General features: G+C 66.6%; 50 protein-coding genes (2 of these 50 running past the window's edge). 22 read left to right on the top strand and 28 right to left on the bottom strand.

The features are described 5' to 3' along the window. On the top strand, positions 1-825 hold the 3' portion of the coding sequence (locus ACKN61_RS12265; RefSeq protein ID WP_031372468.1) for a replicative DNA helicase. 588 nt of this gene lie to the left of the window's left edge; the window shows 825 of its 1,413 coding nt (coding positions 589-1,413); the start codon falls outside the window, past its left edge; the stop codon is at positions 823-825. Between the two features lie 84 nt (positions 826-909). Here the strand turns inward: ACKN61_RS12265 and ACKN61_RS12270 are convergent, their stop codons facing one another. The 3 genes from ACKN61_RS12270 to ACKN61_RS12280 all read right to left on the bottom strand — a co-directional run bounded on the left by ACKN61_RS12270 (position 910) and on the right by ACKN61_RS12280 (position 5,240). After that, positions 910-3,147 carry a TonB-dependent receptor plug domain-containing protein gene (locus ACKN61_RS12270; protein WP_408953670.1) on the bottom strand — a complete coding sequence of 746 codons (2,238 nt, stop codon included), beginning with the start codon at positions 3,145-3,147 and terminating at the stop codon, positions 910-912. Positions 3,148-3,339: 192 nt separating this feature from the next. Continuing rightward, positions 3,340-4,866, bottom strand: coding sequence for a M23/M56 family metallopeptidase (locus tag ACKN61_RS12275; protein ID WP_408953671.1), 1,527 nt, complete (start codon positions 4,864-4,866; stop codon positions 3,340-3,342). Further along, a complete protein-coding gene (locus tag ACKN61_RS12280; RefSeq protein WP_031372465.1) occupies positions 4,863-5,240 on the bottom strand; it encodes a BlaI/MecI/CopY family transcriptional regulator in 378 nt (125 codons plus the stop codon). Before ACKN61_RS12280 ends, ACKN61_RS12275 begins: the two co-directional genes overlap by 4 nt. Positions 5,241-5,722: 482 nt before the next feature. Between ACKN61_RS12280 and ACKN61_RS12285 the strand changes: the two genes are divergently transcribed. The 6 genes from ACKN61_RS12285 (at position 5,723) to ACKN61_RS12310 (ending at position 13,332) form a co-directional block, all read left to right on the top strand. Continuing rightward, a complete protein-coding gene (locus ACKN61_RS12285) occupies positions 5,723-6,064 on the top strand; it encodes a glycine zipper 2TM domain-containing protein (RefSeq protein WP_031372464.1) in 342 nt (113 codons plus the stop codon). 190 nt (positions 6,065-6,254) lie between these two features. Then, positions 6,255-7,331, top strand: coding sequence for an alanine racemase (gene alr / locus ACKN61_RS12290; RefSeq protein WP_408953672.1), 1,077 nt, complete (start codon positions 6,255-6,257; stop codon positions 7,329-7,331). A 370-nt stretch (positions 7,332-7,701) separates the two neighbouring features. After that, positions 7,702-9,336, top strand: coding sequence for a S8 family serine peptidase (locus ACKN61_RS12295; protein WP_408953673.1), 1,635 nt, complete (start codon positions 7,702-7,704; stop codon positions 9,334-9,336). A 99-nt stretch (positions 9,337-9,435) separates the two neighbouring features. After that, positions 9,436-10,866, top strand: a complete 1,431-nt coding sequence (locus ACKN61_RS12300) for a cryptochrome/photolyase family protein (protein WP_408953674.1) — start codon at positions 9,436-9,438, stop codon at positions 10,864-10,866. Between the two features lie 140 nt (positions 10,867-11,006). Beyond that, complete coding sequence (locus ACKN61_RS12305) at positions 11,007-12,473, top strand: wax ester/triacylglycerol synthase family O-acyltransferase (protein WP_223621052.1); 1,467 nt, start codon at positions 11,007-11,009, stop codon at positions 12,471-12,473. A 139-nt stretch (positions 12,474-12,612) separates the two neighbouring features. Next, positions 12,613-13,332: an OmpA family protein gene (locus ACKN61_RS12310; RefSeq protein WP_031372459.1), complete on the top strand. Its 720-nt coding sequence runs from the start codon at positions 12,613-12,615 to the stop codon at positions 13,330-13,332. Positions 13,333-13,464: 132 nt separating this feature from the next. Here ACKN61_RS12310 and ACKN61_RS12315 read toward each other — a convergent pair whose 3' ends face one another. From ACKN61_RS12315 to ACKN61_RS12340, 6 genes are all read right to left on the bottom strand, one after another. Further along, entirely contained in the window at positions 13,465-14,676 is a 1,212-nt protein-coding gene (locus ACKN61_RS12315; RefSeq protein ID WP_408953675.1) for an NAD(P)/FAD-dependent oxidoreductase, read from the bottom strand. Between the two features lie 93 nt (positions 14,677-14,769). Next, positions 14,770-15,198 carry a hypothetical protein gene (locus ACKN61_RS12320; protein ID WP_051885082.1) on the bottom strand — a complete coding sequence of 143 codons (429 nt, stop codon included), beginning with the start codon at positions 15,196-15,198 and terminating at the stop codon, positions 14,770-14,772. Between the two features lie 221 nt (positions 15,199-15,419). After that, positions 15,420-16,517, bottom strand: a complete 1,098-nt coding sequence (locus ACKN61_RS12325) for a copper resistance protein B (RefSeq protein WP_408953676.1) — start codon at positions 16,515-16,517, stop codon at positions 15,420-15,422. Further along, positions 16,514-18,325 (bottom strand): copper resistance system multicopper oxidase, encoded by a 1,812-nt coding sequence (locus ACKN61_RS12330; protein ID WP_408953677.1) that lies wholly within the window; start codon positions 18,323-18,325, stop codon positions 16,514-16,516. Before ACKN61_RS12330 ends, ACKN61_RS12325 begins: the two co-directional genes overlap by 4 nt. 161 nt (positions 18,326-18,486) lie before the next feature. After that, entirely contained in the window at positions 18,487-18,921 is a 435-nt protein-coding gene (locus ACKN61_RS12335; protein WP_408953678.1) for a CopL family metal-binding regulatory protein, read from the bottom strand. Between the two features lie 135 nt (positions 18,922-19,056). Beyond that, the gene (locus ACKN61_RS12340; RefSeq protein WP_408953679.1) at positions 19,057-20,601 is read right to left on the bottom strand and encodes an MBL fold metallo-hydrolase; all 1,545 of its coding nucleotides are present in this window, start codon (positions 20,599-20,601) and stop codon (positions 19,057-19,059) included. Positions 20,602-21,147: 546 nt separating this feature from the next. Here ACKN61_RS12340 and ACKN61_RS12345 point away from each other — a divergent pair. The 7 genes from ACKN61_RS12345 (at position 21,148) to ACKN61_RS12375 (ending at position 29,642) form a co-directional block, all read left to right on the top strand. After that, positions 21,148-22,500, top strand: a complete 1,353-nt coding sequence (locus ACKN61_RS12345) for a family 16 glycosylhydrolase (protein ID WP_408953680.1) — start codon at positions 21,148-21,150, stop codon at positions 22,498-22,500. A gap of 496 nt (positions 22,501-22,996) precedes the next feature. Beyond that, entirely contained in the window at positions 22,997-24,163 is a 1,167-nt protein-coding gene (locus tag ACKN61_RS12350; RefSeq protein ID WP_408953681.1) for an isochorismate synthase, read from the top strand. Continuing rightward, positions 24,160-25,821, top strand: a complete 1,662-nt coding sequence (locus ACKN61_RS12355) for a (2,3-dihydroxybenzoyl)adenylate synthase (protein WP_408953682.1) — start codon at positions 24,160-24,162, stop codon at positions 25,819-25,821. The genes ACKN61_RS12350 and ACKN61_RS12355 overlap by 4 nt, the downstream gene beginning before the upstream one ends. Then, positions 25,818-26,696, top strand: a complete 879-nt coding sequence (locus ACKN61_RS12360; protein ID WP_408953683.1) for an isochorismatase family protein — start codon at positions 25,818-25,820, stop codon at positions 26,694-26,696. Before ACKN61_RS12355 ends, ACKN61_RS12360 begins: the two co-directional genes overlap by 4 nt. Continuing rightward, positions 26,696-28,024: a condensation domain-containing protein gene (locus ACKN61_RS12365; protein WP_408953684.1), complete on the top strand. Its 1,329-nt coding sequence runs from the start codon at positions 26,696-26,698 to the stop codon at positions 28,022-28,024. Before ACKN61_RS12360 ends, ACKN61_RS12365 begins: the two co-directional genes overlap by 1 nt. Further along, positions 28,021-28,845: a siderophore-interacting protein gene (locus ACKN61_RS12370; protein WP_408953685.1), complete on the top strand. Its 825-nt coding sequence runs from the start codon at positions 28,021-28,023 to the stop codon at positions 28,843-28,845. The genes ACKN61_RS12365 and ACKN61_RS12370 overlap by 4 nt, the downstream gene beginning before the upstream one ends. Then, positions 28,842-29,642, top strand: coding sequence for a 2,3-dihydro-2,3-dihydroxybenzoate dehydrogenase (locus ACKN61_RS12375; RefSeq protein WP_408953686.1), 801 nt, complete (start codon positions 28,842-28,844; stop codon positions 29,640-29,642). Before ACKN61_RS12370 ends, ACKN61_RS12375 begins: the two co-directional genes overlap by 4 nt. A gap of 131 nt (positions 29,643-29,773) precedes the next feature. Here ACKN61_RS12375 and ACKN61_RS12380 read toward each other — a convergent pair whose 3' ends face one another. Further along, positions 29,774-30,565, bottom strand: a complete 792-nt coding sequence (locus tag ACKN61_RS12380) for a DUF72 domain-containing protein (protein ID WP_408953687.1) — start codon at positions 30,563-30,565, stop codon at positions 29,774-29,776. A 114-nt stretch (positions 30,566-30,679) separates the two neighbouring features. Between ACKN61_RS12380 and ACKN61_RS12385 the strand changes: the two genes are divergently transcribed. Then, the gene (locus tag ACKN61_RS12385; RefSeq protein WP_408953688.1) at positions 30,680-31,021 is read left to right on the top strand and encodes a cupin domain-containing protein; all 342 of its coding nucleotides are present in this window, start codon (positions 30,680-30,682) and stop codon (positions 31,019-31,021) included. A 95-nt stretch (positions 31,022-31,116) separates the two neighbouring features. On the opposite strand, the gene ACKN61_RS12390 is transcribed toward ACKN61_RS12385, so the two are convergent. Continuing rightward, complete coding sequence (locus tag ACKN61_RS12390) at positions 31,117-31,350, bottom strand: hypothetical protein (protein ID WP_408953689.1); 234 nt, start codon at positions 31,348-31,350, stop codon at positions 31,117-31,119. A gap of 320 nt (positions 31,351-31,670) precedes the next feature. On the opposite strand from ACKN61_RS12390, the gene ACKN61_RS12395 reads away from it, so the two are divergent. From ACKN61_RS12395 to ACKN61_RS12410, 4 genes are all read left to right on the top strand, one after another. Next, positions 31,671-32,096, top strand: a complete 426-nt coding sequence (locus ACKN61_RS12395; protein ID WP_408953690.1) for a CopL family metal-binding regulatory protein — start codon at positions 31,671-31,673, stop codon at positions 32,094-32,096. Between the two features lie 302 nt (positions 32,097-32,398). Beyond that, a complete protein-coding gene (locus tag ACKN61_RS12400) occupies positions 32,399-33,259 on the top strand; it encodes a c-type cytochrome (RefSeq protein ID WP_408953691.1) in 861 nt (286 codons plus the stop codon). Further along, positions 33,243-33,773 (top strand): YybH family protein, encoded by a 531-nt coding sequence (locus tag ACKN61_RS12405; RefSeq protein ID WP_408953692.1) that lies wholly within the window; start codon positions 33,243-33,245, stop codon positions 33,771-33,773. Before ACKN61_RS12400 ends, ACKN61_RS12405 begins: the two co-directional genes overlap by 17 nt. Before the next feature lie 17 nt (positions 33,774-33,790). Continuing rightward, complete coding sequence (locus tag ACKN61_RS12410; RefSeq protein WP_408953816.1) at positions 33,791-34,312, top strand: DUF411 domain-containing protein; 522 nt, start codon at positions 33,791-33,793, stop codon at positions 34,310-34,312. Positions 34,313-34,397: 85 nt separating this feature from the next. Here ACKN61_RS12410 and ACKN61_RS12415 read toward each other — a convergent pair whose 3' ends face one another. The 9 genes from ACKN61_RS12415 to ACKN61_RS12455 all read right to left on the bottom strand — a co-directional run bounded on the left by ACKN61_RS12415 (position 34,398) and on the right by ACKN61_RS12455 (position 48,280). Next, the gene (locus ACKN61_RS12415) at positions 34,398-35,858 is read right to left on the bottom strand and encodes a serine hydrolase domain-containing protein (protein ID WP_408953693.1); all 1,461 of its coding nucleotides are present in this window, start codon (positions 35,856-35,858) and stop codon (positions 34,398-34,400) included. Between the two features lie 130 nt (positions 35,859-35,988). Continuing rightward, a complete protein-coding gene (locus ACKN61_RS12420) occupies positions 35,989-36,744 on the bottom strand; it encodes a LytR/AlgR family response regulator transcription factor (protein WP_408953694.1) in 756 nt (251 codons plus the stop codon). Beyond that, complete coding sequence (locus ACKN61_RS12425) at positions 36,741-37,856, bottom strand: sensor histidine kinase (protein ID WP_408953695.1); 1,116 nt, start codon at positions 37,854-37,856, stop codon at positions 36,741-36,743. Before ACKN61_RS12425 ends, ACKN61_RS12420 begins: the two co-directional genes overlap by 4 nt. Positions 37,857-37,994: 138 nt before the next feature. Next, positions 37,995-40,142: a DUF7024 domain-containing protein gene (locus ACKN61_RS12430; RefSeq protein WP_408953696.1), complete on the bottom strand. Its 2,148-nt coding sequence runs from the start codon at positions 40,140-40,142 to the stop codon at positions 37,995-37,997. A 77-nt stretch (positions 40,143-40,219) separates the two neighbouring features. Then, positions 40,220-41,215 (bottom strand): glycosyltransferase family 2 protein, encoded by a 996-nt coding sequence (locus tag ACKN61_RS12435; RefSeq protein ID WP_408953697.1) that lies wholly within the window; start codon positions 41,213-41,215, stop codon positions 40,220-40,222. 729 nt (positions 41,216-41,944) lie between these two features. Then, complete coding sequence (locus ACKN61_RS12440; protein WP_408953698.1) at positions 41,945-44,629, bottom strand: TonB-dependent receptor; 2,685 nt, start codon at positions 44,627-44,629, stop codon at positions 41,945-41,947. A 67-nt stretch (positions 44,630-44,696) separates the two neighbouring features. Next, on the bottom strand, positions 44,697-46,052 hold the full coding sequence (locus ACKN61_RS12445) for an MFS transporter (protein WP_408953699.1): 1,356 nt from the start codon (positions 46,050-46,052) through the stop codon (positions 44,697-44,699). Continuing rightward, complete coding sequence (locus ACKN61_RS12450; protein ID WP_408953700.1) at positions 45,946-46,968, bottom strand: carbohydrate kinase family protein; 1,023 nt, start codon at positions 46,966-46,968, stop codon at positions 45,946-45,948. Before ACKN61_RS12450 ends, ACKN61_RS12445 begins: the two co-directional genes overlap by 107 nt. A 61-nt stretch (positions 46,969-47,029) precedes the next feature. Further along, positions 47,030-48,280 carry an ROK family protein gene (locus ACKN61_RS12455; protein WP_408953701.1) on the bottom strand — a complete coding sequence of 417 codons (1,251 nt, stop codon included), beginning with the start codon at positions 48,278-48,280 and terminating at the stop codon, positions 47,030-47,032. A 129-nt stretch (positions 48,281-48,409) separates the two neighbouring features. On the opposite strand from ACKN61_RS12455, the gene ACKN61_RS12460 reads away from it, so the two are divergent. Beyond that, entirely contained in the window at positions 48,410-50,293 is a 1,884-nt protein-coding gene (locus ACKN61_RS12460; RefSeq protein WP_408953702.1) for a glycoside hydrolase family 9 protein, read from the top strand. Positions 50,294-50,362: 69 nt separating this feature from the next. Here ACKN61_RS12460 and ACKN61_RS12465 read toward each other — a convergent pair whose 3' ends face one another. Then, the gene (locus ACKN61_RS12465) at positions 50,363-51,244 is read right to left on the bottom strand and encodes a LysR family transcriptional regulator (protein ID WP_408953703.1); all 882 of its coding nucleotides are present in this window, start codon (positions 51,242-51,244) and stop codon (positions 50,363-50,365) included. 162 nt (positions 51,245-51,406) lie between these two features. Between ACKN61_RS12465 and ACKN61_RS12470 the strand changes: the two genes are divergently transcribed. Together ACKN61_RS12470 and ACKN61_RS12475 are read left to right on the top strand one after the other, a co-directional pair. Beyond that, on the top strand, positions 51,407-51,778 hold the full coding sequence (locus ACKN61_RS12470) for a nuclear transport factor 2 family protein (RefSeq protein ID WP_408953704.1): 372 nt from the start codon (positions 51,407-51,409) through the stop codon (positions 51,776-51,778). Positions 51,779-52,263: 485 nt separating this feature from the next. Then, positions 52,264-52,590 carry a DUF3653 domain-containing protein gene (locus ACKN61_RS12475; RefSeq protein WP_408953705.1) on the top strand — a complete coding sequence of 109 codons (327 nt, stop codon included), beginning with the start codon at positions 52,264-52,266 and terminating at the stop codon, positions 52,588-52,590. Positions 52,591-52,774: 184 nt separating this feature from the next. Here ACKN61_RS12475 and ACKN61_RS12480 read toward each other — a convergent pair whose 3' ends face one another. From ACKN61_RS12480 to ACKN61_RS12510, 7 genes are all read right to left on the bottom strand, one after another. Continuing rightward, on the bottom strand, positions 52,775-53,905 hold the full coding sequence (locus ACKN61_RS12480; RefSeq protein WP_408953706.1) for a zonular occludens toxin domain-containing protein: 1,131 nt from the start codon (positions 53,903-53,905) through the stop codon (positions 52,775-52,777). A gap of 6 nt (positions 53,906-53,911) precedes the next feature. Further along, positions 53,912-54,199 carry a DUF2523 family protein gene (locus ACKN61_RS12485; RefSeq protein ID WP_408953707.1) on the bottom strand — a complete coding sequence of 96 codons (288 nt, stop codon included), beginning with the start codon at positions 54,197-54,199 and terminating at the stop codon, positions 53,912-53,914. A 2-nt stretch (positions 54,200-54,201) separates the two neighbouring features. Further along, the gene (locus tag ACKN61_RS12490; protein ID WP_408953708.1) at positions 54,202-55,596 is read right to left on the bottom strand and encodes a hypothetical protein; all 1,395 of its coding nucleotides are present in this window, start codon (positions 55,594-55,596) and stop codon (positions 54,202-54,204) included. Positions 55,597-55,708: 112 nt separating this feature from the next. Next, on the bottom strand, positions 55,709-55,912 hold the full coding sequence (locus ACKN61_RS12495) for a hypothetical protein (protein WP_408953709.1): 204 nt from the start codon (positions 55,910-55,912) through the stop codon (positions 55,709-55,711). Positions 55,913-55,923: 11 nt separating this feature from the next. Next, the gene (locus ACKN61_RS12500; protein ID WP_408953710.1) at positions 55,924-56,145 is read right to left on the bottom strand and encodes a hypothetical protein; all 222 of its coding nucleotides are present in this window, start codon (positions 56,143-56,145) and stop codon (positions 55,924-55,926) included. A gap of 59 nt (positions 56,146-56,204) precedes the next feature. Further along, complete coding sequence (locus ACKN61_RS12505; RefSeq protein WP_408953711.1) at positions 56,205-56,486, bottom strand: single-stranded DNA-binding protein; 282 nt, start codon at positions 56,484-56,486, stop codon at positions 56,205-56,207. After that, positions 56,479-56,787 carry the final stretch of a replication initiation protein gene (locus ACKN61_RS12510; RefSeq protein WP_408953712.1) on the bottom strand. Its footprint extends 447 nt past the window's final position, so only the last 309 of its 756 coding nucleotides appear in the window; its start codon lies off the right edge, out of view; its stop codon occupies positions 56,479-56,481. Before ACKN61_RS12510 ends, ACKN61_RS12505 begins: the two co-directional genes overlap by 8 nt.

The following is a 56,787-nucleotide window of genomic DNA, read 5'->3' on the forward strand; positions in this document are numbered from 1 at the left end:
TACGCCAGCGGCGGCGCGGTCACCGGCCTGGCCACCGGCTACACCGAATTCGACGAGATGACCGCCGGTCTGCAACCGACCGACCTGTTGATCCTGGCCGCGCGTCCGGCGATGGGCAAGACCACGCTCGCGCTGAACATGGCCGAGTACGCCGCGTTCCGCAGCAAGAAGGCGGTGGCGATCTTCTCCATGGAAATGTCGGCGAGCCAGCTCGCCCTGCGCCTGATCTCCTCGGTCGGCCGCGTCAACGCCCAGCGCCTGCGTTCGGGCCAGCTCGAGGACGAAGACTGGAGCCGCGTGACCAGCGCGATCCGCCAGTTGCGCGAAGCCAAGATCTTCATCGACGACACCCCGGGCCTGTCGCCGGAGGTGCTGCGCGCCAAGTCGCGTCGCCTCAAGCGCGAGCACGACCTGGGCCTGATCGTGATCGACTACCTGCAGCTGATGTCGGTGCCGGGCAACAGCGAAAACCGCGCGACCGAAATTTCCGAGATCTCGCGTTCGCTCAAGCACCTGGCCAAGGAACTCAACCTGCCGGTGATCGCGCTGTCGCAGCTCAACCGCTCGCTGGAACAGCGCGCCGACAAGCGCCCGGTGATGGCCGACTTGCGCGAATCCGGCGCTATCGAGCAGGACGCCGACGTGATCATCTTCATTTACCGCGACGACTACTACAACAAAGAAACCTCGCCGGACAAAGGCCTGGCCGAGGTCATCATCGGCAAGCAGCGTAGCGGCCCGACCGGCTCGCTCAAGCTGAAGTTCTTCGGCGAATACACCCGCTTCGACAACCTCGCTCACGACAGCATCGGCTCGTTCGAGTAATCCTCGGGCGTCGAGCCGGAGGCTTCAAGCAAGACACGACGACGGCGCCTCGACGGCGCCACCGTCGTTTTCAGACGGCGCGGTTTACAACGCAATCTCCAACTGCGCTCGCAGCAACAGCGAGGTCGGGCGCCGGCGCTGCGTGCCTTGCCAGCGTTCCTCGTCGAAATACTCCGCGCCGCTGACGATGTCCTGTTCGAGCAGGTTGCTCAGGCTCAGGCGCAACTTGCCGCGCTTGCCCAATTTCATCGAGGCATAGGCGTCGAGCTCGCGTCGCGGCGATTCGCTTTCTATTTCGTGCAAGCCGGTCCGTACCGAGCCGCCGCTGCGATGGCTGTAGCTCGCGCCGACCGTCCAGACCGGGTTGACGACATAGTCGGCGGCCAGGGTCCCGGTCAGGCGCGGCTGGCTGTCGATGCGGTTGTGCGGGCCGGACACCTCGTCGACGTGCGACCAGTTGCGGGTGAGGTTGAAGCGCACGTCGACCGGCAGCGCGGCGAACCAGCGCGACAGCGAGAACTTGCCGTCGACTTCGAGCCCCCAGCTGCGAGCGCGGCCGCCGTTGCCCGGCAGGGCCACCCAGCGCCCGTCGATCAGCCGAGTTTCGGTGCGGATCAGATCGTCGATCTCGCGCAGGTAGGCGCCGAGGCTGAGCATCGCGCCCTGGTCCCAGTATTTTTCGTAGGCCAGGTCGAGGCCGGTCGCGAGCTCCGGGCGCAGGTCGGGATTGCCTTGCTGATCGGGGTCGAGCGCGCGGTTGTTGGTCGAGGTGTAGGGGCGCGGGATCAGCGAACGCAGTTCGGGCGCGCGGTAACTGCGGCTCAGGCCCAGACGGATCTGGTCGTTGCGGGTCTTGGAGAGTTTCCACAAGGACTGCAGCACCGGCGACAGCACGCTGGCATCGTTGCGCACCGTGGCGAAGCGGTTGCCTTCGCTGCGGGTGTCGATACGCTCCCAGCGCGCGCCGAGATACAGCGACCAGGCCGGGCTCAGCGTCCATTCGTCCTGCGCGTACAGCGCCAGCCGCCGCAGGGTGGCGTCGAAGGAGAGGTCGCTGATCGTTTCCGGCTCGCCGGCGATGGCGCGCAGATGCTGCAGGCGCGATTCGCGGCGACGTTCCAGGCCGGCCTCCCAGCCGAGTTCGAGTGCGTGCCGGCCATTGTCGCTCGCATCGGCTTCCGATAGCGGCAAGGCGTACTTGCCGCTGGAACTCAGCGCATGCACGCGCAGCCGGCCGTCGGTGGCGTCGTCGAGGTTCTGATTCGCGTCGATCCCATAGCCCTGCTCGCGGAAACGCGAACGCTCGCGATTGCCGCTGAGGCCGAGTTTGCTGCTGAGCTTGCCGACCTGGGCGAATTCGCGGCTCCAGTGCAGGTCGGTGCGCAGTTGCACGACGTCGGTGCCGGTGAACTGGCGGTAGCGGACATGATCGAGCTCCGGGCCCAGCGAAGTGGTCCAGCCGATATCGGCGTATTTGCGGGCATGGCCGGCGTCGAGCCAGGATTGCAGGGCCAGGGTGTCGCCGTTCTGCAGGGTCAGCTCGAAACGCGGCGCGATCGCCAGTGCGTCGCGATAGCCGTCGACGCGCAGGCGGGTGTCGCGTTGTGAAGACTGCATGCCATCGCGGTCGCGTGCGATTTCGCTGCCGGTTTCCTCGACCAGGTATTCGCGCCGCGTCGACGAGGCTTCGAGCGAATGGCTGCGATAGCCGTCGCGGCGCGAATGGCTCCAATGCAGGCTCGGCAGGTGTCGGCCGTTCGACAGCCCCAGGGCCAGCTTGAGTTCGTCGCTGTCGCGGCGTGCCTGCCGGGCGAGCACGATGTTGATGGTTCCGGCGATGGCGGCGCTGCGCAGGTCGGCGGTCGTGGTGCGCAGGATTTCGACCCGCTCGATCATGTCCGGCGACAGCGCGCCGAGGTCGAAACCGGGCGCGGCCGCTTGTCCGTCGACCAGCAACTGGGTGTAGCCGCTGCCCATGCCGCGCAGCGAAATCGCGCCCGAGCTGCCGGGCGCACCGGTGCCGATGCTGACGCCCGGCAAACGCTTCATCGCTTCGGCGAGACTGGCGTCGCCGAATGCGAGCAATTCGGCGCGCGTGACCACGGTGCGCGAGGCGGTGTCGTCGCGGCGCGCGTCGTGGCGTTCGCCTTCGACCACCACGGTGTCGAGTTCGGCGACCGCAGCCGCAGCAGCAGGGGGCGCGGGCGCGGGCTGGGGCGGCTTGGCGCCGGCAGGGACGCAGGCCAGCATCGCCTGGGCGAGCAGGGCCAGGCGGCATGCCTGGCGCAGTGGTGTCGAGGTGGGTGACGACGTCGATTGCATAGGGACCGGGATAGAGGGAGGCGCAGTCGCGCGACCGGCGCGTCTGTGGGCGACGGAGCGGGCGAAGATCGCGGGCAAAGGCCGGCCCTCCCCATGAGCGGGGCATTCAATCAGGCAGGCCGGGTAGGGCGGCGACGCGGTTCGCGCGTCGCCGCAGACGATTACGCAGTCATCGGGCTGACGGCATCGGACTCATCGCAGCAGCGGCTCCGGGTCGACGCGTTGGCCGTTGTGCAGCATCTCGACGTGGACGTGCGGGCCGGTGACCTTGCCGGTGGTGCCTACGCGGCCGATGCGCTCGCCGCTCACGACTTGCTGGCCGACCTGGACGTCGTATGCGTCGAGATGGGCGTACAGCGACTGCCAGCCGCCGCCGTGATCGAGCACGACCACGGTGCCGTAGTTCGGCGCGTTGTCGTAGCGTTCGGTGGCCGCGACCACGACGCCAGCGGCCGGCGCGTGCACCGGCGTGCCGCGAGCCGCGGTGAAGTCGAGGCCGCGATGCGGGTTGCTGCGCGGCGGGCCGATCTCGCCGAAGTGGCCGCTGATCTTCGGCTTGCGCATCGGCGAGGAGAAGTCGATCTCGACACTGGCCGCGGCCGCGGCGACGGCCGGGTCGGGTGCCGGCTTGACCGCTGCGTTGGTCGCCGCGCTCGTCGGACCGATCGTGGCGGCCTGCGTGGTCGTCGCCGGCGTCGCGGCGATCTGCACCGAGGCGATCGCGGCGCCGGCGACCAGCGCCGTCGCCGCCAGCACCCAGCGCAAAGCCGGAGGCACGCGGCGACGCCGGTCGCCCTCGATCATGTGGGCGATGCGCAGCCGGTGATGGCCGGGGTCCTTGCGCGAGAACGCCGCGGCCGAGGCCGGCAGGGGCACGCCGGCGGACAGGCGCAAGGTCTGCAGATAGGCCTGGGCATAGCTGCGGCGACGGTCGGCGCGGTCGGCGATGGCGGCGGCGTCGCAGCGCAGCTCGGCGGCGATCTGCACGCGTTGGGCGATCAGGCGCAGGAAGGGATCGAACCACAGCAGGACCTGGACCAGGCGCATCCCGGCGGCGCGCTGCGGGTCGCGACGGGCGAGATGGGCCGCCTCGTGGCGCAGCACCATGCGCAGTTGCTCATCGCTCATCTGCGCGCTCAACGCGGCCGGGACCAGAATGGTCGGCCGCGGCAGGCAGACCGCGAACGGGCTCGTCGCATCGTCGATGCTGCGCACCTCGATGCCGGCCTTGGCCAGGCGCCGGCATTCGACGGCGACCGAAGTGTCGTTGAGCGCGCCGTCGAAGGGACGCGAAGCCGCGACGATGCGGCGCACCGCATGCAGCCCCGAGCACCAGCCCAGCGCGGCGACGATCGCGCCGCTGAGATACAAGGCGGCCAGCAGCGGTTCGAGCCAATCGCGCAGCGCGGTCGTCGCGGCCGCCGCGACCGGCGACGTCGCGCCGGCCATGCTCGACCAGGCGCCGCCATCGCTCAACATCGGCAGCGGCAGGCTGGGCGTTATCGGCCAGGATGAGGTCTCGGGCCCGAGCCAACGCAAGGCGAGTGCCGCGGCGGTCGGCAACGCCGCCAGCGTCCATACCCCGAGCCAGTAAGCACGCGAGGCATGCGACAGACGCAGGGCACGATGCAGGCCGAGCCCTGCGACCCAAGCCAGCGCGCCGGTCGCCAGACAAGCGCCCAGGTGCAGCGACCAGAATTCGAGGCTGGGCAAGGTCATGCCTGCGACTCCGGTTCGCCGTCGCGCAGCATCGCTTCGAGCTGGTCGATCTCGTCTTCGTTGAGCAGACGGCTGTCGGCGAAGGCCTGGGTCGGCAGCGGCCCGTCGATTTCGAGCACGCGCTTGGCGAAGTCGCTGCTCAGCGCGGCGAGCACCGCGACCTTGCCGACAGCGGCACGGTACACGTTGAGCCCGTGCTCGCCGATTTCCTCGACCAGGCCCTTGTCGACCATGCGTTCGAGGGTCTTGCGCGTCGACGAATACGACCAGTCCAGCAGCGGCGCGACGCGCTCGTGCAACTCGCGTGCGCTGCAGGCGTTTTCGCGCCACAGGCACTTCAGCAATTCCAGTTCGGCATTCGACGGGCGGATCATCGCAGGGCTCCCAGAGTCAGATGTCGTAAACATGCGACAAGTGTCGCATGGTGTCAAGCCGAGCGAATCACGACAGCGGTCGAGGGGCTCAGTAGCCAGTGCTGGGCTGCTGGCGCGACGACGCAGCCTTCGCGGGCCGCCAAGCGCGGTTCCCTGCAACGGCCGGTCGCAACTGTGCCGGCATCGAATCGGCGACGGCATCGGCCCGAGCGAATGCGCCGGCGAGCGACCTCGTTGTGTATCTCGATTCGAAGCCGTCACTGCATCGCGCATCGACGCGGCAGTCGCGATGCGCGTCGTACGCGCAGCGCGTCGCAGATTCGTCGAACGACCGTGTCGAGACGCATGCCTGCCTGCGCGCGTTCAGCATCGCGACGTTAGCCTTGCGAACATGCGCGGCAGCGGCGTTGCGACTGGGTTGACGCAGTCGTGACGGATGCCGGCGCATCGTGCATCCCGTCCATATTCCTATCGGTGAGTCCATGAACTCCAAGCTCAAATCCACGATCGCCGTCGCCCTGATGTCCTGCGTCATGGTGACCGGCGCGGCTACCGCGCAGACCAAGTCCAAGTCCAAGGCGCACCAGCCGCGTTGCTACGACGTCGAAGTGCAGCGTCCGAAGCAGATCAAGGATCAACACAAGATCGCCGGCACCGCCATCGGTGCGGTCGCGGGCGGTCTGCTGGGCAACCAGGTCGGCGGCGGCAGCGGCAAGAAGCTGGCGACCGCGGCCGGTGCGGTCGGCGGCGCCTTCGCCGGTCGCAAGATCCAGGAAAACCAGCAGAACAAGATGGAAACCGTGATCGAGCGCCGCTGCGACTGAGCCGCGCCGGCCCCGATTCGACCGGTCCTGCCGGTCCGACTCGATCGGTCCGACCCGAAGCCGCGCAGGGTTCGCCCCGCGCGGTTTTTTCTTGGGCGAGGTTTTGCCGCTCGCGTCGTTTGCGCGGGATCGTTGCGGCGACTCGCATGCGAGCGTTCTGGCGCGCATCGGCGCCCGCTAGAATAGGCGCATGGCACGACCGACTTCCGCAAGCATCCACACCGACGCGTTGCGTCATAACCTCGCCCAGGCGCGCAGCATGGCGCCGCACAGCCGAGTCATGGCGGTGGTCAAGGCCGACGGCTACGGCCATGGTCTGGAGCGCGTGGCGCGGGCGCTCGAAGGCGCCGATGCGTTCGGCGTGGCGGCCTTGTCCGACGCCGACCGCCTGCGCGCGGCCGGTCTGTCGCAGCCGATCGTGTTGCTGTCGGGCTTCGACGAAGCCGACGACCTGCCGCAGCTGCGCCGGCTCGGCGTCGAGACCGTGGTCCACCACATCAGCCAGGTCGAGATGCTCGAACAGGCCGCTGCCGGCGAGCCGATCCGTTGCTGGCTCAAGGTCGACAGCGGCATGCACCGGCTCGGCTTCGCTCCGCAGGACGTGCGCGAGGCGCATGCGCGCCTGGCCGCGGCTTCGAGCGTGGCCGAGGGCATCGTGCTGATGAATCACTTCGCCAGTTCCGACGAATTCGACAAGCCGCAGACGCGCCAGCAACTGCAGGCCTTCGCCGCGGCCACTGTCGACTTGCCGGGCTCGCGTTCGCTGGCCAATTCCGCGGCCGTGCTCGGCTGGCCCGATGCCCACGCCGACTGGATCCGGCCGGGCGGCCTGCTGTACGGCATCAGCGCGGTCGAAGGGCGCACCGGCGCCGACTTCGGCCTGCGTCCGGCGATGACCCTGTCGACCCGCCTGATCGCGGTCAACCGGGTCGGCAAGGGCGAACGCATCGGCTACGCCGCAACCTGGGAATGCCCAGAAGACATGCTGGTCGGCGTGGCTGCGATCGGCTACGGCGACGGCTACCCGCGTGCGGCGCCTTCGGGCACGCCGGTGCGGGTCGCGGGCCACGACACTCAGGTCATCGGCCGGGTCTCCATGGACCTGATGACGATCGACCTGCGCGGCGTCCCCGAGGCCAAGGTCGGCGATCCGGTGGTGTTGTGGGGGCCGGAACTGCCGGTCGAACGCATCGCCGAGGCCAGCGGCACCATCGGTTATGAGCTGACCTGCTCGATCACCCGGCGGGTACGCTTCGTCGAAGCCTGAGCGCCTCGGCGGCTGCGACCCTGGTCCAGGGCTGGCACACCGCCTCGCGGGCGCTGGCTCGCGGGCGCTGGTCGCCCCGGTTTCGGTAGGCGTCGCGAGGCCGCGAATCGGCCGCCGAGCCCCTCCCTCGCGGGGGCTTTGAAAGGCGCAACGCATAAACGGGATGACCTCCCTACAGGCGGCCAAAGTTGTCGTTCATCAGTATAAATTTGTGATATACGTCACAAATTAGAGATTCGCCTGGGCGATTTCTCCCATTCCCAGCCGATCCCCGAGCGCGCTAGCGTCGCTGGAGCGTCGCGGCCAAGACCGCACGCGGCTAACCGGCCCGGACCGCGTCCGGGCCGCAATCTATCTCGGGGAGTCACGAATGAAGCAACGCAATTTGGTGAGCGCACTGGGTCTGGGCCTGACGATGATGGTCGCTTCGAGCATGGCCAACGCCGAAGGTCCGAACCCGAACCGGGTCTGGGTCAAGTTCAAGTCCGGTGCCGGCGCGGGCGCCGCCAACCGCGGCCTGGTCCAGGCCAATGTGCAGCAGAAGGTGCAGGCGTTGCGTACCCGGCTGGCCGCGGCCCACGGCGGCGACGCCACGGTCAACTTCCAGTTCGACAAGCTCAACGCCGCGGTGCTGACCCTGCCGTCGGCCGATGCGGTCAAGGCCCTGCGCGACAACCCCGACGTCGAATCGGTCGAGATCGACCAGCCGCGCTATCCGATGGCGCAGAGCGTTCCCTACGGTATCGACCAGGTCCAGGCCCGCGACGTATGGGACGCCAATCGCGACGGCGTCATCGACACCGGCGCGGCCACCGGCGAAGGCATCAAGGTCTGCGTGATCGACTCGGGCATCAACTCGACCCACGAGGATTTCGCCGGCATCGCCCTGACCGGTTATCCGACCGGCTGGAACACCGACACCTGCGGGCACGGCACCCACGTCGCCGGCACCATCGCCGCGGCCAACAACAGCACCGGCGTGGTCGGCGTCAGCCCGGGCAAGGTCTCGCTGCACATCGTCAAGATCTTCGGCAGCAACGGCTACAACGGCAGCAGCCACGGCCAGTGCTCGTGGACCTACAGCTCGACCCTGGTCGACGCGGCCAACCGCTGCGCCGCGGCCGGCGCCAAGATCATCAACATGAGCCTGGGCGGCGGCGGCAGTTCGACCACCGAGAGCAACGCCTTCCAGACCCTGGCCAACAACGGCGTGCTGAGCATCGCCGCGGCCGGCAACGACGGCAACGCCACCCTGAGCTATCCGGCTTCGTACCCGAGCGTAGTGTCGGTGGCGGCGATCGACCAGAACAACGCCAAGGCCGATTTCTCGCAATTCAACAGCGAAGTCGAACTCGCCGCGCCGGGCGTGGACACCTACAGCACCACGCCGCTGGCCAACGACCCGCTGGTGGTCGGCAACAGCCAGTTCGCCGCCAACCCGATCAGCGGCTCCAGGCAGACCACCGCCAGCGCCGGCTGGGTCAACGGCGGCCAGTGCACGGCCTCGTCGAACACCTGGCGCAACAAGGTCGTGCTGTGCCAGCGCGGCACCAACACCTTCACCGACAAGGCGACCAAGGTGAAGACCGGTCGCGGCCTGGCCATGGTGGTCTACAACAACGTCGACGGTCCGCTGCAGGCCGGTCTGTACAGCTCGGCCACGCCGCCGCAGCCGGTGACCAGCACGCTGCCGGCGGTGGGCATCAGCAAGGCCGACGGCGAAACCATCATCGCCACCCTGGCCGGGCAGACCGCCACCGTCGATGCGACCCCGTCGGTGAGCAACGTCGCCTACGAGAACAAGAGCGGTACCTCGATGGCGACCCCGCACGTGTCCGGCGTGGCGGCGGTGGTGTGGAGCGCCAAGCCGACCGCGACCGCGCAGCAGGTCCGCGACGCCCTGGCGACCACCGCGGTCGACCTGGACGCCGCCGGCCGCGACAACAACACCGGCTGGGGCCTGGTCCAGACCCAGGCCGCGATCACGGAACTGCAGTCCCAGTAAGCCGGGATCGCACGGACGGGGTTCGAGCATGAACCCCGTCCGTTCCGGATGCCGGGGGACGCGGCATACTGCCGCCTCCTCGACCTTGCGGCTGCCGCAATGCCCGACGCCAACGCGACCGCGCTGATCTGGTTCCGCAACGATTTGCGTCTGGCCGATCATCCCGCGTTGCGTGCCGCGCTGGAGGCCGGCTACACCCCGATCCCGATCTACATCCACGCCCCCGACGAGCACGCCAGTTGGCGTCCCGGTGCGGCGTCGGATGCCTGGCGGCAGCGTTCGCTCGCCGCGCTCGATCGCGACCTGCGTAAACGCGGCTCGCATCTGCGCCATTTCTTCGGTCCCAGCCTGGCCACGCTGCAGTCGCTGATCCTCGCCACCGATGCCCAGGCGGTGTTCTGGAACCGCCGCTACGAGCCGCACATCGAACGCCGCGATACCAAGATCAAGCAGACCCTGCGCGGCATGGGCCTGGAGGTCGAAAGTTTCAACAGCGCGCTGATGTTCGAGCCGTGGACCCTGCGGACCAAGCAAGGCGGGCCGTTCAAAGTGTTCACCCCGTACTGGCGCTCGGCCCTGGCGAACTGGAAGGAGGAGCCCTCGTGGGAGCCGCCGGCCTCGCTGCCGAGCACCCGCGAAGGGCCGGACGGCGTGCTGCTGGCCGCACTCAAGCTGGCGCCGGAGCGCGACTGGGCCGAACCGTTCTGGAGCCATTGGACGCCGGGCGAGGCCGGCGCCCGGGCGGCGCTGGAGACCTTCGTCGACGGCGCCTTGCGTGGCTACACCGAGCAACGCGACCGCCCCGACCGGGTCGGCACCTCGCGGCTGTCGCCGCATCTGCATTTCGGCGAGATCGCGCCGTGGCGAGTGGCGAGCGTGCTGCGCGGGCATCGCAATGCCGGTAATGCCCGCGACGTCGACTCGGCGGTGCGCGAGCTGGGCTGGCGCGAGTTCGCCCATCACCTGTTGCACCACTTTCCCGAAACGCCGGAACAGAACTTCAATCCACGCTTCGCCGATTTCGACTGGGCGCGTTTGTCGCAGCCGCGGCTGGAGGCCTGGCAGCAGGGCCGCACCGGCATCCCGATCGTCGATGCGGGCATGCGCGAGCTGTGGGCCACCGGCTGGATGCACAACCGCGTGCGCATGATCGTGGCCAGCTATCTGACCAAGCACCTGCGCTATCACTGGCGCCACGGCGCGCGCTGGTTTTGGGACACCCTGGTCGATGCGGACCTGGCCAACAACAGCCTGGGCTGGCAATGGGTCGCCGGCACCGGCGCCGATGCCGCGCCGTATTTCCGCGTGTTCAATCCGGTGACCCAGTCGGAGAAGTTCGATCCCGACGGCGACTACATCGCGCGCTGGGTGCCCGAGCTCGCCGGCCTGCCGGTGCCGCTGCGCTTCGCGCCCTGGCGCGATGCGGCGCTGTTGCGCAAACACGCGCCCGACTATCCGCCGCATCCGCTGGTCGACCTGGCGGCGGGCCGCGACGACGCGCTCGAGGCCTACCGCAAGTTGCGCGAGTAGGACGAAGGCGAGGGCGCTGCGGCGTGCGTGGCGTCGCAAGCCGCGCTCGGCAGGAGCGTCGAGCGCCCGCTTCGGCGCGGCTCGCGTTGACGCCGCTCGCGGCAGCGTGATTCACTCGACGCTGACGCTTGGGAGGGCGCATGGCCAAAGCAGAAGCGGGGGCAACATCGCGCAAACGCGCGCGTCGCGAGGCGATGTCGCGGGTCGACACGGCCTGGTTGCGAATGGAACGGCCGACCAATCCGATGATGATCACCGGCGTGCTGATGTTCGCCGAGCCGATGTCGCTGGACGCTCTCAAGCGCGTGGTCAAGCAGCGTTTCCTGGCCTATACGCGTTTCAGCCAGAAGGCCGTGGACACCGCCGCGGGCGCCTATTGGCAGACCGACGAAGACTTCGATCTGGACTGGCACGTCCAGCACACGGCGTTGCCGGGGCGCGGCGGCAAGCGCGGCCTGGAGCGTTTCGTCAGCCAACTGGCGTCCAGCCCGCTCGACGGCAGCCGGCCGCTTTGGCAGTTCCACTTGGTCGAGCGCTACAACGGCGGCTCGGCGCTGATCGCGCGCATCCACCACAGCTATGCCGACGGCATCGCCCTGGTCCAGGTGCTGCTGTCGTTGACCGACACCACCGCCGAGCCGGCCAAGGGCAGCGACCTCGCGCACGCCTGGCTCAAGCAGGACGGCGTCGAAGTCGCGCGCCGCGTCGGCGCGGTCGACCGCTACATGAAACTCGGCAGCAAGGTGGTCGAGAAGAGCATGGAGATGTACCGCGACCCGACCCTCGCGGCGATGCTGGCGAAGGAGGGCGGCGAGATCGCCCGCGAATTGCTGCATGCCTTGTCGCTGCCGGACGACCCGCCGTCGCTGCTGCGCGGCAAGCTCGGCGTCAGCAAGCGCGTGGCCTGGGCCGAACCGCTGGACCTGGAAGAGGTCAAGGCGGTCGGTCGCGCCTGCGATTGCACGGTCAACGACGTGTTGATGGCCACCGCGGCCGGCGCGCTGCGCAGCTACATGATCGAGCGCGGCGACAACGTCGACGGGCTGACCCTGCGCGCGACCGTACCCGTCAACCTGCGTCCGCTCGAACACGCGCGCAAGCTCGGCAACCATTTCGGCCTGGTCTTCCTCGACCTGCCGGTCGGCGAGGACAACCCGATTCGGCGGGTGGAGCGCGTCGCCGAGTGCATGAACAATCTCAAGAATTCGCGCCAAGCCATTGTTGCATTTGGTCTTTTGGCCGCTCTTGGAATGGCGCCGGCGCAAGTGCAAGGCTTGGCGTTGGAGCTTTTCAGCCGCAAGGCCACGGCGGTGGCGACCAATGTGCCGGGCCCGCAGCAACCGCTGTACCTGGCCGGCTGTCGTCTCGACGAGATGATGTTCTGGGTGCCGCAGACCGGCTCGATCGGCATCGGCATCTCGATCCTGAGCTACAACGGCCGCGTGCATTTCGGCCTGATCGCCGACGGCAAGCTGATCCCCGATCCGGATGCGGTGATCCAGCGTTTCGGCAGCGAATTCGACAAACTGCTGTACCTGTCGCTGATGGGCAATTGGGACGTCACGCTTAATGCCGAGGCCGCCGACGCCCTGATGCCGGCGCTTTGACGGTCTAGCGACCGGCAGCGGTCTGCGGTGTGCGGACCGCTCTCCGACCGCGACCTGAATGTGGATGTCCCTCGTCACTCGTCCGCGACGGCGGCGTGATTAGCTTGTCTGGGTCCAGCAACACAGACGAGGAATTCCCATGAACACCCAAATCAAGCTCGCCCTGGCCGCTGCCAGCATGACCGTGTTGCTCGCCGGTTGCGCCACCGGCGGTGGCGGCTACTACGGCGGCCAGCAGCAACCGTATCCGGGCCAGAACCCGCCGCCGGAACAGCAGGGCGGTATGAACCGCACCCAGAAGGGCGCCCTGATCGGCGCGCTCGCCGGCGTCGCGGCCGGCCTTCTCAGCGGCGACGACGCCACCGAACGCCGCCAGCGCGCCCTGATCGGCGCCGGTGTCGGCGGCCTCGCCGGCGGCGCTATCGGCAACTACCAGGACCGCCAGGAACGCGCGCTGCGCGACCGCATGGCCGGCACCGGCGTCGACGTGGTCCGCCAGGGCGACAACATCACCCTGAACATGCCGAGCAACATCACCTTCGCTTTCAACAGCGCCAGCCTCGACCCGCAGTTCTATTCGGTGCTCGATAACGTCGCCAGCACGCTGACCGAGTACAACCAGACCATCGTCGAGGTGGCCGGCCACACCGACAGCATCGGCAGCGACGCGGTCAATCAGCGTCTGTCCGAGCAGCGTGCCGCGAGCGTCGGCAATTACCTGATGTCGAAGGGGCTGGTGCGCGACCGCTTCATCCTCACCGGCGCCGGCAAGACCCGCCCGATCGCCAGCAACGACACCGATGCCGGCCGTGCCCAGAACCGCCGCGTCGAAATCACCCTGGTGCCGGTGCGTTCCTGATTGGTGCGTTCCTGATCGGCTAGGCGAGAGGCGGCCGTCGCTACGGCGGTCGCCGCCTCAGCTTGCAACACCGCATTACCGGAACGGGCCGCATCGCGGCCCGTTTTGTTTGGGTCCGACTCAGGCCTGGCCTCAGCCCGCCCGCTCGAACGAGAACAGCCGTGCCAGCGGATGCGGTCGGCGTTCGATTGCGGCCCGCAACATCCCGGCGCCGATCATGCTGTAGGTGATGCCGTTGCCGCCGTAGGCCATGGCGAACTGCACGCGCCGGCCGTACTGCGGATGCGCACCGAACCAAGGCAGGCCATCGGCGGTTTCGGCGAAGGTGCCGGCCCAGGCGAAGGCCGGTTGCAGTCGCAGGCCGGGGAAGCGCTCGCCGATCTTGCGCACCAGCTTGCGTGCGCGCGACTCGACCCGGCGGTCGCGTCGCGCCGGCACATCGACGGCATCGTCGCAGCCGCCGACGATCAGGCGGCCGTCGCCGGTGGCGCGCAGATACAGGTACGGGCGCGCCGATTCCCAGACCAGGGTTTTGCCGAGTCGACCCAATTGCTCGGCTTCGAGCGGATCGGTAACGAAGGCGTAACTGCTGCGATTGCGCGCCAGGCGCCGATCGATCCATTGCTGTCCGGCGTAACCGGCGGCGATCACCGCGTGCTCGGCGCGGATCCGTATGCCCTCGCCGGTGCGCAGTTCGACCGAACGCGAAGTCGCGCGCAGATGCTCGATGTGGGTGCGGTCGAACACGCCGACGCCGCGCCGTTGCAAGCGCGCCAACAGCCGCAAGGTCAATCGATACGGGTCGACCGTCGCGGCGCAGGCGCTGAGGATGGCGCCAGGCGCTTTCAGCCCGTAGTCGTGCGCCAGTGCTTGCCCGTCGAGCCAACGCAGCTTCAGACCGTGGCGCTGGCGCAGTGCGGCCTCGTTGCGCAGCACCGGCACATGCGCCGGCTTGCTGGCGAAATACAGGCTGGAGCAGCGCTGGAAATCCACGCCGCGCAGTTCGCGCGCGATCGCCTGCAGGGCCGGAATCGCCTCGGCGCAGGTGCGGTAGGCGAGGGCGGCCTGGTCTTCGCCGTATTGCCGGCACAGATCGCTCAGGTGGGTGTCGATTTCGTACTGCAGCAAGGCCGTGCTCGCGGCGGTGCTGCCCCAGCCGATGTCGCGTTGTTCGACGACGGCGACGTCGTGGCCGTGTGCGGCCAGTTCGTCGGCGATCAGAGCGCCGCTGATGCCGCCGCCGATCACCGCGACTTCGCAGCGCAGGTCTTCGCTCAAGCGCGGAAACGCATGCATGAGGCCGTTGCGGATCGGCCAGAACGGGTAGCCGCTTTTCAGGTCCATGCGTTGGCGAGCCGGGACGACATGCGCCCAGCAGAACCGTTGCGACGTCGTCGCAGGGTGATCGTGCGGAGCCTCAGGCCCCGCGGCGAGCCGTCAGTGACGGACTTCGCTGGCTTCGTGCAGGCCGCCGAGGCCGGGCTGCGGCTCGACCGCGAGCTCTTTTTCCAGTTCGACCCGGAACTCCTCGAAGCTCAAGCCGCGTTCGGCGACTTCGGTCTGCGCCGCGGTGCGCAGCGCGGCCGAACAGCCCAGGCTGACTTCGCGGCCTTCGCCGCGGTGCAGCGATGCGGCGCGCTCGAGCAGGGCGAGGACCCGCGCCGCGCTTTCCGAACCACCGACGATGCGGCCGCCGAGACCGAGCGTCCACTCGCCTTCGCGGCGCACGATGCCGCCGAGCAAACGCCCCTGGGCGTCGCGCAACTCGGCATGCGGCTCGATGCTCGGGCCGGGCAGGGGCGCGTTGCGGGCCTTGGCGATCTTGCGTTTCTTGGCGTCGCGGCGGGCCTTGGAATTGATCGACATATGTTCCTCGGCTCAGCCGGTTCGTCCTGGAAAGATCATAGCCTGTCGAGGTGATGGGGCCATAGCGTCGGGCCGGGCAGAGGCCCGGCCCGCTTCAGTCCGCAGCCAGATTGCAGGCCGTGGCCCGCCCTGCGCGGACTGGCTTCGGTGGCGCGCCCGGCCGCCATGGCCGGGCGCACTCGCAGGCTCGAAAGCGGTGCATCCTCAAGATCGGTGCGTGTTCAGAACCACAACCGCACGCCGGCCACCAGACGGGTGTCCTCGATGCTTTCGCCTGCGTCGCGGCGGTAGTCCGCGGTGCCGCCGAACGCGCGCTCCCAAGTCACGCCGACATAGGGCGCGAACCGGCGGGTGATCTCGTAGCGCAGGCGCAGCCCGGCCTCGACGCTGCTCAGGCCGGAGCCGATGCCGCGTTGCGGATCGTCGCGGCCGGACAGATCGATCTCGACCAGCGGTTGCAGGATCAGGCGATTGGTCAGCAACAGCTCGTACTCGGCCTCCAGGTTCAATGCTGTGCGTCCCGACTCGCCGACGTAGGCCGTCGCGGCGACCTCGAACTTGTACGGCGACAGGCCTTGCACGCCGATCGCTGCCCAGGTCTGCGGACTCGCCGGTGCGAAGTCGTGTTTGAGGCCTGCGACGAGGTCCCACCACGGCGATATCGCGCGGCCGTACAGGACTTCCAGATCGGCCGACTCGGTCCGCCCGTGTTCTCGCTCGCCTTCGCTGCGCAGCCATAGCCGATCGGTATCGGTGCCGACCCAGCCCTGGGCTTCCCAGGCTTGGGCGCTGCCGTGTTCGACCTCGACCGCTTCCAGCCGGTTGATCAGCAGATAGCTGTTGACCGACGGCGCATGGCGCATGTGATGCGACACCGGCGGGAACGCCGCGGCGCGATCGGCGTCGGTCGGGGTCGGGATCGGCTCACGTGGTTCGCCCGAGGGCGGCGTGCTGCCTGCGTGCGGCCCGCCCGAATGATCCATGCCCGAGTGGCCCATCTGCGAGTGGTCCATTTTCGAGTGGTCCATCTTGGAATGATCCATCTTCGAACGATGCGCGGGCGTCGACGCGGCAGGCGTCTGTGCGCGCGGCGGATCCTGCATCGTCGCGTGGCCCATCTGCGAGTGATCCATCGCTGCATGATCCACCGAGGAATGCTCCGATGCTTTCGCATCGGCCGCAGCCGGTTCGACGGCGGGCTTGTCGGCGGTTTGTTGCGCGGCGTGATCGGTGTGGTCCATCGTTTGCGCGCAGACGCCGCCAGCCCACAGCAAGGCCAGCGTCAGCGCGGAGCGATGCAAAGTGCGTGAGGTCTTCATTCTTCGACCCTCACTTCGCGCATCATCCCGGCTTCCATGTGGTACAGCAGGTGGCAGTGATAGGCCCAACGCCCGAGCGCGTCGGCGCGCACCCGATAGCTGCGGCGGGTGCCCGGCGGCATGTCGATGGTGTGCTTGCGTACCTGGAACTCGCCTTGCTCGTTCTCCAGGTCGCTCCACAAGCCATGCAGATGGATCGGGTGGGTCATCATGGTGTCGTTGACCAGGACGATGCGCAGGCGTTCGCCGTAGGTCATGCGGATCGGTTCGGCGCCCTCGAATTTCTGGCCGTCGAAGGACCAGGCGAATTTCTCCATGTGGCCGGTGAGGTGCAGCTCGATCTCGCGGTTCGGCTCGCGCCCGTCCGGGTCGTCGAACAGGCTGCGCAGGTCCGCGTAGGCCAGCACCTTGCGGCCGTTGTCGCGCAGGCCGATGCCGGGGTCGTCGAGCTTGGCCGAAGTCGCCATCGCGCGCATGTCGATCAAGCGTTCGTCGCCCGCCGCCGGCTTGGATGCGGCCGCGCCGGCCTGCATGGCCGAATGATCCATGCCGGCCATGTTCTGCATGCCCATGTTCGCGCCGCAACCGCCTTCCATGCCCTTCATCTGCGACATGTCGCGGCTGCTGCCATGCGACATGCTGCCATGCGACATGCCGCCGTGGCCCATGTCGTCCATCGTCAGCAGCGTGCGTGGGTCGTGGCGCGGCACTTCGGCCTGCAGGCCTTCGCGCACGGCAAGGGTGCCGCGGGCATGGCCGGTGCGGGCGTTGTCCTGGGCGAAGATCGTGTAGGCGTCCTGGCCCGAGGGTTCGACCAGCACGTCGAAGGTTTCGGCGACGGCGATGCGGAACTCGTCGACGCTGACCGGATGGATGTACTGCCCGTCGGCGGCGACCACGGTCATCTTCAGGCCGGGGATGCGCACGTCGAAATAAGTCATCGCCGAGCCGTTGACGAAGCGCAGCAGCACTTTCTCGCCGGGCCGGAACAGGCCGGTCCAGTTGCCCGCGGGCGCAATGCCGTTGAGCAGATAGGTATAGGTGTGCCCGTTGACGTCGGACAGGTCGGTCGGGGTCATGCGCATGCGCCCCCAGTCGCCGCGGTCGCGCAGGGTCGCGGCGAGGCCGCGCTCGCGCGCATCGCGCATGAAGTCGCCGACCGTGCGCTTGTAGTAGTTGTCGTAGCTCGACATCTTCTTCAAGCGCCGGAACAGTGCGCCCGGGTCGAGGTCGGTCCAGTCCGACAGCAGCACCACGTGCTCGCGGTCGAAATGGAAGGGCGCGGCCTCGCGCGGATCGATCACGATGGCGCCGTACAGGCCGGCCTGTTCCTGGAACAACGAGTGGCTGTGATACCAGTAAGTGCCCGACTGGCCGACGCGGAAGCGATAGGTGTAGGTCTCGCCGGGATGGATGCCGTCGAAGCTGAAACCCGGCACCCCGTCCATGTTGGACGGCAGGATCAGGCCGTGCCAATGGATCGAGGACATGCCCTCGGCCAGGCGATTGGCGACGCGCAAGGTGACGGTGTCGCCCTCGCGCCAGCGCAGGATCGGCGCCGGCAAGGTGCCGTTGACAGTGATCGCCGGGCGCGTGCGGCCGGTGAAATTGACCTGCGCGGCGCCGATCGAGAGGTCGAACTCGGTGCCGCGCAAGGTCTGCGCCGTGCCGGCCAGGCCGGTCGAGGCGAATGCGGAATGCCACAGGCCGGTGCCTGCGGCGAGGCCGCCCACGGCCAGGCCGGTGACGAAGCGGCGGCGGCCGGCATCGATCGGCGCGGCGCCGTCGAAGCGGTTGAATCGATTCATAAGGTTCTTCCTGTTGGTGGAAGAGTCGCAACGGTGTGCGAAGCGCGCAGTCCGCAACGGCCGGTCGAGCCGGCGTACGAAGCTTGCGCGGGCGGGCGGCGCAGGGCGCGGTATGAGCGCCTGGGCCGCGGGCCGGGCGCGAAGCCCCGGCCTGACGGATCTCAGGCGATAGGAGGCCGGATCGGCAGGCTCGACACGCCGCTGGGTGCGGCGGCTTCGACGGGCAAAGCGAGCAAGGTGTTCGACAACGGCGGGGGCATCGGCAGGGCGATGCGCACGATGGCGACCGCCTGCAGGCAATCGCACTGGCAGCGGAACTTGCCGCAGCAATCGTCGGCGGCTTCCTGGTCCGGTTCGGCCGGCGCTTGCGGCTGCGCCGCGAGGGCAGGGGCCGCGCCCAGGTCATGGCAATCGGCGTCCATGGCCGTCTGCGTGCCCATCGCCATTGCCGGCTCGGCGGGTGGCGGCATCGCCATCGGCGCCGTCGAGGCATGCATGGCATGGGCGCCGCCCACCGACATCGTCGCCGCGGCGTAGCCATTGAGGCTGATCGCCACGATCAACAGCACGCGCAGCAGGAGCGGGAAATAGGCCATGGAGCGTCGGATCGGAGACGGCACAGGATGCGGCAGGAGACGGGACAGTTTCAACGGTTTCCGGATTCGCCGCGTTAACCGTTCGTGAGAGGCGCTGTCGACACGATGGGAAGGTTGCTCCGCTCGGCCGCGAGCTCAGCGGGCGAGGTCGCCATATTCGGCGTAAAGCGTGCGCTCGACCACGGCGCCGCCGATATGGTCGCCGGGCTTGAGCTCGCCGCTGCTCGTTGCCGCTGCGGTTTCGACCAAGACGCGCTCGCCTTCGCCATGCGCCGCCGACACCTGCACGACCTGGTCCATGTCGGGCGCGCCTTCGAGGCGGTGGGCGAGGAAATGCTCGCGGCCTCGGCCGAAGGCGATCCATTGCCGCGGCTCGGGCTTGCGCCCGGCCTCGAAGCGGCGGAAGTGCACGATCCGCTCGACCTTCACCTCGATGCCGGTGACGATGGGCGTGCCGCCGCGTTCGAAGTGGCCTCGGTACAGGTCGGCCTTGAAGCGGCCGTCGGGACGGACCGTTTCCGGCAACACCCACTGCTCGCTCGGCGCCAGCGTGTAGTACTCGCGCGGATGCGATTTCGCGTCGGCGCGGTACTGCGCCAAGGCGTCGGCGGGCAGGCCGGCTTCGAAGATCAGCTGGTAATCGTGCGGACGATGGAACATCGGCAGATGCGAGAGATAGACCATGTCGGTGCCGGCGACCAGCATGCCGTGCGTGTTCGGCTTGTCGGCGAACTCGCCGGGCTGGGCGATGCGCGCCAGTACGAATTCGTCGCGCACTTCCTCGTGGAGGAAATCGCCGAGCTCGGCGCAGGTCTTCTGCCATAGCGCCAGACTCGATGCGTCGAGGGCGAGGGCGTGCTCGTCGGGTTGGTAAGCGCTGCCCAGCGGATACAGCTGGCCGGCGCGCGCACTCATCTCGATGTGCGCGCCGAGCACGCGCTCGACCCGGTGGCGTTGCGCGAACGAGGCCAGGCGTGCCGCGCTGGCGCGATAGGCCGGCCAGTCGCGCACGGTCAGCAAGCCGGGATACAGGCTGTCGCCGCTGAACAGGCTGGCCGTCTGCGCATCGTAGATCGCGATATGCGCAGGCTCGTGCCCCGGTAACGGCAACACCGTGAGCGTGCGACCGCCGAGATCGAAACGCGCCTCGCCGTCGGGCCAGCGGTCGAGGCCGAAGAAGGCGGCGACCTGCTGCGGCTGGGTGCCGACGATCCGGGTGTCGGGACGATCGCGGAACTGGGCATCGCCATGGACGTGGTCGCGATGGCCGTGGCTGTGCGCGACCACCAGCGGCAAGGCGTCAAGCTTGCGCTGGCGCTGCCACTCGCCGAGCAGGCGATCGACCGTCGCACGCAGCGGCAGCTCGCTGTCGGCAGCCTCGCTGTCGCCGGCCTCGCTGTCGCTGGCATGTTCGGCGCCCGTGTCGAGCAGCAACGCGCCTCGGTCGCCCGCCAACAGGTACAGGAACGGCGCTTCGAAATTGCTGGCCTTGGACTGGCGCAGGATCCACAAACCGGGCGCGGCCTCGTGCACTTGCAAACGGGCTTCGCCGGGCGCGCCATGGACCCACCGGTCCGGCATGGTCACGGCGGGAAGGGCGGGGGCGGGCAGGTTGGCCGCGCCGGCCGGGCTGGCGGTGGCGAGGACGAAGAACAGCAGCAGACGGTGCAATGCAGTCATACGCAGGCGGCGGAACGGCGAACGGGCGGGGATTATCCGGTATTGCCGCGCTTCTTGCCGCCAAGCCAGGCTGTCATCCCCGCCGAGGCGGGGATTTCGCGAAGGCGGATATCCGGAGACTTCAGAGTCACGAGACTTCAGCGCCATATCGCGGTTCCCAGCCGTCGACGCACACGAACTGGATCAACCAGTCGGTCGACGCTCATGCCGCCGTCATCCCCGCGAAGGCGGGGATCCAGAGACTTCAGAGTCATGCCGCGATAAATCCCTGGATCCCCGCCTTCGCGGGAATGACGAAACAAGAGCGGAGATGGTGGCGATACGCGCAGGCGCACCGACGCGTAGCCGCTCGATCCCGCCTGCTGTCGTGCAGCATGCCGCCGCCGCGCATCCGCGCTTACTACCAACCAGCCCACATGCATTGTGTGAACCCGTCCAGACAAAAGGAAAGGCGGGAAAAACAGCCGTTGACAGCGCTGTCATGAAATTCGAGCTTGGCCCCGGGCCTGCCACCGGCAGGCGCTATGTTCAGCATCGGAGCCGATCATGAACCTCGCACGCGTACTCGCTTTCTCCACCGCGGCCCTGATGGCCGCGGGCCTGGCCATGACGCCTCAGGCGGCGCAGGCGCAGACCCTGGTCTGGGAAGACAACTTCAACGGCCCGTCCATCGACGGCAACAAATGGATCTACGACGTCGGCGACGGTTGCCAGATCGGCCTGTGCGGCTGGGGCAACAGCGAGCTGCAGTACTACACCAGCCGCCCCGAGAACGCGCGCATCGAGAACGGACGCCTGGTGATCGAAGCGCGACGCGAGAACTTCGGCAGCCGCGGCTTCACCTCGGCGCGGCTGAAGACCGAAGGCCGCATGCACTTCAAGTACGGCACCTTGGAAGCGCGGATCAAGGTGCCGGATCTGCGCAACGGCTTGTGGCCGGCGTATTGGATGCTCGGCACGGTCGGCAACTGGCCGGCGCGCGGCGAAATCGATCTGATGGAAATGGGCTCGGCCGCGGCGATCGCGGCGGGGCGGACCAATCGCCGCGCCGGCGCCGCGGTGCACTGGGACCACCAGGGCTCGCAGGCCGACTACGGCCGCGACCACGAAAGCGCCAGCGACCTCAACGGCGGCTTCCACGTCTACCGCATGACCTGGGACCCGCAGTTCATCCGCGTCGCCATCGACGGCCAGCAGTTCTTCGAATTCGCCATCTCCAACATCGAAGGCGCCTCGCTGCACGAGTTCCATCATCAGTACTTCCTGTTGCTGAATCTCGCGGTCGGCGGCAGCTACACCGGCATCCTGTCGGGCAACGGCATCACCGCGCCGTTGCCGGCGAAGATGGAGATCGATTACATCCGCCTGTACCAGAACCCCGGCAGCGAACTCTATGTCGGCGGGGCGGCGCCGAGCGGTAAGTTCGGTGTATTCACCGAGCGCAGCGACATGAACGACCGCCTGCGCTACGACGGCGATGCCGATCTGTACCTGTGGAACAACCTCGCGCCGATTTCTGCGCCGGCCTTCGAGGGCAATCAGCTGATGGCGTTCCGCGCCAACGCCGGCGCCTGGTATGGCCTCGGTGTGGCCACCGGCTATCGCAACATGAGCCGCTTCGGCAACGGGCGTTTGAAGTTCCATATGCGTACGACCACCCCGTCGACGTTCAAGATCGGCATCAACTCGTCGTTCGGCGACAGTTGGATCGACTTCGTCAACGACGGCCAGCAATACGGCCTGGTACGCGATGGCCGCTGGCACGAGGTCAGCATTCCGTTCAGTGCCTTCCACGATCTCGACCTGCATGCGGTCAAACAGATGTTCATGCTGGTGTCGGACCCGCCCGTGGCGAACGTCGATATGCTGATCGATAACGTCTACTACCAGGATCACTGACGCGCACTGGATGTGATGCGCGTCGCAGGGCGGCGCTTCCGCCTTGCGACGCGCAACCGCGCCGGTTTGTGCGAACGCCTGCGCAGTCCGCGGCATTCGTGTGTCGCTCATATCGAAAGTGAACGATGCGAGCGCGACGCCTGGCTTGCCAAGCCAGGTGGCTCGGCGTACTTTAATCCGCAGTCGGCGACCCGCCGGCGCATGACGATTCCATGACGGGCACGATGCCCGTCATCACTCAGCCAGCCGGCGTTCCTGCCCGCAAGCTCGATCACATCCAGAGCCTGCAGGTAATCACAGTGAACGCATACCGAGGCGCGGCTTGCGCGTCCCCACGTGTCCGATCGTCTGCCGCATCGCGGCGGCGGCTCGTTTCCGTTCGTCCCCAGTTCGTTTCGACGCGGGCAGGGGGCGGGCGATGATCGGCGAAACGCATGCCCTGACGGCGGTGGAGTCCCCAAGCCATGGCGCTCGCTCGCCTGCGACTCCGGCTTTGTTGTCGAGCTATCTGACGCACGATTCGCTGTTCTCCTCGGCGACCCATCAACTGCATGCGCGCGGCGTGCTGGAAACCCTGGTGCATTCGATCGATGCCGATCTGGCCGGCGAATCCGAGCGATTGCTGGCGCGGGTGGCCGCCGACAGCGGGCGTCTGCCGTTGATGGGCGCGGTGCCGTTCAGCGCCTCGGAAGCCTCGTGCCTGTGGGTGCCGTCGCAGGCCGCATTCGCCGCGGGGCGTGCGCGTCACCGCGGCGCTGCCTTGAGTTCGCTGCCGTCGGATCAGAAGTCCGCACCGCGGGTCGAGTCGGTGCCGGCGCCGGCGCAGTTCAAGCGCAACGTCGAACGCTCGCTCGACCGCATTCACGACGGCGGCATCAGCAAGGTGGTGATGTCGCGCAGCCTGCGCATCGCCGCGCGCGTCGACGTGCCGCAGTTGCTCGCGCAATTGCTGACGCGTGCGCCCGGCGCTTACACCTTCGCCATGGACTTGGCCGGCGCGGCCGGGCCGAAGGCCTGCCTGATCGGCTCCAGCCCGGAGTTGCTGCTGTCCAAGCGCGGCGCTCGGGTGGTTTCCAACCCGCTGGCCGGTTCGATTCCACGCGTCGCCGATGCCGAGGAAGACCAACGCCGGGCGCGCGGACTGCTCGAATCGGCCAAGGACCGCTACGAGCACGCCCTGGTCGTCGATGCGGTCGCCGCGGCCTTGCGTCCCTATTGCCGCGATCTGCGCGTGCCGAAGACGCCGTCGCTGGTGGCGACGCCGACCATGTGGCATTTGTCGAGCGTGGTCGACGGCGAGCTGATCGATCCGAATACCAGCTCGCTGCGCCTGGCGCTGGCCTTGCACCCGACGCCGGCGGTCTGCGGCTATCCGACCGAACCGGCGCGCGGCGTGATCCACGAACTGGAAGGCTACGACCGCGGTCTGTTCACCGGCCTGGTCGGCTGGTGCGACGCCGAGGGCGACGGCGAGTGGGCGGTGACGATCCGTTGCGCCATGGTCGAGGAAGACAGCGCGACCGTGTTCGCCGGCGCCGGCATCGTCGCCGGCTCCGAACCCGATGCCGAACTCGCCGAGACCACCGCCAAGCTCGGCACCATGCTTAACGCGATGGGCCTGACCCAGGCGGTGGAGGCGACCGGCGCGGAGGGCAGGGCATGAGCGGGACTGATCTGCTCGACGGTTGCACGCCGTGGCCGGAGGACTTCGCCGAGCGTTATCGCGCGCTCGGCTACTGGGCCGGGGTCGGCCTGTATCAACGCCTGGCCCAGGTCGTCGCCGAACACGGCGAACGCATCGCCGTGGTCTGCGGCGAACGGCGCTGGAGCTATGCGCAGTTCGACGAGAAAATCCGCCGCTTCGCCGCGGGACTGACCCGCCTGGGCATCGGCCCGCGCGATCGGGTCGTGTTGCAGTTGCCGAACCTCGGCGAGTATTACGTCGCCTGCTATGCCTTGTTCCGCATCGGCGCCTTGCCGGTGTTCGCCTTGCCGGCGCATCGGCGTTCGGAGATCGCCTACTTCGTCGAGCATACCCAGGCCCGGGCCTGTGTGATCGCCGACCGCGATGTCGGTTTCGACTACCGCGAGTTGATGCGCGAGGTGCGCGCATCGCAAGACTGCCTGCACGAGGTGATCGTGGTCGGCGAGGCGCAGGAGTTCCACGCTTTCGATTCGCTCTACGATGCGCCGATCGATCAGCCCGGGCCGCAGGCCGGCGACATCGCCTTCCTGCAGTTGTCCGGCGGCAGCACCGGCGTGCCGAAGCTGATTCCGCGCAGCCACGACGATTACCTCTACAGCGTTCGCGCCAGCGCCGAGATCTGCGGGCTGGACCAGGACTGCGTGTATCTGTGCGTGCTGCCGTGCGCGCACAATTTCCCGATGAGTTCGCCGGGTGCGCTCGGCGTGTTCGAGGTCGGCGGCCGCGTCGTGCTCGCGCGCCAGGCCGAACCCGATTTCTGCTTCGGCCTGATCGCCGGCGAGGGCGTGACCCTGACTTCGCTGGTGCCCTCGCTGGCCTTGGCCTGGCTGGAGTCGCGTGCGCGCGAACGCCACGACCTGTCCAGCCTGCGCACCATTCAGATCGGCGGCGCTCATCTCGCCAACGAAGTCGCGCGGCGCGTGCCGGGCGCGTTCGCCTGCCGCTTGCAGCAGGTGTTCGGCATGGCCGAAGGCTTGGTCAACTACACCCGCGACGACGATGCCGAGGAACTGGTGTTGAGCACCCAGGGCCGCCCGATCAGCGCCGACGACGAGATCCGCATCGTCGACGACGACGATCGGCCGGTAGCCGAGGGCGAAACCGGTCACTTGCTGACGCGCGGGCCGTACACCATCCGCGGCTATTACCGCGCCGAGGCGCATAACGCCCGAGCCTTCACCGAGGACGGTTTCTACTGCACCGGCGACCGCGTGCGGCGCCTGGCCTCGGGGCATCTGATCGTCGAAGGCCGGGCCAAGGACCAGGTCAACCGCGGCGGCGAGAAGATCGCCGCCGAGGAAGTCGAGAGCCATCTGCTTGCGCATCCGGCGGTGTTCGATGCCGCCCTGGTGGCGATGCCGGACCGCTGGCTCGGCGAAAAATCCTGCGCCTTCGTGGTCCTGCGCGAGCCTGCGCCGAGTCCGCGCGAACTGCAGCGCTTCCTGCGCGAACGCGGCATCGCCGCGTTCAAGATTCCCGACCGCATCGAGCCGATCGAGCGCCTGCCGCGCACCGCGGTCGGCAAGATCGACAAGAAACTCCTGCGCGCCCGCTTCGTCGCGCCGCCGGCCGACGCCTCCGTCCCTCACTCACTTCTCGCCGAAACGCTGTCATGACGATTCCGACCATCGCTTCCTATCCCATGCCGGGCACCGACCGTCTGCCCACCAATCGCGTCGACTGGCGCCCGGACCCGTCCCGCGCCGTGCTGCTGATCCACGACATGCAGGATTACTTCCTCGCTTTCTACGACCGCGCCCAGGCCCCAGTGCCCGAACTGCTGGCGAACATCCGCGCCTTGCGCGATGCCTGCGACGATGCCGGCGTGCCGGTGGTCTACACGGCGCAGCCGACCGAGCAAAGCGCGGTGCAGCGCGGCCTGCTGCAGCCCTGGTGGGGGCCGGGCATCACCGCCAAGCCGGAGCTGGCGCCGGTCGCGGTCGAGATCGCGCCGCGCCCGCAGGACGTGGTGCTGACCAAATGGCGCTACAGCGCTTTCGTTTCCAGCGACCTGCGCGAACGCATGCGCGAGCAGGGCCGCGACCAGCTGATCGTGTGCGGCATCTATGCCCACATCGGCTGCATGATGACCCTCGCCGATGCCTTCATGCACGACATCCAGCCGTTCATGGTCGCCGATGCGGTCGCCGACTTCTCCGCCGAGGAGCATGCGATGGCGCTGGATTACGTGTCGCGGCGCTGCGGTGTCGTCATCGATCGCACCGCCTGCATCGATGCGCTCGGCGCTGGCCTGGGCTTGCCGCGCAGCCTGATCGCCTTGCGCAGCGAGCTGGCGCAGATCATGGAAGTGCCGCTCGACGACATCGCCGCCACGGACAATCCCTTCGAAGCCGGCCTGGACTCGATCCGTTTGATGACCTTACTGGAACGATGGTCGAGCCGCGGTGAGCGCATCGGCCTGGTCGAACTGGCCGAGCGCGGCAGCGTGTCGGAGTGGTGGCAGCTGATCGATTCGCGACGGGCCGCCTGATGGACCCGAACACGCTTGCATTGCCGTTGACCGGCCCGCAGTACGGCATGTGGGCCGGGCAACACCTCGATCCCGACAGCCCATCGTTCTGGACTGCCGAGGCGATCGAACTGACCGGTCCGCTGGATACGCCAGCGCTGGAAGCCGCGCTGCGCGACACCTTGTCGGCGTGCGATGCCTTGCACATGCGCTATCGCCTGCAGGGCGAAGAGGTCGTGCAGATTCTCGACGCGGCACGGCCGGTGGTGATCGCGCACCAGGACTACTCGAATTGCGAGGATCCGTGGCGCAGCGCCCGCGCCTGGATGGACGAGGACCTGCAGCGCAGCGCCGACCTGGCGCAGCGGCCCTTGTTCGCGACCGCACTGATCCGACTCGGCGAACACCGCCACCTGTGGTATCTGCGGGCCCACCACATCGCCCTCGACGGCTTCGCCTACCTGCTGTTGATCCACCGCGTCGCCGAACTGTATTCGGCCCGTGTCGGCGGACGCGCGGCGGCGCCGGCGCGCGACTGGTCCCTGGCGGCGAGCATCGCCGACGAGGCGGCGTATCGCGCCTCGCCGCGGTTCCTCGCCGACCGCGATTACTGGACGCAGCGTTTCGCCGACGTCGGCGAGCCGGTCACCCTCGGCCCGAAGCGCGCGCCCGACGACAGCTCGCATTCGCAACGCCGCCTGCTGGCGCCGGCCGAGTACGCGCGGTGGCAGACGGCGGCGCGGGGGCTCGGAGTCGATTGGGCGACCTGGCTGATCGCCTCGATTTTCGCCTGGCTGCATGCGCGCAGCGGCGCGAGCGATCTCAGCCTGGGCTTGCTGGTGATGAACCGGCTCGGTACGCCCGCACTCGCCGTGCCTTGCATGGCGATGAACGTAGTGCCGCTGCGCCTGCGCATCGGCCCGGAGCAGAGCTTCGAGGGCCTGGTGCGAACGGTGGCCGGCGAGCTGCGCGAACTGCGCAGCCACCAACGCTATAACTACGAATGGATGCGCCGCGATCTCGGCCTGGCCGACGGCCACGCCCAGCTCTACGGCCCGGTGGTGAACCTGATGCCGTTCGATCGCGGCTTCGTCTTCGAAGGACTGCACAGCCGTGCCCACCCGATTTCGGTCGGCTCGGTCGAGGATCTCGACATCACCGTCTCGCCGATGGCCGAAGGCATCCGTTTCGACATCGAAGCCAATCCGCAGGCTTACGATGCGGCGACCCTGCAGGCGCATCACGCCGCGCTGTGCGAGGTGCTCGAAACGGTGATCGCCGAACCGGCGATCTCGGTCGATGCCCTGGCCCGGCGGGTCTCTTCGCCACGCACGGCGGAGGCGGCATGAGCGGCGCACGTCCGCGCCTGCTGCGGGTGCTGCGGGTCGTCGAGCTGACCCCGCATATGCGCCGCTTCACCCTTGGCGGCGAAGATTTGATCGGTTTTCCGAGCGGCAGCGAAGGCGCGCATATCAAGCTGTTGTTCCCCGACCGCGCCGGCGAAACGCCGGTATTGCCGAGCCTCGGCGAGCGCGGCCCGGTCTGGCCCGAGCATGCGGTGCGACCGCATGTGCGTACCTATACGGTGGTGCGCATCGACCCGGACGCGAACGAGATCGACGTCGACATCGTCCTGCACGGCGACGACGGCCCGGCCTCGCGTTGGGCCATGCGCGCCGGCGCCGGCGACCCGCTCGGCCTGGCCGGGCCGGGCGGGCCCGATCTGTTCCAGGGGCATGCGCGGCGCTTCGTGCTGATCGGCGACCCGAGCAGCTATCCCTTGCTGTACGCGGTGATCGCCAAGCTGCCGGTTACGGCGCAGGTCGATGTCCTGATCGAGGTGCCGGATGCGAGCGAAGTGCAGCCGCTGCCGCCGCACCCACGCTTGAATGCGCAATGGCTGTCGCGCCATGGCGGTCCCGCCGGCGCGAGCCGTTTGTTGCTCGATGCGGTGCGCAAGCTGCCATGGAACCAGGCCGAGACCGTGTCGGTGACCTTGGCCGGCGAAAGCGCGCAAGTGGTCGCGATCCGCGATTTCCTCGCCGAGGTTCGCGGTGTGTCGCGGCGGATGATGTACGCGGTGCCGTACTGGAAAGACCGCTGGGACGAAGACCGTTACCACGACGAACGCCATCGCATCATGGACGCCTTCGACGAGGCCGCGGCTTGAGCGCTGTCGCGTTGAAGCCCGGCGAGTTCGCCGGCCGCACCGTGCTGGTGACCGGCGCCGCGCAAGGCATCGGCGCGGCGACGGCGCAGCGTCTGGCGGGGGAGGGCGCGCGACTGGCCCTGGTCGATCGCGACGCCGACTTGCTCCAGGCCGTAGCCGAAGGACTGCGCCGCGAGGGCGCGCAGGTCCATGCGATCGTCCTGGACCTCGCCGATGTCGCCGCGGTCGATGCGGCGGTCGCGGAGGTCGAAGACGGCTTCGGCGCGATCGAACACCTGGCGCATGTCGCCGGCATCTTGCGCGTCGGCGAATCGCTAGATCTCGACCTGAAGGACTGGGAGGCCTGCATGGCGGTCAACGCCCGCGGAGTGTTCGCGACGACGCGGGCGGTGGCGCGGCGGATGGTCGCCCGCGGCCGCGGCAGCATCGTCCTGGTTGGCTCCAACGCCGCCTCGGCGCCGCGTTATGGCATGTCGGCCTATGCGGCTTCAAAGGCCGCGGCCACTCAATATCTGCGTTGCCTGGCGCTGGAGCTGGCGCCGAAGGGCGTGCGTTGCAACATCGTCTCGCCGGGCTCGACCGACACCGCGATGCAGCGCGCCTTCGTGCGCGACGAAGCGGCGCGCCGCGACATTCTCCATGGCGCCGCCGATCGTTTCCGCCTTGGCATTCCGCTCGGACGCATCGCCGATCCCGACGACGTCGCCGAGGCGGTCTGCTTCTTGCTGTCGGACCGGGCGCGGCATATCACCCTGCACGATCTGCGCGTAGACGGCGGCGCCACGCTCGACGCCTGAGCCGGCGCCGTTCGAACGCCGGCTTCTGCGAGCGCGCTCCAGTCGCAGACCGCCTCGAGGTCGCCACCTTGCGCACGGTCTTGTGCAGGTAAGGCGCCGGTTGCTCGCGCAGAATGACGATGGAGGCACCTTCAGGCATCGGCAGCGCTCGCTTGCGCCCGGCACAGCGCTTGAAAGCTCAGCGCATCGTCGACGGCATGGCCGGCGGCGGTGTTGTCGAAGATGCACCAGGTCTCGGCTTGGGCGCGATCCTTGCCGCAAGCGGCCGCGGCCATGGCGTGCAGTCGCTGTTCGCCGTAGCCGCTGTAGTAGATGCGCGGCGAGCCGTGCCAGCGCCAATAAAGGACGCGTCCAGCCTCGCCGGGCGTGGCCGCCGCGGCGAGCGGCTGCGGCGGGTCGACGCCGGCCCGGGCGACCGCATGCCGTTGCAGCAATTCGATTGCGGCCGGTTCGAACCAACTGCGATGGCGCGGCTCGCAGACCACCGCGGCCGGCGTGCGCCGTTCGAGCATGGCGAAAAAGCGCGCCGCCGTCGCTGCATCGAAGACCAGGCCTGGCGGCAATTGCACCAACAGCGCGCCGAGCTTGTCGCCCAGGCCGGAGACTTCGTCGATGAACGTGTCGAGCGGCTCGGCGACGCCGTGCAGCCCGGCGTCGTGGGTGATGCTGCGCGGCAGTTTGGCGCTGAAACGGAACCCGTCCGGTACGGTTTCGCTCCAGCGCTGATAGGTGCTGCGTCGGTGCGGCCGATAGAACGACGAGTTGATTTCGACCGCGTCGAAGCGCGTTGCATAGACCGCGAGCACGCTGTCGCCGCGCCCGAACCGGGACTTCACCGCCGAGGGCAGTGCCCAACTGGCGCAGCCGACGCGGATACGGGAGGTGCGAGCGTCGGTCAGGATCTTTACGTTGCCGGTCGCCATGCGATGAGCCTCGCGGTGCCGGCGTAGCAACGACGTGAATGCGGAATTCTTCACCTCGCCACGTTGCGCGCTTAACGCCGGGCCGGCCAGGCTGGGGGAAACCCGGGAGGTCGCATGAAGCACAAACGCTTCCGTTTCGGCAAAGGATTCCGCGTGGCCTTCGACCTGCGTCGGGTCCAGGCCGCGGAGATGGTGATCGCCCCCGGAGACGGCGAAGGCGGTCCCGACAATCGCCATCGCGGCGCGGACCAATGGCTGTATGTCGTGTCCGGACGCGGCCTGGCGATCGTCGAGGGACGACGTCAGCCGCTCGCCGCAGGCAGCCTGTTGCTGGTCGAACGCGGCGAGCGCCACGAGATCCGCAACACCGGGCGGACCTTGTTGAAGACGGTCAACTTCTACAGCCCGCCGGCGTACGACACGGACGAGCATGCTTTGCCTGCGGGCAAGCCCTGATCGATCGCGAGGATCAGCACTCGGCTAGGCGCGCCGGCTCGTCGAGAGCCGGCGCGCGATGCCCCACCGGCGGAACGGCGTCCGCCGGCAATGGCTCAGGGCACGATGATGCCGCGATCGTCGTTCTCGCCGACCACGCCGCTGTCGGTGCTGCCGTTGAAGCTCCACACGATGTAGAGATACTTGCGTTCGCCCGGCGCCGGATCGCCGTAGTCGCCGTTGTTGGCGATGAACTTGCGCTGCCCGTTGGCGTACTGCTGGGTGACTTTGCTGGTGACGTCGTTGGTGCTGTTCCAGACGCCGTAACCGGCGAAGGTGATGGTGGCCATGATCCTGTCCTCACTGTGCAGACGACTCTCGCTCGCATCCGATGCCGGCGAGCCGCGCCGGCGTCGTCCTGGCCGGCGGCAGGACGGAGCATCCACGCTTGCGCCCGGATTCACCTGCCGGGAACCTTACGGTTTGGGTTCGTAACTCGATCAATGGCTTAGGGCGGGTTCGCATGCCGGTAACACCGGCGTCATCCGGCGAGCGCCCGGTATCCGCACAGCGCTCGCGCATGCGGCATGGCCATGGAGCCGAGCCGAGTCGAAGCAATCGCCGGAATCTTCGACAGTCCCGTGAAGCCCGAATGAGGTATCGTGCCGCCATGTCCGTTTCCGCCATCGCGCTGCGTTTGCTGCTGAGTCTGGTTCTTATCCTCAACGGGATAGGGACGGCGAATGCATCGATACGCATGTTGGGCGCAATGGCGATGCCGGCCGCTTCGTCATCGGTTACGGCGGCAGCGAAGAACGGCGCTGCGCCCTGTCTGGAGCATCATGCGGTGCCGCCAGGAAAGTCAGGTGCCGCAAGCGATGCCTCCGGGCCGGCTCCCGATGGCTGCGCCGATCCCGCACCGGATTGTTGCGAATCCTCCGCATGCGGTTGCGCATGCACGCAGAGCTGCGCGTTCGCGGTGCCGGCCGTCGCGCAGCCCATGCTGGTCATCGCTCGCGATCCGTCGATCCGAGCGATGAGCTCGGGTCACCCCGCGCCCGCGCTCCCGCATCTGATTCGACCTCCCATCGCCTGAGCGTTCGCCGGCGCCGCAAGGCGCCTGCCGTCGTGCATTCGGTCTGCCCGAGCACGACGGTCCTGCCCACTCCCGCGGGCGTCCCTGGCGCATGCAGAACTCGCCATGCCATTCGATTCCGTCGCTGCTTGCGCCGGCGGATCGCTGATTCGATTGCGCGCCGGCTTGGCCGAGCCACGCGTCGGAGCGGCGATCCTGCGCCTCGCATCGGCGCAGGTTCGAGCAGGGTCGAGGCCGCGCCCAGCTGCGCGACGAGTTCGCCAGCACGCTCGCGCGTTCGCACAAGATTCACGAGAGACTCCATGAAGACCATCCACACCTCCATGCTCGCGGCCACGGTCGCGATCGGCTTAGTCGCCGTCGCCGGCGCGGCCACCGTATATTCCGGCGTCTACAACGTCGCCGCTGACGAGCCGCATACGCCTGCGGTCTACGCAGTGCTGGAAACCGCTCGCGCTCGCTCGATCTCCGTACGAGCGAGCGAGTTGCAACTGCCCTCCGGTCTCGACGATGACGCGCGCATCCGACAGGGCGCGGGCAACTACGCCGCGATGTGCGCGGGCTGTCACCTGGCGCCAGGCAGCGGGCCGACCGAACTGAGCAGGGGCCTGTATCCGGCGCCGCCGGACCTGACTCGGAAAATGGTGTCCGCCGCCGAGGCGTTCTGGGCGATCAAACACGGCATCAAGGCCAGCGGCATGCCGGCCTGGGGCAAGAGCATGCAAGACGAGTACATCTGGAACATGGCCGCGTTCCTGCAAAAACTACCCAAACTCGACAAAGCCCAATACGAGGCCTGGGTCGCCAGCAGCGGCGGGCACTCGCACGGCGGCGGAGAAACCGGTGGGCATGCGCATGCGCCGGGCCAGCGCGACGCGCACCAGGAAAGCGGCGGGCCAGTGCATGAACAAGCGCATCCCCGGCAGAGCGACGAAAGCGATGCCGCAGGAGCGAAGCCGGGTAGGGCGTCGGAAGGCGGAACCCGCCATACCCACGCAAATGGTATGCAGCACCTGCATGCTTCGACGGTAAAACCGTCCGGGCCGAAACCGCCGACAAAACCCCAGGCCGCCGATCCCCATGCGGGGATGGCCATGCCGGAAGCGAAACCCAATCCCCAAACCCATCCAGCCGGCGACGATGGCCATGACCACCAACATTGACCGTTCACTTACCCGGGAGAATAAATCGATGCCTTTGCGCTTACTGACCTGTTTCTGCGTGGCCGCACTGTTCGCGTTGCCGGCACCGGCCCACGATGGCAAGCACGCATCGCCGGCCAACAGCGATGTCTCGGCGGCCGCGAAGCCTGCGCTCGAAACGGTCGAGCGCTTTTCCTCGGCGCTCCAATCCGGAGACCTGGCCCAGGCGGGCTCGTTGTTGGCGAACGAGGCGCTGATTCTGGAAAGCGGCGGCGCCGAGCATTCGCGCGAACAGTACCTGGGCGGGCATGCCGCGCACGATGCCGCATTCCTGAAAACGGCGCGCGTTCGAGTGCTGCGCCGCACCGCCCGCGCCGAAGGCGATCTGGCCTGGGTGGGCACCGAGAGCGAAGTGCATACCAGTGGGGATGGAAAGGCCGCGATCTTGCTGAGCTCCGAAACGATGGTGCTCGAGCGAGCGCAGCCAGGCTGGCGAATCGTGCATATTCACTGGTCTTCGCGGCCCAAACGCTAAGGAACGCCTTCATGCGAATGAACAGATATCAAGCCGGACTGTGGCTGGCGATGGCAGCCAGTCTCGCCTTGAGTGCCTGCGCGCGGTCGCCCGATAGCGCGGCGGCCAGCACGCCTGTCGTGTCGGCCCCAGTGAGCCCCGTGGCATTGCCGCAGGTTCTGGTGCACAAAGACCCGGCCTGCGGTTGTTGCCATCTGTGGGTCGAGCATCTGCGCAAGGCCGGCTTCCAGGTCGAGGCGCGCGACGAGGACAATCTCAACCCGATCAAGCAACGGCTCGGGGTTCCGCATGGCAAGGGGTCGTGCCATACCGCCGAGATCGATGGCTACGTGATCGAAGGGCATGTGCCGGTGCAGGACATCCATCGTCTGCTGGCCGAGCGCCCCCGGGCTCGTGGCCTGGTGCTTCCGGGTATGCCTGCGGGCTCGCCGGGGATGGAACGGCCCGACGGCAGCGTATCGCCCTATACGGTGGAGCTCGTGCTGCTGGATGGCAGTACGCAGGCCTTCAGTCAGCATGGCGGCGAAGCGGCGCCGTAGATCGGTACGGGCCGGTCCGATGCACGATGACGGCCAGGCTGGCCGTCATCGTCGTATGCGCGAACCTCCCCTTCCCGCAGCCGTGTCAGAGCATCAATTCCAGACTGAGTTCGTCGCTGAAACGCGCCGACCAAGCGCCTGTCGCCTTGGCACGCAAGTCGTACAGCCCGGTCGGCGCGACCAGGGCGGCGCGGGTCAGTTGGCCGTCGCGGTCGAGCGCGATCACTTGCAGTTTTCGAGTGGGCCAGGATTCGGCCGCGTCGAAGTAGCCGCCGAGCGAATTGGCGGCGCTGAGTTGGCCGATGCAACGGCCGTCGACGAGACGAAAGCTGAGCTCGCCGTCGAAGCGGCGTTCGCCGAGGCTGCCGCGATAGCGCGTCGCCGCGAGCGGGCAGGGCCGGGGCAGCAGGCCCTGCGGCCGAGGCCGGTGCGGTGCCGCCAGCATCATCGCGGTCTTGTCGATCGCCGAAACCCACTGGGCGTTCGACAAGACGCCAGCGGCGAGATCCTGCTGCGGCCACAGCACCAGCGCGCTGCGTGCGCCGTCGGTGGTGCCGGCGTGATGGGCGATGCCTGCGCCGTCCTCGTCCTTGCCGATGCGCCAACCCAGGCCGAGGCCGTAGTCGCGTTCGCGCACCGGTTGGCCGTTGGCGTAGCGGGTCGGCTGCAACATCGCCTGCCACGTCTTCGGCGAGACGATGCGGCCTTGCAGCAGGCGCCCGCCGAACCGCACCAGCGCCTCGGGCGTGCCGGCCATGCCGCCGCCGGGCCAGGTGTAACTGAAATCGTTCGGCGGGGCAGGGCGCGGCGCGCCGTCGCCGATCTTGTACAAACGTGAGACATTCTTGCCGAGCCCGTCGGTATCGGCCTGGATGGCAAGGCCCGGGGTGATCTGCTCGGCGAGATAGTCCAGGTAATGCTGGCCGGATCGGGCTTCGATCACCGCACCGATCAAGGTATAGCCCCAGGACGAGTATCGGTAGGTCGTGCCTGGCACCGACAACAGCTTGCGCCCGGCGAAGATGCCGACCGCGTCGCGGCCGGTCGTGTAGTGACGCTGGCCGGCGTTTCTGTCTCCGAGCTGGTAATGCGGCATGCCCGAGATGTGCGCCGACAGCTGCCGCACGCTGATCGGCGACCAGTCGTTGCGCAACCACGGCAACATTCCCGAGACCGGTGCATCCAGGTCGAGCCGTCCTTGTTCGGCGAGCTTGGCCGCGGCGGTGATCGCCAACGGCTTGGACACGCTGGCCAGACGGAACACCGTGTCGCGCTCGACCGGCAAATTCGCGGCGATGTCGCGCAAACCGCTGCAACCGGTCCATACGACCTCGCCGTCGCGCCACACCGCCGCCCCCATGCCGGGCACGCCGTTGGTGGCGCGCAGCGCATCGAGCATCAGTTGCGAGGTCTTGGCCGCGGGCGAGTTCGACGCGGCGGCGCAGCTGTCGGCTGCGAGCGCGGTATGCCAGGGCGCGATGGCCAGGCTCAGCGCCAGCGCAGCCTGCAGGCGAGGGGCTAAACAAAGTGTCCGAGTACGCGACATGCGGCGGTGCTCCTGGGGCGGTGACGCTACTCTAGTCGCGTGATTCGGGCCCGGATCGGCTACTGCGGTCAGTCGTGCACGGCCTGCGCCGAGTCGGTGCGTAACGCTGCCGCGGCGCATCCCGGTGCGTCTACGTACGAGCGCCGTGCAGCCGCGCCAGCAGCGTGTCGATATACGTGCGGCTGACCCGCAACGGGGTGCCGTCGTGCAGACGCAGCATGGCATCGCGATTGGTCTGAGCCTGCAGTTCGGCGATACGGTCCAAGCGCACGATGGTCGAACGGTGGATGCGTACGAAGCAGTCTGGGTCGAGGCGGGTGGCGAGATGATGCAAGGACTCGCGCAACAGATACACGCGGCCACCGGCGTGCAGACTGGCGTAGTCGCCATCGGCTTCGATCCAATCGATGTCGGCGGTGGCAACGAACAACGAACGCCGCCCGACCCGTGCCGAAAAACGCGTCGGCCAGGCGGGTTCCGGGACGATGCCGCCCGGCGTTTGCGCCGCCGTGCCGCCGGCATGCCAGGCGAGCAAGCGCCTTGCGCGGTCGAGCGCTTCAGCGAAGCGCAGCTCGTCGACCGGCTTCAGCAGGTAATCCACCGCGTTGAGCGCGAAGGCCTGGACCGCGAAACTGTCGTGTGCGGTCAACAGGATCGCCAACGGCCGGCACGTCGACGGCAGCGCGGCCAACACTTCCAGCCCGGTCATGCCCGGCATCTGCACGTCGATGAACACCAGGTCGGGGCTGCGCTGTTCGAGCCCGGCCAGCGCCGAGGGGCCATCGGCGTATTCGCCCTCCACCACGACATCGGTACAACTGGCCAGCCGCGCGATCACGCCGCTGCGCGCCAAGGGTTCGTCGTCGACCACCGCCACACGCATCATGCGGCCGCCCCTGCATGCAGCCGCAACGGAAAGGATAGGTCCACCCGATAACGCCCATCGGCGCCGATGCCGGCGCTCAATTGATGATCGCCGGGATACAGGTTGACCAGCCGAGCGCTGATGTTGCCCAGGCCCACCGGCTCTGCCCGCGCGACGCTGTCGTCGGGGCCACGGCTTTGCTCAGCGCACAGATCGTTGCTGACCTGCACGCGCAGCCGTCCAGCCTCGTCGCTGATATGAATATCGAGCCGCCCCGGCGCAGTACGCGCGGCGATGCCATGGCGGATCGCGTTCTCGACCAGAGGCTGCAACAACAGATAGGGCACCTGCGCCGTCAGCAGGCCGGGGCCGAGTTCCCACCTCACCAGCAGGCGCGAACCCAGGCGCGCCTTCTCGATGTCGAGATAAGCCTCGGTGAGGGCGACTTCATCGGCCAGGCCGACTTCATGCCCGTGCCCGCCGTCGAGCGTGGCGCGCAGAAAATCGCCCAGGCAGGCCAGCATCTGCTGTGCTTCGCGATTGCGCCCCTCGGCCACCAGCGCGGAGATGGCGTTGAGGGTATTGAAGAGGAAATGCGGCTGCAGTTGATAACGCAGCGCGCGCAGCTCGGCGTCGCGGATCAGGGCCTGCGACTGCAGATGGCGCGCCTGGGCCTGCTGCAACTCCGCGTAATACACCGACACCGCGTGGATGGCGCAGTAGGCCACCAAGGCCAGCCAAGCGCCTTCCAGACCGCGGAAGATCAACCACCAGTTGAAGCCGTCTAGCGGGGCTCCCTTGCTCCAGGCGATCATCACCACGCTCAGGGCCTTGGTCGCGACCACCATGGCATAGCTCGCCGGCAGCAACACCGCGGCCATGGCCCAGCCGGCCACGCCGCGACGCCACAGACCGCGTTGCAAGGCCGTCAGCGGCAACATCCACAGCGCCAGCGCCAACAGATACAGCGTGCGCGACATCGTCGCCACACCGTGATCCAGCAGCGGCACCGCGATCAATAGCAGCCCCAGGCCCAAGGGCAGGCCGGCCAGCAACGGCAGCCAGAACGGCGGTTCGGTGCGGGGTAGGGGGCTCGAGGCCGGCTTGGGGCGAGCTTCGGTCGACGCGGTCATGGTCCTGGGGCACGAAAGATCAGCCCGATTGCATCCGATCCGGCGGCGTTTGGCCAGCGCGACAGCGCGGCCATGCGCCGAACCGGTGGCTGGATGCGGTGTGGTGGCGCCCGGCGTGCCCGCGGCCGCGATGCCGCTTTACCGGGCCGGTGCAGTCGTTTCTTTCTCAGGCGGCGCCTGCGGCAATGACTGCGTGCTGCAATGAGGCGCCTCGCACTTCGCAGGCGCGTCCGTTTTGCTTACCGGGTCGATCTCGCCGATGCGCAATTGGGACAAACCGATTCCGAGCAGGCGGGGATCCTGTCCCATGCCCAGACTGGCCGGTGAAGTCGGCTGCGGGATGCCGATGCGTATGACCTGAGCGTCCTTCACGCCGTGAAACTCGAGCACCCTGGTTTGCGGTTCCTGTTCGAAGGTCATCGACCGAGCGACGTTGCCGATACTGATCGGAATGGGCTTGCCGACATTGGGGCCGAACGCGATCGCCGTCAGCGTGATGCGCACATCGTTCGCCATCGGCGCGTCGAGGGTGATCAACACTTCTTGAGCGTTCGACCAACGGCCGAATGTTTCCGGCGGCGACAGCCCGCTCATCGAGCGAATCTGGCGCGGCTGCGCCTGCTTGAAGTCGATGGCATCGCCCTTGTCGAGCCAGTACAGCGTGAAGCCTTCGTGCGACTGCTTGCGGACGTAGGCACCCTCGGGCAGCGTAGTTTCGCCGAACGAAACCACCAGATCCCGTGTCCAATCGACGGAGGGCTCGGCAGCGGAGCCTTTGTCCAGCGGCGTTAGCACTGGCGCAAGCGAGTCGGTATAGAACTTCGCCTTGACCAGAGTGAAGACGTTGTCGCCGATGAATTGGCTGCGTTCGAGCAAACCCGGATGCGCGGATCGCAACAGATTCCCTGCGTTCACCGCGGCATCGGTGTCCTTCTGGTGACGCACGAACTTGCTTGCGGTGTGGGTGCTGAGTCCGATGATCAACAGGTAGTACACGATGGCATGCCAACGGGCCTTGCGGAAATCCGACCACAGGAAGCCCAGGGTGGCGGCGGCTCCGAGCAGGCCGATCAAGATCAACAGCCGCTTGCGGCCGTTGATCCAGATCAGCTCGGGCGCGTCAACGATGAAAGGCGTATAGGCACGCAAACCCATGGCGCCCGCATACAAGGCGAGCAGGGCGATTACGATCAGCGCGGCGGTCGCCAGACGTCTGAGCCAGACGCCGCTTGCCTCGGAGCCGCGCCAGGCCAGAGGCCCCAGCAGCAACAAGGGAAGGCAGAAATCGTAGTAGCGCATATGCAGCCGCGCGCCACTCTCGATGGTGCCCATGCTGGCGGTGAAATAACCGGTGATGGCCACCAGTCCGCCCAGGGTGGCGAGCGTGAACAACATCGCACTGCGGGCGCGTTCCGCGGCTTCATCGCCCGAGCGGATCAGGTTGACGACGACGCCGGCCAGCAACGGTCCAAACAGGAAGCACAAGGCCAGCAGATGGCCCCACGCCGATTTCAGCGTACCCCAGGCGAGCGCATCCAACGGCTGCTGCCCGCTGCTGTTCTGGGCCTGCACCTGATAGAACTCGCCGAGCAGACTCAGACTGCCGGGGCCGCCGAGCACGTAGCCTAGACCGAAACGCGTCGCGAAGAAGCACGCGATCGAGGCCGCCAATACAGCCAGGGCCGGCTTCCCTCTGCCTCGCGTACCCGAGCAGATCGCATCGGCCAAAACGTATGCGCAGAACGCGGCGAGCATGAATAAGGCATGTAACTTGATCAAGCACATCAGCCCCAGAATCAGTCCGCTGACGGCTCCGTACGACCATGGGCGCTGCGCATACGGGCGCAATACCCAGAAGCTCAGGATCCAGAAAAATAAGTAGTACAGAGACTCGGGCATGAAATACACGGTAAAGCTGTTGGCCGGCCCGGCGATCGACGCCAAAGCCAGCACAACGGCTTTGCCGGGGCCGGTGAACTTCCTGAAGATGGCGAACAAGAAAGGCGCCGCGGCGACGAAGAACGCCGCGTTCAGCACCCGCGCACAATCCAGGAAACCGCTTCCGCACTGATTGGTCAGGCGGTAGATCCACAGATACAGATAGGACGGCAACTTGGCGTCGCTGATCGGCGACAGGCGCGAGTAGGAACTATACGACCACTCATCCCCGAATACCGAGGCATACAGCCCATGGTCGCGGAACATCAGTCCGGTCAGGATCGCCGCCATGCCGGCGAGAAGCACGATGTTCCAGGGGATTTTCTGCGCGGTCGGATCGTACTTCAATGCGTCGGGCCTTTCGGGAAGTTCTTATGGAAACCGGCCGTCTCGCTCGGGAGACGGCCATCGCCGCAGATACGGGATCAGTCGGCGCGGTGGTTCTTCTTGGGGAGCAGGGGAGCGATCGCACGCGACGGTACGCTGGAGACATCGTAGGAAACGAAGGCGAGCAGGAACTGAAGCCCCACGATCACCGGCAACGCCGCGAGCATGACCGAGCCTGCCGGCGTCGCCACGCCCAGCCGCATCGAAGCCGCCCATTGCCAGCTTCCATAGACGAGCCCGAACGCGATGAGTGCGGCTCCGAACGCGAGTTCGAGCGATGCGGCCGACATGTCGCGCAGGAAATAGTTGTAGAAGATGCGCTTGCAGAAATTGCGAATATGCTTGCCGAGGAATTCGCCGAAGATCTTGCTGATCTTCAGATTGCTTTCCTCGTCGGCGTAGACCGCGTCCATCGGGATGTCCATGACCGCGGCCCGAGCGATGTTGAGCCGGAACAGAATGTCGGTCTCGAAGAAGTATCGGCGGCTGATCCTCTGCAGGGGCAGGTGAGCGACCAGGCGGGTATCGATCGCGGTATAACCGTTGGTCGGGTCGAAGGTGTTCCAGTAGCCGGTCGACAGTTTGCTCAGGATCGACAGCCCCGCATTGCCGATCAAGCGGATCTTGGGCATGCGCTGGATCTGCGACAGGTCGTAGAACCGATTCCCTTTGGTGTAATCGGCGCGGCCATCGAGAATCGGAGCGACGAACATGGGCAGCAGAGCGGGATCCATTTGCCCGTCGCCGTCGATTTTCACAGCGACGCCGAAGCCGTCGGCAGCCGCGGCCCGGTAGCCGGTCATTACCGCGCCGCCGACTCCCTGGTTGGCCTCGTGACGAAGCACGACGACCCGCGGGTCCTTGCAGTTTTCCTCGACGAAGCGGCCGCTGTCGTCCGGGCATCGGTCGTCGACGACATAAATGCGTTCGACTTCCGGCCCGACCGCGTCGATGACGCCAAGAATGTGCCTGCGCACCTTGTAACTCGGAATGACTACTGCGATCCGGACCGAAGCGGCGATGTGTGCGGGCATAGGGATTAACGATTCCTGCGCGGCCGCGGCAGCGGCGTTTCGGTGTTACCGGCCGACCACGTGAACGCCGTTATGTGAACTTATGTTCCACACGGGTGTGCTGAATCGCGGTGTCGACGAGCGACGGCCATGGTAGCGAATCAGCGTTGCTTGGATAAAGTCCGGCGGAATGGGCTGTCGGTATCGGCCACGACATCAGGACGTGCGCAGTAACGAAATCCGTGGAACCATCAGCGGGAGGAACCGTGGTCGGCACCTTACCTAGTCATGAGAATGAATAGATGACTAAGTAACCTATTGATTTATTTGAATATTTTTGACTGGTGCCGGCTTGAAACGGCCGCGCATGGCTCGGCCGGAGGGCCGAATCTGCGGGTATGCCGTAACGTGCCGAACGGAGTCTGTGCCGCGTTCGTGGCAGTGACTCAGCAGAGAAGCCCGATCGCTCAAAGGCCAGTGAGGGGCCAGACTTGCGGTCGTCAGCCGAAGCCGCGACAGAAGGCACAGGCTCCGCTCTCGGTCAAAGACGCCCAGCCTCTCGCTCGCTATCACGGCTTGCGTGACTGCGGTCCTTTTGGGGCGGTGCGCGAGAGGCAGTCCTCGCGAAGGAAGGGAAGGGAGGCGCGAAGCAGCGCTGCTTTCGGGCATCACTGCGTTCGAGCATCCAGCGGCTCCGCCAAGCCCCGCTCCCGCCACAGGAACGGAGCCTGGCGCGTTGCCGCGAACGTATCAATAGTCGAAGCGGACGCGCAGGCCGACCGTGCGCGGGTCGTTCCAGTAACCGCGGATGAAGCCGCCGGCATCGTCGGCCCAGTTCTTGGTCATCTTGTCGGTGGCGTTGAGCACATACAGCTCGGCGCGCCAGAACGACGGCGACTGCAGACTCAGACTGGCATCGACCGTCGTATAAGCCTCCTGCGCGTCGGAGACATGCGCGTTATCGAGGTTGCGCAAGGTGAAGTACATCTTGTCCTGCCACTTCACGCTGAGCCATGGCACCAGTTCATAGCCATTGTCGAACTTGAAGGTGTGGGAAACGTTGACACCGGCGGTGAACTTCGGCGTCATCGGCAGGTGGTGGCCGGTGATGTCGTAGATCTGGCGGCCGGCCAGAGTGGGGTCGGGGCCGCTGTAGGGCTCCGGGCAAGGCACGGCGCCGAACTCTTCGCGCACGCCGCAGTTCCATTCGTCGCTGAAGGTGGGGTAGTCCTTGATCTTGCTGTCGATGTACGAGAAGAAGCCGCCGATACGGGTGTTGGGCGTGGGCAGGTAATCCACTTCCACTTCCAGGCCCGGGATGTTCACCGTTCCGACGTTGACGGTCTGCCACTTCTTGATCACGTCGCAAGTCGGGTCCCAATCCGGGCAGGGTTCGTTGACGTGCACCTTGGCGGCGAAGAAGTCGCCGGTCACCTGCATGTCCTTGTAGCGGCTGTAGAACGCGGTGACCGACAGGCTCAGGCGCTTATCCAGCAGCAGGCCCTTGTAGCCGATTTCGAAATTGGTGACGGTTTCCGGCTCGTACGGGAAGAAGGTGTACTGCGGGCCGGGCGGACCGTCGATGCAGACTTTGCCGCCGCAGGCATCGTCCTTGTCGCCGAAGCCGCCCGCCTTGTAACCGGTGGACAGCGAAGTGAACAGGATTTCGTCATCGGACAGGTCCTTGGTCAGGCCCAAGCGCCAGGTGACCTTGCGCCAGGATTCGGAGTGTTCGTTCTCGGCCGGCGGTCCCCACAGTTTGTAGGCGTCGATACCGCCGAACGGCCCCATCCGTTCGGTCAGCTCGCGGCCGTTGTGGGGGCGGAAGCCCGGTTCGCCCGGCGTGCCCGGGTGGTACAGGCCGTTGTAATAGGCCGTCGATTCGGCATCCCAACCGCCATACACCTGGCCGCCGCGGTCGGTTTTTTCGTCGCGGCTGTAGCGTGCGCCCAGCGTTGCGGTCCAGGTGGGAGCGAAGCGCCAGTCGGCCTGGGAGAAGATCGCCTTGGCATCGATCTGGCGGTTGGGCTGATGGTAGAACTGGCTGATCGGGTAGCCGAACGGCGCGTTGACCAGCATTTCCTGGGCATAGTCGATCGAGTTCTTCTCGTGCATCCAGAACAGGCCGGAGACCAGCTTCAGGCGTTCGCCCTGATGCTTGAACTGCAGTTCGTGCACGAACGACTTGTACTTCGAATCCAGGGTGATCGAGGTGTTGTCGCGCACCGGCCACACGCCCCAGTCGCCCGCCGCCGGTACCGGCAGGGTGGCGGTCACCTGCGAGGGGATCTCGTGGTAGCCGCCATCGTCGTCGGCGATCTGCGAGCGTTTCTGCGTGGCGAAGGCCACGCTGTATTCGATGCTGTTGGTGTCGCTGAGGAACCAGTTGAGGTTGGAGCGCACCGTGTCGATCGACATGTCGGTCTTGCCCGGCACGTTGATCTTTACGTCCCACTTGCCGCCTTGGCAGGCGAAGCGGGTGCCGGCCGCCTGCTTGCAGTCCTTCAGCCCGACCTGGCCGGCGCCGGAGTTCTGGAACTTCTCGTAGGCCAGCAGCCACTCGACGTCGTCGGTGATGGCGAAGCGGGCGGCGAGGCGGACCGCCCATTCGTCGCGGTTGTAGTAATACTCGTCGCGCCCCACTTTGACGTTGCGGCGTTGGTCCACGTCCGGGATGCCATCGGCGATGAAGCCCCGCTCGGGGATATCGACGTCGGTGAAGTCCTGCCGCTGGTCGATCCAGCCATCGCGCTCGACCTTGGTGGCGGACAGGCGCAGGGCGAAGCGATCGTTCACCGCGATGTTCTGGATCAGGTTGAGCTGGCGCAGGTTGTAGCTGCCGACTTCGAGCTCGGCGCTGCCGAAGCTGGAATCGAAACGGGGCTTGGCCGGAATGATGTTGATGCTGCCGCCGGTGGAGTTGCGGCCGAACAGCGTGCCCTGCGGGCCGCGCAGCACTTCGACCTGGTCGACGTCGAACATCAGCGCCAGCGCGCCTTGCGGACGCGGCGAATACAGGCCGGCCACGTGCAGGCCCACGGCGGGGTCGCCGATCTCGGTGAAGTTGTTGGCGCCGATGCCGCGGATGCTGACCTGCACGCCGGAATCCGGGCCGGAGGCGATCTGCAGATTGGGCATGCTGCCGGACAGGCCGCGCACGTCGCGGATGCCCTCGCGGGTCAGTGCTTCCTGGGTGACGGCGGTGACGGTCACCGGCGTCTTCAGCAGGTCCGATTCGATGCGGGTGGCGGAAACATGCACGGTTTCCAGTGTCGTTCTGGCTTCGCCAGCGTCGGCCTGCCCGGCGCTGACCTGTTTGCTGTCCTCGCTGGTACTGGACTGGGCCATGACCGGCGCGCTTGCGCAGCCGATCAATACCGCTGCGATTGCGACGGCGATGCCGGTCGGTCGGACATCGCGGGGATGCTTCTTCATTATGGGCTCCTGGTTGTACGGCGACTCGGGCCGGCGGACCCGCGCAGTGGCTGGTGCGGTTGCCCGTTCAGGGCGAGGCGGGAGTGTTCGAGGCGGGCGTGTTTTTCGCGGAATACACGGTCTGGTTGCGTACCAGTGGCCTGGCCCAGGCACCGACGCTGAGGATGTAGAGCAGGGGGATGAAGACCAGCGACAGGCCCACGCGCAGGCCCCAGTGGTCGGCGATGAAGCCGATCAACAGCGGCACGATGGCGCCACCGAGAATGCCGGTGCACAGGATTCCCGAGAACGCACCGTGATGCTGGCGCACCGAGTTCAATCCCAGCGAGAAGATCACCGAGAACATCACCGACAAGAAAAAGCCCGCGGCGGGGAAGGCCAGTAGAGAGATGTCCGCGGAGCCGAAAAGAGCGAGGGCTAGGCAGGCGATGGCGAGCGTCGAGAAGATCGCCAGCACCCACTTCGAGTCGATGAGTTTCAGCAGGCCCAAGCCGGCCAGGCAGCCCAGCGACATCAAGCCCCAGAAGCGGCTGACGGCAATCGCACCTTGCTCGGTGGCCGACATGCCGTGGTAGCTGTGCAGGAACTGCGACATCCAGTTGGCGAGGGACTGCTCGGTGCCGACATAGGCGACGATCGCCAGGAAGAACAAACGCACATCACGGCGGCGCAGCAGGCTGCGATAGGCCTCGCGGCTGCCCGCGCGTTCGTCGTCCTTCAATTCCACCGCCGGCAGCGGCAGCTTGTAGTTGAGCAGGGCCAGCAGGACGAAGGCGGCGCTGAAGAACCAGTAGAACGTCAGCCAGGCCAGCGGCTGCCCCTCCACGCCGGGACGTTGCATGTAGAGCCGGAACGCCAGCGGGCTGAGGAAGGAGGCCAGGCCGAACACCAACTGCGCCATCACCGAGAAGAAGGCGAAGTGCTGCTCGCCGCCGGCCGTGCGCATCAGCGGATTGATCACTACCTGCAGCAGGGCCATGCCTAAGCCGATGACGAACAGCCCGGCCACCACCGACACGTACCCCGGCATCACGGCAATGGCCAGGGCGCCGATGAAATTCAGCGCGAACGCGGTAAACAAAGTGAAGCGCGTGCCGCGGACTTCGATCAACAAGCCGCCCGGGATCGAGATCAAGCCGTAGGCCAGGAAGAAGGAGAACGGCATGAAGCCGGCCATGGTCAGGCTGAGCTTGAAATCCTGGATGGCGATGGGCATCAGCGGCCCGATCAGATTGGTGATGAAGGAGATCGCGAACCAGATCAGGAGGATGTAGCTGATGATCATCGGCTGGTGCTTCACGATCGTCTCTCCGGGGTCAGGACTGCGGCTGCAGGCAATGGGCGAGTTCGCCGGCGGCGATGCGCTTGCGCGGGAAGCGGGGCAGGATCGCGCTGGCGGTGCGGCAGCCGGCCGCGAGCGCATCGCGCAGGCTGGCCTGCTTCGTGCTGGCCTGACTCGTGCTGGTTTGACTCAGGCGTGCCGCCAGATAGCCGGTGTTGAAGCTGTCGCCGGCGCCCACGGTGTCGAAGATTTCGCGGACCGCCTCGGTGGCGTAGCGGGTGCTCCGGCCATCGACGTGTCCCAGCGCGCCGGCGGCGCCCAATTTGACGATCAGATGGGCGCCGGGCTTGAGCAGGCGGGCGACGTGTTGCACCGCGAGCTCCAGGTCCCGGTTGTCATCCAGACCCTGGCCGTCGTCCTGGCTGCCGGCGATGCTCATCGCCTCCAACTCGTTGACCAGCAGATGGTCGCAATGCGCCAGCCAGCCTTCGACTTCCTGATGCACCTGCGGCGTCCAGCCTTCCGGCGGCCAACCGGTATCCAGCGCGACCTGATAGCCCTTGGCCGAGGCCGCGGCCAGCAGCTGGCTGAAGTGCTCGCGCAGGCCCGGCAGCAGGAAGGGGGCGGTGAACAGGACGATGCTGCCGGGGGATGCCGGCGGCAGGTGTTCGAGTACGAAATCCGGAGTCAGATGCTGCAGATGCCCGCAACTGGTGAAGAAGGTGCGTTCGCCATCGGCATGCATCAGCCCGACCGATACGGTGGTATCGCTGGTACAGGTCTGCAGTTCGACTCGGATACCCGCCAGTTGCAGCAGCAGCCACTGGGCCAGGTCGTCGTCACCGATGGCGCCGATCAGATGCGGGCTCAGGCCGAGGTGGCGGGCTGCGAGGGCGGCGTTGGCCGCCGAACCGCCGGCGCGCAGCTCGCTGCGCGGCAGCAGTTGTTCGGTGCCGATCTTGGGCCAGCCGTCCAGCGTGCCCAGGACCAGGTCCACGCTGACGTCGCCGACGATGCTGAATTGAGGTGGGCTTAGTTGAGGCGGATCGAGCTTCATGGGGGCGACTATAGTCACCCCAATTTTGCTCTGTCAATAAAAATATCCAGTGGAAGTATAATTAAATTCGACGCCCCCCGGCCGCCGGGCGGTGACCCAGCAGCTCGGCCGTCTGCAGCTCCCCGAGTTCATCTTTCTGCAGGCCTTCCAGGCGCGGCGAGAGCAGCTCGTGGATGGGCAGCACCGCGGCGCCCAACAGCGAACAGTCCTCCTCGCGTTGGGAAATCATCACGCGCGGCCATTCCGGGGCAGGGCGGCCGCGTACCGAGCGGTGCCACGGTTGGGCCAGGTCGACCAGGCGCTGCACCAGTTTCTGCGGCGCCGACCCGCCGATGACGATGGTCTGCGGGTCGAGCATGTTCTCGATCATGCAGATGGCATCGCGCAGCCGCTGGGATGCCTGCCGGCACCACTGCTGCAGGGGTTCGTCGGCAGCGTCGTCCAAGCGCTCGAGCACGTCCGAGGTACGGATCTGCCCGTCGTCCAGGCCCAGCGCCTCGGCCAGCGAGTGCAGCGAGAGGTAGCGCTCCAGGCAACCCTGGTTACCGCAATAACAGGGCGTGCCGCCCGGGACCACCGGCACGTGGCCGATCTCGGTGGCGTTGCCGTCGGTGCCGCGGTAGGTATTGCGAGCGACGATCAACGAGCCACCCAGGCCCATGCTCAGGTGCAGGTAGAAGAAGTTGTCGAGGTGCCGGGCGACCCCGTACAAGGTCTCGCCCAGCGCGCCCGCCACGCTGTCGACGCTGTGGAACAGGGGCAGGCCGGTGGCTTCCTGCAACTGGTCGAGGATGGACAGGTCCTTCCAGCCTTCCAGCGCGGTGGGGCCGACGAAACTCAGTTCGGTGTCGCCGAGCGGGCCGGGCAGGGCCACGCCGATGCCCCACAGCCGGGCATTGGCCTGCCGGCGCAGCTTGGCCACGAGCTCGAGCAAGCCGGCCAACAGCTGCGAGCGATCGCAGCCCTGCAACTGCACCTCGCAGCGCGCATCGATCTGGCCCAATAGATTCACCAGAGCGCCCGAGGCGCGGCCCGGTTCCAGGCTGATGCCGATCGACTGGCCGGCGTCGGGATTGATCTCGAAGGCGATCGGCGGCTGGCCGCGGGTTTTCAGGTCTTTTTGCCGGCGCGAGACGATCAGGCCGATGGATTCCAGCTCATTGGTGATGTTGGCGACCGTCTGCGGGCTGAGCGAGACCTTTTCCTGGATGTCCTTGCGCGAGGCCGCGCCATGCTGGCGGATGAAATCCAGCACGAGGCGGCGGTTGTAGGGAGCGCTGGATTGCTGGGTGGCGCCGCGGCCGATATTCATAGGCGTTGAAACCGCTTGAGCGTAGGGGAGGGGGAGTTCGTATTATTCATACATCCATGTGAAGTATTTATTGACGGCGGCCGACCAGATGGCTAAGTTGCGGTGGCCAGTCTATCCGGAACCGTGCCAATGACCGCTGCGCCGCATTCCCGCAAGACCGCAATTCGAGCGATGGCCGCGCTGGCGATCGCGTTGTCCAGCCTGCCGCAGATGGCCATCGCGGCATCGACCGAAGCGTCGGCGACGAAGCCGAAGACCACGGTGTCGGTGAGCCTGCCCAAACAGCCGCTGCTGATACAGATCAACCAGGTGGCGCTGGAGCGGTTGGGGCCGAAACAGGCCATCGTCGAATATGCGGGCGAGGCCGGGGAGGGCAGCTACACCGTGCTGCGCGATGGCAAGCCGATCGCGAAAGGCGATCTGCGGCCGCTGCAGCCGTTTGCCGAGTGGGGCATGGGCAAACGTTACTTCAGCGTCGACTTTTCCGATGCGCAGGACGCGGGCAAGTACGAAGTGGAAGTGCGCATAGGCAAACAGCGTGCGGTATCGGCCCCGGTCTTGGTGCGCGACAACGCAGTCTTCGCCACCACCGGCGCGCAGTTGCTGGGCTACTTCAAGCGAAGCCGCCACACCGATAATGCCGACCGCGAGCTACGCATCTTCCAGACCTCGCGCAAGGTGAACGTGTGGGGCGGCTGGCAGGATGCCGGTGGCGACAAGGGCAAATACCTCTCGCACCTGGGCTACGCCAACCATTTCAATCCGCAGCAGGCCTCGATGGCGGCCTGGGTGCTCGCCTATGGCGCGCATGCGCGCAAGGCCCTGTTCGCCGCCCACGACTTGCAGACACAGGTCGAGGACGAGGCGTTCTGGGGCGCGGACTATCTGCACCGCATCCTCGATGCGGAGGGCTACTTCTACACCACCGTGTTCGACCAATGGGGTACGCCCGGCGTCGAGCGCATGGTCACCGGTTATGAAGGCTCGGCCGGAACGTTTACTACCTTGTACCGCTCGGCCTTTCGCGCCGGCGGCGGCATGGCCATCGCGGCGCTCGCGCGCGCTTCGATGTTGGCCAAGCAAAGCGGCCGCCATGGCGAATTCGACGGTGCCCAGTATCTGGCCGATGCAGAGCGTGCCTACGCGCACCTGCGCCGGTTCAACCCGCAATACGGCGCCGACGGTAAAGAAAACATCATCGACGACTACACCGCGTTGATGGCGCTGGTGGAACTGCACAACGCCACCGGCCAGTCGCGCTATCTCGATGATGCGCGCGAGCGCGCCGCAAGCTTGATGGCACGGCAGCAGGCCGACGGCGGTTTCGTCAGCGATGGCGGCAGCCGTCCGTACTACCACGCGGCCGAGGCCGGCTTGCCGGTGATCAGCCTCTCGGCCTATGTCGATATCGAACCGGAGCAGGGGCGCCGCCAGCGTGCGCTGGATGCCATCGGCTCGGCGCTCAAGCACGAGTTGGCCATCACCAATTCGGTCGCCAATCCGTATGGCTACGCCCGCCAGCGCTTCCAGCTGACCCAGGACGGCAAGGCCACAGGCGAGGTACTGGAAGGGTTCTTCATCCCGCATCGCAACGAAACCGGCTACTGGTGGCAGGGCGAAAGCGCCCGCCTGGCGTCGCTCAGCGCGGCCATGGTGATCGGCGGCCGCAAGCTCGCAGACCATGGCGCCGCCGGCTATGGCCTGCCCGCCGATCGTGCGGCTTATGCGCAGGGCCAACTCGACTGGACCCTGGGCCGCAACCCTTACGGCATCTCCATGCTCTACGGTTTCGGCCAGAAGAACCCGCCGACCGTGCTGGAGAGCGCCGGCGAAATGTTCGTGGGCGGCATCTCCAACGGCATCACCGGTGCACCGGGCAGCGACACCGGTGCCGGCATCAGCTTCGCGCCTGGCCCGGATTCCGAGCAATGGCGCTGGGTGGAGCAGTGGATTCCCCACACCACCTGGATGTTGTTTGCGGTTATGGCGATGACGACTGACGAAACACGCTGAGCTGGCTGCAGCGTTCGCACCGAATCGGCAAGAGTTGGACTGAGCGGCTGGCGTCGCCGTGGAGCGGCGTTAGCCTATGCGCAGGGCGCGGATCAGGGCGGAAAGCGCCGCCGATTGATGGCGACGGTCCGGGTAGTAGACGAAGAAACCGGGGAAGGAGGGCGACCAATCTTCCAGCACCCTGATCAGCTTGCCCTCGTCGATGTAGCCCGCCACCTGATCTTCATAGGCCAGCGCGATGCCTACACCGGCCAAGGCGCCGTGGATGGCGAGGCTCGTGTCATCGACGACGAGCGACCCGTTGGCGGTGATCGTCACGGGCGCGCCGCCTTTCTCGAATTCCCATCGGTACGGGCCGCCCGGAAGGCGCAGCCCGATGCAGTTATGGGCGCTCAGGTCCCGCGGTTTCAGGGGGCGGCTGCGCGTCGCGAAATACCCGGGCGAAGCGACGGCGGCCAGGCGTAGTTCCTGGGTCACGCGCACGGCGATCATGTCCTTCTGAATGAATTCTTCCAGTTGGATGCCGGCGTCGAACCCGCCTGCGACCAGATCCACCGGGCCCGTGCAGGTGGACACATCAAGCACCACCTCGGGATAGGCCGCGGCGAACGCCGGAAGTTTGGCCAACAGCACCGACACAGCGGCGGATTTCGAGACGGCAAGACGAAGGCGGCCGGTCGGCCGGTCTCGCGCGGTGCGAACCTCGTTGAGCGCCCGATCGATCTGCTCGAGCGCAGGCGAGAGCGTCTTCAAGAGCGCGGCGCCCGCGGAGGTCGGCGCCACGCTTTTGGTCGTGCGCGCGAGGAGCTGCAGTTCCAGCCGACGTTCCAGGCCGCGGATCGTGTGGCTCAGCGCGGACTGTGTGACCCCCAGCCGCGCCGCAGCCCGGGTAAAGCTCCGCTCGGTGGCGACGACGGCGAACGCCGCGAGGTCATTGAGTTCGCTCTTCATGAAATCCGCTCATGAGTCCTATATGGGTATTCGCAATTTACTCATATATAGGCGCGATCTAAAGTCGTTCATGTGGCGACCGGGAGAGCACGCCCCAGAGCGGAAGAGCGGACCCGCCGTCCTCGCTTTCGCAGCAATCTCCGACATCAGGCAGTTAAATCTATGGAAGACGCTGAAAACACCTTGCGAGCCTTGGCTCAAGTCTATTTCGATGCCGCGTACGACATGGACGCCGAGCAGTTCCAGACGATATTTCACCCCCTCAGTGCCGTAACCAGAATCGGCGACGACGGCGAAGTCAGCGTGATGCCGATCGAGACCTGGCTGAACGGCGTGCGCAATGCGACCGCTCCGCGAAAACTCGGCCTCGAGCGCAAGGACGAGGTCGTCGCGATCGACGTTTCGGGCCATCTCGCCCTGATAAAGCTGAAGCTGCAAATGCCGCCGCGTCACTTCACCGACCTGCTGTCGTGCCTGAAGGTGCAGGGCGGCTGGAAGATCGTTCAGAAGGTGATGTCGGTCGACGTCCGCTAGTAGATTCGACCGAAGCAGGTGGAGCGTCGCCGCCACAGCGGGCCACCAATTCGCTGTCGACGTGCCTAGGCTGGCCGCCGGCACGGAACCAACGAAGAACGCCGCCCAGAGGTAGAGCCGCCGCGTATGCAGCGACCGCCGCAACGCGGCCAGGTAGCGAAGAAATCGCTCGATCGCTGCCTGTTGAGCATCCGACAGGTCGCCGTGCTCGGCGACCTCACATAATTCGAGTGGTATCACTGGTTCCTGCCAATGCAGGCGCCCACAACAGGCGTCAGGAGTCTGAGAAATCTGGACCGCAAATTCGCATGTAAAGCCCGTAAAAACAGACGTCTGCGAGAGTCGGCAAGTCCCGGCCAAGCAGATGCCCCAAGCCGACCGGCTAGGCTTGAACATAATAGGCATTATGCGAAGTGGGTTGCGGTCGCGGCTGGTGCGCTGGCTGCGTGGTCTCCTGGACCTACTCACAACGACAGGAGGTCCCCGTGACTACTCGCCCGCCATGCTGGCCCGCTAACTCCCCTTGCCCCAACGACTGCGCCGCTGCGCTGCTACACCGTGAGGCTTACAACCACGTCGACCTAACAGGACCCTGGACCGGTTGGCGGCTTCGCGGTCGCGACCTTATCACCCCAGGTGGCGAACGCTTTACACCGGAGCGCCTACGCGGCTTGGCGTGGCGCCAGGAATACGAACAACGGCGTGACGGGGTTCGCGGCAGGAACGCCGCGCGGAAGTCGAAACGGCAGTTGATCAAGGTCGTCGTGATCGACCTGGGCGACTACCGCGCTAACGGGCTCGCCGTGGGCTGAGATTCCGGCGATCGCCAGAGCTGAACGAAGAAGGCCCCCGATCTGGGGGCCTTTTTCATTTCTTCTTGTGCTGGTCTTCGAACATCGCCCTGATAACAGGCCTCGCGATGAAGGCGGCGAGCATGATGCCGTTGACGAAAATCGCGATGTCTAAGGGGTCCATGTGAGCTTCTCCAAGCGGTTTTCAAGGGGAGGTTGTACCGGCCGAGACGGTAGGCGGCAAGACGGCTCCTGCGATCACTGCGCCGGGCTGTGGCTGCGTGGACGGCGTCCCCGTAGGGGGCGAGCCCCCTACACCCCCGGCCACGTCCTGGGGCGCACTGGCGACGTCCTGCGAGCGCTCGCGATACGGATTGTAGATCGGGCCATAGCGAGCAATCCGCTTGCATTCGCCTTCGGAAATCTCGTAGCGCGTGTTCTGCTCGGTGACGCAGGTGCAGCTCGCGGCCTGGTGCTCCCCGTTGGCATCGGTGCCCTCTTCCGCCGCCATGCACAGGAGCTGCGGATCGGCGGTTACTGCACGTTGATCGTAGACAGGCGCCGTCCAGGGCATGGTCGCGAACCGCGGCAAGTGCGCCTCCGCATAGTCGGCCGGAGTGTTGTATTGGACGTCCGACGCGTCAGGCGCACCCGCGCGCACACGCACAGGTGCGCCCGACACGCCGGCCTGCTGACTCGGGTTGTCAGCGGCGTATTGCTCCATCTTCTTGTCGTAGCCGCGTTTGAGGTAGAACGCGAGCCCACCCAGCACGATGAGCAGAACGGCGATCCATTGAAGCCACTTCGGCACATGCAGCTTGCTCGTATCCAGCTCGGTGCTTTTGTAGTACTGGAAGACGTACTTGGGCCGAACCCAGTCGGACGCGTCAGCGCAGAGCCCTTTTACGTTCGACTGATACGACGACCAGCGAAGCCGCTTCGTGTACTTGCCGAACTTCTTCTTGATGTGGATGTGCTCATCGTAAAGGCCGCGCAAAAACGGGTCGAGCTGGATGCCCTGCTGAGCAATCAAAATGAAGTCGTAACCGAAGTGCCGATGCCGCGCCATCGCGTCCACGTGGTCCGGCACCTTCGACGCAGGATTGCGCGCCGGAAAAGGTCCGTAGCATTCGTCCATGATGATCACTGCACCGTGCGGAACTTCGAGATGCCAGTTCTTCGGGTTCTCGATAGGCTTGAAACCGGTGGCCTCGTAGTCGAGTCCCGGAACGCCATGTGCGTAAACCTCGCGGCCAGCCTTCTTGAAATCGAGTGCGAGCACCATGCCGTAAGCGGATTTGCCGTGGCCGGGCTGGCCAGTCAGTAGCGTGATCATGCGTGGTTATCCGTTGATCTTGGCAAGCATGGCTTTCTGCGTGGCCTTGGCAGCCATGGCGGAAAGAATGAGGGTGATGGCGATATCGAGCTTGAGTGCGCCGAAGTAAGCGACGAACAGCGGCGGCAGCGTCATCACCTTGGTTTGGATGATCTGAATCAGCGCGGGAAACGCGACCTCTTTCATCGCGACACCGATGCCGAGCATGAGCAGCACGCGGCCGATGATGCCCGGCAGGTATGTGCGAAGCGCGGTCAGGATCGCGGCGACGATGGCGCCAATGATTACGGGCATGGTTAAGGCCTCGCGAGAATGTAGATGGAAGAAACCAACGCGAAGACGTTGATAATCAAGGCGCACCACGTGATAAAGCTGCACCACATCGGCGGCGGTGAAGCCATCATTGCGAAGAAGCCGGATGACAACGTGCCGCCGCCAGTCGACGGAAATCCGGGGCACGCACCCGCGCCACCGATGAAGCCGCTGCTGTTGAGGCCGGAGCCGTCCACGACCTCGTTCGGCGCCCAAATGTCGGTATCCCCCGCACTGCTGCCGGCGCCCGGGTCCTGGTTCATGCCGTCCGCTTTGGTCCAAGCCGGCTGCCCTTCCCCACCACCGGTGCCGCTGTTCTGCGCGAGCTTTTCGAGCGCGCACGTAGACCGCCACTGCTGCAAGAGCTGCGCGTATTCGAGCGCGTCGCACTTGTCGCCCGTGCAGATCGGCACGGCGTTGCAGCCGCCGCCGCTGATGTTGTAGTTCTTGCGCGTGTTGCAGTCGATGCGCCACTGAATGCGAGCCTGACCGCACAGGATGTTGTCGCCGCTGCACTGCGGGGGTTCGTCGCAGGTGTTGCCGCCGGAGAACTTGCCATCGTCTTCATCAGCGTTCGGCTTGCCGTCGCCGTCGTCGTCCTTCTTGCAACTGCCGTCCTTGCCGCGTGCTTGACCTGCAGGGCACTTACCGTCGTCAACGCAAGAACCGTCAGGGCCTTTGATCTGACCCGCTGGACATTCGTTTTTCTCAGGCACACACGTGCCCTTATCGTCTTGCTTCATGCCGCTTGGGCACGCTTCCTCGCGCTTGCAAATGCCGTTGACGAGCGTTTGGCCTTCCGGGCACTTGTCGGGAATGATCGGAATGCAATCGCGCGAGGTGAGCCAACCCGGCGCGGCGCCGCCAGGGCGATAGCCCTGCGGGCACGTGTAGTTGTCGGGATTGCAGGTCTCGCCCGTTGCAATACCTTCCGAAAAAACGATGCCGTTCGCGTTCGGCGCCTTGATGAAGAAGCGGTGCACGCAGCCCTTGTTGCATTGAAGCGCGTTGTTCGGGTGATTCGTTTCCGTCACCGATGGACGCGACGTGCAATCGTTCTTGTAAAACGCGAACGCTATGTTGCGGTAGTCCCATGCCTGCCCCGGGCTGCCATCGGCTTTCTTACACATAAAGCGGCTTGAGTACGAGCCAGTCCCGCCCGAGCTGGGGGTATGCGAATGCACCTCGGTGCGCTGAAGGCCCGCCGATCCAGGTGCGACGCACAGCGCGTTGCCCGCTTCGCGAGCTTGCCTGTCTGCGTCGTTGTACGCCTCAGGCTGCGAACAGCGGTAAGGATTGTTGGGGCACTGAGTGGCAGCAGATGCAGCGCCGCACCACGCGAGTCCGAACAACAGCAACAACGCGAGTACGGCGCGCATGATCAACCCTCGAAGGCCAACCATACCGAAGGCAGGATGGCGAGCATGATGAAATAGCCGATGTAATCCATAAACGAACAAGGGGCGGTTGCCCGCCCCTGCCCCGGTTCTGTTAGTTGGCGACGCGCTTGCCGGACTTCACGAACAGGACGATGCCGGCAATCGTCAAGACCACGATGCCGATAGCGATCAGTTCGGCGTTGTCCACGCCGGCCTTGACGGCATCGGCCGCAGCGCCGGCGCTGGCGGCAGTGGCGACGAGAGCGGCGGCGGTGCCGACAGCGGCTTGCTTGATGCGGGTGGTGAGCTTGCGCATGGGTAGAACTCCTAGGTATTTGCAACGCGACGTGCCTGCTTGATGTAAAAGCCGATGGCCCACGATCCGATGATCACAACGGAAACCGCGAAGCCTTCGGCCGCGTCGAGCACAGGCGGGAAACTCGACGCAGGACCGTAGAAAGGCGCAACGCATTCACCGGTAGCGGCGTTGAAGTCCGACGCTTTGCAGTACTGCACGAGCAGTTGAGGTGATGCGGGTTGGTCTTGCATGGTCCTGTCTCGCTACGCGAGCCACCCGCCGCAAGCGACGGTCGGCCCGCGTGTGGGGATTACTTGGTGGGAGGAAGGGACTTCGAGGAACCACCGAGCGGCAACAGGCGAAGGCCTTTGATCTTCAGGTTGCCCATGTCGTCGCGGGTGAAGCTGCGCGGGTCGATGGTGTACTGGCCGGGCGGGTACTCGTGACCCTGCTCGACGTTGACCTTGATCGGAAGCGGGTAGTCGCCACCGTTGAAGATCGCGCAGCCCTGTTCGCCGTACTGCTTGTTGTTGTAGGGGCGCAAGCGGTCGAGCTGGGTCGAGCGCACTTCGATGATGATTTCGTTAGCCATGACTGATTGCCTCACATAGGACAAGTACCCCGCCGAAGAAGACGACTCGGAACGGGCTGGCGAGGAATTCGCCCGTCGGTCGATTGACGTAACCGCCTTTGATGCGGCCGACGTCCGTGATTTCGTTCCAGACCTCGCGCAACCAGCGAGGCAACTTCCACCATCGAAGCTCGATGCGTGCGAGCTTGGACAGGCCGCCGTTGCCGCTCAGGCGTGCGCCTTTCGGCAACGTGCGCAAGTCGTAGTCGTCGCCCTTGCTCGCATACTTCGCGAGATAGCCAACCGCGTTGCGCGCCCACTC

The organism is Lysobacter sp. Hz25, from assembly GCF_046097045.1.
Classification (GTDB): Bacteria; Pseudomonadota; Gammaproteobacteria; order Xanthomonadales; family Xanthomonadaceae; genus Lysobacter; species Lysobacter antibioticus_B.

Excerpts from the sequence above, each read along its gene's own strand:
- ACKN61_RS12270 (WP_408953670.1), bottom strand. The coding sequence starts at position 3,147 with ATGCAATCGACGTCGTCACCCACCTCGACACCACTGCGCCAGGCATGC.
- ACKN61_RS12275 (WP_408953671.1), bottom strand. The coding sequence starts at position 4,866 with ATGACCTTGCCCAGCCTCGAATTCTGGTCGCTGCACCTGGGCGCTTGT.
- ACKN61_RS12280 (WP_031372465.1), bottom strand. The coding sequence starts at position 5,240 with ATGATCCGCCCGTCGAATGCCGAACTGGAATTGCTGAAGTGCCTGTGG.
- ACKN61_RS12285 (WP_031372464.1), top strand. The coding sequence starts at position 5,723 with ATGAACTCCAAGCTCAAATCCACGATCGCCGTCGCCCTGATGTCCTGC.
- alr (WP_408953672.1), top strand. The coding sequence starts at position 6,255 with ATGGCACGACCGACTTCCGCAAGCATCCACACCGACGCGTTGCGTCAT.
- ACKN61_RS12295 (WP_408953673.1), top strand. The coding sequence starts at position 7,702 with ATGAAGCAACGCAATTTGGTGAGCGCACTGGGTCTGGGCCTGACGATG.
- ACKN61_RS12300 (WP_408953674.1), top strand. The coding sequence starts at position 9,436 with ATGCCCGACGCCAACGCGACCGCGCTGATCTGGTTCCGCAACGATTTG.
- ACKN61_RS12305 (WP_223621052.1), top strand. The coding sequence starts at position 11,007 with ATGGCCAAAGCAGAAGCGGGGGCAACATCGCGCAAACGCGCGCGTCGC.
- ACKN61_RS12310 (WP_031372459.1), top strand. The coding sequence starts at position 12,613 with ATGAACACCCAAATCAAGCTCGCCCTGGCCGCTGCCAGCATGACCGTG.
- ACKN61_RS12315 (WP_408953675.1), bottom strand. The coding sequence starts at position 14,676 with ATGGACCTGAAAAGCGGCTACCCGTTCTGGCCGATCCGCAACGGCCTC.
- ACKN61_RS12320 (WP_051885082.1), bottom strand. The coding sequence starts at position 15,198 with ATGTCGATCAATTCCAAGGCCCGCCGCGACGCCAAGAAACGCAAGATC.
- ACKN61_RS12325 (WP_408953676.1), bottom strand. The coding sequence starts at position 16,517 with ATGAAGACCTCACGCACTTTGCATCGCTCCGCGCTGACGCTGGCCTTG.
- ACKN61_RS12330 (WP_408953677.1), bottom strand. The coding sequence starts at position 18,325 with ATGAATCGATTCAACCGCTTCGACGGCGCCGCGCCGATCGATGCCGGC.
- ACKN61_RS12335 (WP_408953678.1), bottom strand. The coding sequence starts at position 18,921 with ATGGCCTATTTCCCGCTCCTGCTGCGCGTGCTGTTGATCGTGGCGATC.
- ACKN61_RS12340 (WP_408953679.1), bottom strand. The coding sequence starts at position 20,601 with ATGACTGCATTGCACCGTCTGCTGCTGTTCTTCGTCCTCGCCACCGCC.
- ACKN61_RS12345 (WP_408953680.1), top strand. The coding sequence starts at position 21,148 with ATGAACCTCGCACGCGTACTCGCTTTCTCCACCGCGGCCCTGATGGCC.
- ACKN61_RS12355 (WP_408953682.1), top strand. The coding sequence starts at position 24,160 with ATGAGCGGGACTGATCTGCTCGACGGTTGCACGCCGTGGCCGGAGGAC.
- ACKN61_RS12360 (WP_408953683.1), top strand. The coding sequence starts at position 25,818 with ATGACGATTCCGACCATCGCTTCCTATCCCATGCCGGGCACCGACCGT.
- ACKN61_RS12365 (WP_408953684.1), top strand. The coding sequence starts at position 26,696 with ATGGACCCGAACACGCTTGCATTGCCGTTGACCGGCCCGCAGTACGGC.
- ACKN61_RS12370 (WP_408953685.1), top strand. The coding sequence starts at position 28,021 with ATGAGCGGCGCACGTCCGCGCCTGCTGCGGGTGCTGCGGGTCGTCGAG.
- ACKN61_RS12380 (WP_408953687.1), bottom strand. The coding sequence starts at position 30,565 with ATGGCGACCGGCAACGTAAAGATCCTGACCGACGCTCGCACCTCCCGT.
- ACKN61_RS12385 (WP_408953688.1), top strand. The coding sequence starts at position 30,680 with ATGAAGCACAAACGCTTCCGTTTCGGCAAAGGATTCCGCGTGGCCTTC.
- ACKN61_RS12390 (WP_408953689.1), bottom strand. The coding sequence starts at position 31,350 with ATGGCCACCATCACCTTCGCCGGTTACGGCGTCTGGAACAGCACCAAC.
- ACKN61_RS12395 (WP_408953690.1), top strand. The coding sequence starts at position 31,671 with ATGTCCGTTTCCGCCATCGCGCTGCGTTTGCTGCTGAGTCTGGTTCTT.
- ACKN61_RS12400 (WP_408953691.1), top strand. The coding sequence starts at position 32,399 with ATGAAGACCATCCACACCTCCATGCTCGCGGCCACGGTCGCGATCGGC.
- ACKN61_RS12405 (WP_408953692.1), top strand. The coding sequence starts at position 33,243 with ATGACCACCAACATTGACCGTTCACTTACCCGGGAGAATAAATCGATG.
- ACKN61_RS12410 (WP_408953816.1), top strand. The coding sequence starts at position 33,791 with ATGAACAGATATCAAGCCGGACTGTGGCTGGCGATGGCAGCCAGTCTC.
- ACKN61_RS12415 (WP_408953693.1), bottom strand. The coding sequence starts at position 35,858 with ATGTCGCGTACTCGGACACTTTGTTTAGCCCCTCGCCTGCAGGCTGCG.
- ACKN61_RS12420 (WP_408953694.1), bottom strand. The coding sequence starts at position 36,744 with ATGATGCGTGTGGCGGTGGTCGACGACGAACCCTTGGCGCGCAGCGGC.
- ACKN61_RS12425 (WP_408953695.1), bottom strand. The coding sequence starts at position 37,856 with ATGACCGCGTCGACCGAAGCTCGCCCCAAGCCGGCCTCGAGCCCCCTA.
- ACKN61_RS12435 (WP_408953697.1), bottom strand. The coding sequence starts at position 41,215 with ATGCCCGCACACATCGCCGCTTCGGTCCGGATCGCAGTAGTCATTCCG.
- ACKN61_RS12440 (WP_408953698.1), bottom strand. The coding sequence starts at position 44,629 with ATGAAGAAGCATCCCCGCGATGTCCGACCGACCGGCATCGCCGTCGCA.
- ACKN61_RS12445 (WP_408953699.1), bottom strand. The coding sequence starts at position 46,052 with ATGCGCTCGCGGCCGGCTGCCGCACCGCCAGCGCGATCCTGCCCCGCT.
- ACKN61_RS12450 (WP_408953700.1), bottom strand. The coding sequence starts at position 46,968 with ATGAAGCTCGATCCGCCTCAACTAAGCCCACCTCAATTCAGCATCGTC.
- ACKN61_RS12455 (WP_408953701.1), bottom strand. The coding sequence starts at position 48,280 with ATGAATATCGGCCGCGGCGCCACCCAGCAATCCAGCGCTCCCTACAAC.
- ACKN61_RS12460 (WP_408953702.1), top strand. The coding sequence starts at position 48,410 with ATGACCGCTGCGCCGCATTCCCGCAAGACCGCAATTCGAGCGATGGCC.
- ACKN61_RS12465 (WP_408953703.1), bottom strand. The coding sequence starts at position 51,244 with ATGAAGAGCGAACTCAATGACCTCGCGGCGTTCGCCGTCGTCGCCACC.
- ACKN61_RS12470 (WP_408953704.1), top strand. The coding sequence starts at position 51,407 with ATGGAAGACGCTGAAAACACCTTGCGAGCCTTGGCTCAAGTCTATTTC.
- ACKN61_RS12480 (WP_408953706.1), bottom strand. The coding sequence starts at position 53,905 with ATGATCACGCTACTGACTGGCCAGCCCGGCCACGGCAAATCCGCTTAC.
- ACKN61_RS12485 (WP_408953707.1), bottom strand. The coding sequence starts at position 54,199 with ATGCCCGTAATCATTGGCGCCATCGTCGCCGCGATCCTGACCGCGCTT.
- ACKN61_RS12490 (WP_408953708.1), bottom strand. The coding sequence starts at position 55,596 with ATGCGCGCCGTACTCGCGTTGTTGCTGTTGTTCGGACTCGCGTGGTGC.
- ACKN61_RS12495 (WP_408953709.1), bottom strand. The coding sequence starts at position 55,912 with ATGCGCAAGCTCACCACCCGCATCAAGCAAGCCGCTGTCGGCACCGCC.
- ACKN61_RS12500 (WP_408953710.1), bottom strand. The coding sequence starts at position 56,145 with ATGCAAGACCAACCCGCATCACCTCAACTGCTCGTGCAGTACTGCAAA.
- ACKN61_RS12505 (WP_408953711.1), bottom strand. The coding sequence starts at position 56,486 with ATGGCTAACGAAATCATCATCGAAGTGCGCTCGACCCAGCTCGACCGC.